General features: G+C 33.1%; 60 protein-coding genes and 1 riboswitch (1 of these 61 running past the window's edge). Of the genes, 39 read left to right on the top strand and 21 right to left on the bottom strand.

Going from position 1 to position 57,671, the window contains the following annotated elements; translation table 11 throughout:
- Both rpmA and DG508_RS07880 read left to right on the top strand, forming a co-directional pair.
- Positions 1-86 carry the 3' end of a 50S ribosomal protein L27 gene (rpmA, locus tag DG508_RS07885; RefSeq protein ID WP_108867627.1) on the top strand. 175 nt of this gene lie to the left of the window's left edge, so the window shows 86 of its 261 coding nt (coding positions 176-261); the start codon falls outside the window, past its left edge; the stop codon is at positions 84-86.
- A 179-nt stretch (positions 87-265) separates the two neighbouring features.
- The gene (locus tag DG508_RS07880; RefSeq protein ID WP_108867626.1) at positions 266-868 is read left to right on the top strand and encodes a hypothetical protein; all 603 of its coding nucleotides are present in this window, start codon (positions 266-268) and stop codon (positions 866-868) included.
- Positions 869-1,139: 271 nt separating this feature from the next.
- Here DG508_RS07880 and ahcY read toward each other — a convergent pair whose 3' ends face one another.
- Entirely contained in the window at positions 1,140-2,456 is a 1,317-nt protein-coding gene (gene ahcY / locus DG508_RS07875; RefSeq protein ID WP_108867625.1) for an adenosylhomocysteinase, read from the bottom strand.
- A 132-nt stretch (positions 2,457-2,588) separates the two neighbouring features.
- Between ahcY and DG508_RS07870 the strand changes: the two genes are divergently transcribed.
- The 8 genes from DG508_RS07870 (at position 2,589) to DG508_RS07835 (ending at position 8,993) form a co-directional block, all read left to right on the top strand.
- Entirely contained in the window at positions 2,589-3,227 is a 639-nt protein-coding gene (locus tag DG508_RS07870) for a 4'-phosphopantetheinyl transferase family protein (RefSeq protein WP_108867624.1), read from the top strand.
- Between the two features lie 155 nt (positions 3,228-3,382).
- Entirely contained in the window at positions 3,383-3,643 is a 261-nt protein-coding gene (locus DG508_RS07865; protein WP_108867623.1) for a thiamine-binding protein, read from the top strand.
- The gene (gene pnuC / locus DG508_RS07860; protein ID WP_108867622.1) at positions 3,627-4,259 is read left to right on the top strand and encodes a nicotinamide riboside transporter PnuC; all 633 of its coding nucleotides are present in this window, start codon (positions 3,627-3,629) and stop codon (positions 4,257-4,259) included. Before DG508_RS07865 ends, pnuC begins: the two co-directional genes overlap by 17 nt.
- Positions 4,220-4,780, top strand: a complete 561-nt coding sequence (locus DG508_RS07855) for an AAA family ATPase (RefSeq protein WP_108867621.1) — start codon at positions 4,220-4,222, stop codon at positions 4,778-4,780. The genes pnuC and DG508_RS07855 overlap by 40 nt, the downstream gene beginning before the upstream one ends.
- 4 nt (positions 4,781-4,784) lie before the next feature.
- Positions 4,785-6,350 (top strand): DUF4301 family protein, encoded by a 1,566-nt coding sequence (locus tag DG508_RS07850; protein ID WP_108867620.1) that lies wholly within the window; start codon positions 4,785-4,787, stop codon positions 6,348-6,350.
- Positions 6,347-6,748: an alternative ribosome rescue aminoacyl-tRNA hydrolase ArfB gene (arfB, locus tag DG508_RS07845; protein ID WP_108867619.1), complete on the top strand. Its 402-nt coding sequence runs from the start codon at positions 6,347-6,349 to the stop codon at positions 6,746-6,748. Before DG508_RS07850 ends, arfB begins: the two co-directional genes overlap by 4 nt.
- Positions 6,749-6,929: 181 nt before the next feature.
- Entirely contained in the window at positions 6,930-7,265 is a 336-nt protein-coding gene (locus DG508_RS07840) for a hypothetical protein (RefSeq protein ID WP_108867618.1), read from the top strand.
- Positions 7,266-7,637: 372 nt separating this feature from the next.
- The gene (locus DG508_RS07835) at positions 7,638-8,993 is read left to right on the top strand and encodes a sigma-54-dependent transcriptional regulator (protein WP_108867617.1); all 1,356 of its coding nucleotides are present in this window, start codon (positions 7,638-7,640) and stop codon (positions 8,991-8,993) included.
- Here DG508_RS07835 and DG508_RS07830 read toward each other — a convergent pair.
- Positions 8,990-11,416: a hybrid sensor histidine kinase/response regulator gene (locus tag DG508_RS07830; RefSeq protein WP_108867616.1), complete on the bottom strand. Its 2,427-nt coding sequence runs from the start codon at positions 11,414-11,416 to the stop codon at positions 8,990-8,992. The two genes, DG508_RS07835 and DG508_RS07830, sit on opposite strands and share 4 nt — an antisense overlap.
- Before the next feature lie 350 nt (positions 11,417-11,766).
- Here DG508_RS07830 and DG508_RS07825 point away from each other — a divergent pair, with 350 nt between their 5' ends.
- From DG508_RS07825 to DG508_RS07780, 10 genes are all read left to right on the top strand, one after another.
- Positions 11,767-13,950: a TonB-dependent receptor gene (locus tag DG508_RS07825; protein ID WP_108867615.1), complete on the top strand. Its 2,184-nt coding sequence runs from the start codon at positions 11,767-11,769 to the stop codon at positions 13,948-13,950.
- Positions 13,951-14,003: 53 nt separating this feature from the next.
- Positions 14,004-14,101, top strand: a riboswitch (TPP riboswitch).
- Positions 14,102-14,166: 65 nt separating this feature from the next.
- Positions 14,167-14,388 (top strand): sulfur carrier protein ThiS, encoded by a 222-nt coding sequence (gene thiS, locus DG508_RS07820; RefSeq protein ID WP_234418200.1) that lies wholly within the window; start codon positions 14,167-14,169, stop codon positions 14,386-14,388.
- Positions 14,389-14,574: 186 nt separating this feature from the next.
- Positions 14,575-16,434: a phosphomethylpyrimidine synthase ThiC gene (thiC, locus tag DG508_RS07815; protein ID WP_108867614.1), complete on the top strand. Its 1,860-nt coding sequence runs from the start codon at positions 14,575-14,577 to the stop codon at positions 16,432-16,434.
- Between the two features lie 360 nt (positions 16,435-16,794).
- The gene (locus tag DG508_RS07810; RefSeq protein ID WP_234418199.1) at positions 16,795-17,385 is read left to right on the top strand and encodes a thiamine phosphate synthase; all 591 of its coding nucleotides are present in this window, start codon (positions 16,795-16,797) and stop codon (positions 17,383-17,385) included.
- Between the two features lie 5 nt (positions 17,386-17,390).
- Positions 17,391-17,897, top strand: a complete 507-nt coding sequence (locus tag DG508_RS07805; RefSeq protein WP_108867612.1) for a hypothetical protein — start codon at positions 17,391-17,393, stop codon at positions 17,895-17,897.
- Positions 17,898-17,932: 35 nt separating this feature from the next.
- Positions 17,933-18,700, top strand: coding sequence for a hydroxymethylpyrimidine/phosphomethylpyrimidine kinase (locus tag DG508_RS07800; RefSeq protein ID WP_108867611.1), 768 nt, complete (start codon positions 17,933-17,935; stop codon positions 18,698-18,700).
- A 61-nt stretch (positions 18,701-18,761) separates the two neighbouring features.
- Positions 18,762-19,409: a thiamine phosphate synthase gene (locus DG508_RS07795; RefSeq protein ID WP_108867610.1), complete on the top strand. Its 648-nt coding sequence runs from the start codon at positions 18,762-18,764 to the stop codon at positions 19,407-19,409.
- 1 nt (position 19,410) lies between these two features.
- Positions 19,411-20,184, top strand: a complete 774-nt coding sequence (locus DG508_RS07790; RefSeq protein WP_108867609.1) for a thiazole synthase — start codon at positions 19,411-19,413, stop codon at positions 20,182-20,184.
- Positions 20,185-20,217: 33 nt separating this feature from the next.
- Complete coding sequence (gene thiH, locus DG508_RS07785; protein WP_108867608.1) at positions 20,218-21,330, top strand: 2-iminoacetate synthase ThiH; 1,113 nt, start codon at positions 20,218-20,220, stop codon at positions 21,328-21,330.
- Between the two features lie 117 nt (positions 21,331-21,447).
- Complete coding sequence (locus DG508_RS07780; protein ID WP_108867607.1) at positions 21,448-21,876, top strand: hypothetical protein; 429 nt, start codon at positions 21,448-21,450, stop codon at positions 21,874-21,876.
- On the opposite strand, the gene DG508_RS07775 is transcribed toward DG508_RS07780, so the two are convergent.
- Positions 21,873-22,310: a hypothetical protein gene (locus DG508_RS07775; RefSeq protein ID WP_108867606.1), complete on the bottom strand. Its 438-nt coding sequence runs from the start codon at positions 22,308-22,310 to the stop codon at positions 21,873-21,875. The genes DG508_RS07780 and DG508_RS07775 overlap by 4 nt on opposite strands.
- A 185-nt stretch (positions 22,311-22,495) precedes the next feature.
- Here DG508_RS07775 and greA point away from each other — a divergent pair, with 185 nt between their 5' ends.
- The 3 genes from greA to DG508_RS07760 all read left to right on the top strand — a co-directional run bounded on the left by greA (position 22,496) and on the right by DG508_RS07760 (position 23,901).
- Positions 22,496-22,972 (top strand): transcription elongation factor GreA, encoded by a 477-nt coding sequence (greA, locus tag DG508_RS07770; protein WP_108867605.1) that lies wholly within the window; start codon positions 22,496-22,498, stop codon positions 22,970-22,972.
- Positions 22,973-23,096: 124 nt separating this feature from the next.
- Positions 23,097-23,486 (top strand): HIT family protein, encoded by a 390-nt coding sequence (locus DG508_RS07765; protein WP_108867604.1) that lies wholly within the window; start codon positions 23,097-23,099, stop codon positions 23,484-23,486.
- A 4-nt stretch (positions 23,487-23,490) separates the two neighbouring features.
- Positions 23,491-23,901 (top strand): acyl-CoA thioesterase, encoded by a 411-nt coding sequence (locus DG508_RS07760; protein WP_108867603.1) that lies wholly within the window; start codon positions 23,491-23,493, stop codon positions 23,899-23,901.
- Positions 23,902-23,904: 3 nt separating this feature from the next.
- On the opposite strand, the gene DG508_RS07755 is transcribed toward DG508_RS07760, so the two are convergent.
- Both DG508_RS07755 and DG508_RS07750 read right to left on the bottom strand, forming a co-directional pair.
- Positions 23,905-24,270 carry a hypothetical protein gene (locus DG508_RS07755; protein ID WP_108867602.1) on the bottom strand — a complete coding sequence of 122 codons (366 nt, stop codon included), beginning with the start codon at positions 24,268-24,270 and terminating at the stop codon, positions 23,905-23,907.
- Positions 24,271-24,417: 147 nt separating this feature from the next.
- Entirely contained in the window at positions 24,418-25,605 is a 1,188-nt protein-coding gene (locus DG508_RS07750; protein ID WP_108867601.1) for a sensor histidine kinase, read from the bottom strand.
- Positions 25,606-25,743: 138 nt separating this feature from the next.
- Between DG508_RS07750 and DG508_RS07745 the strand changes: the two genes are divergently transcribed.
- The 4 genes from DG508_RS07745 to upp all read left to right on the top strand — a co-directional run bounded on the left by DG508_RS07745 (position 25,744) and on the right by upp (position 28,577).
- Positions 25,744-26,616 carry a flavin reductase family protein gene (locus DG508_RS07745; RefSeq protein ID WP_108867600.1) on the top strand — a complete coding sequence of 291 codons (873 nt, stop codon included), beginning with the start codon at positions 25,744-25,746 and terminating at the stop codon, positions 26,614-26,616.
- Positions 26,617-26,628: 12 nt separating this feature from the next.
- Positions 26,629-27,006 (top strand): DUF3127 domain-containing protein, encoded by a 378-nt coding sequence (locus DG508_RS07740; RefSeq protein ID WP_108867599.1) that lies wholly within the window; start codon positions 26,629-26,631, stop codon positions 27,004-27,006.
- 233 nt (positions 27,007-27,239) lie between these two features.
- Positions 27,240-27,875 carry a leucyl/phenylalanyl-tRNA--protein transferase gene (aat, locus tag DG508_RS07735; RefSeq protein ID WP_108867598.1) on the top strand — a complete coding sequence of 212 codons (636 nt, stop codon included), beginning with the start codon at positions 27,240-27,242 and terminating at the stop codon, positions 27,873-27,875.
- A gap of 48 nt (positions 27,876-27,923) precedes the next feature.
- Positions 27,924-28,577 (top strand): uracil phosphoribosyltransferase, encoded by a 654-nt coding sequence (upp, locus tag DG508_RS07730; RefSeq protein ID WP_108867597.1) that lies wholly within the window; start codon positions 27,924-27,926, stop codon positions 28,575-28,577.
- Positions 28,578-28,598: 21 nt separating this feature from the next.
- Here upp and DG508_RS07725 read toward each other — a convergent pair whose 3' ends face one another.
- The 3 genes from DG508_RS07725 to DG508_RS07715 all read right to left on the bottom strand — a co-directional run bounded on the left by DG508_RS07725 (position 28,599) and on the right by DG508_RS07715 (position 32,513).
- Positions 28,599-29,162 (bottom strand): DNA-3-methyladenine glycosylase I, encoded by a 564-nt coding sequence (locus DG508_RS07725; protein ID WP_108867596.1) that lies wholly within the window; start codon positions 29,160-29,162, stop codon positions 28,599-28,601.
- Positions 29,163-29,204: 42 nt separating this feature from the next.
- Positions 29,205-30,512: a leucine-rich repeat domain-containing protein gene (locus DG508_RS07720; protein ID WP_108867595.1), complete on the bottom strand. Its 1,308-nt coding sequence runs from the start codon at positions 30,510-30,512 to the stop codon at positions 29,205-29,207.
- A gap of 282 nt (positions 30,513-30,794) precedes the next feature.
- Positions 30,795-32,513: a leucine-rich repeat domain-containing protein gene (locus DG508_RS07715; protein WP_159090747.1), complete on the bottom strand. Its 1,719-nt coding sequence runs from the start codon at positions 32,511-32,513 to the stop codon at positions 30,795-30,797.
- 254 nt (positions 32,514-32,767) lie between these two features.
- Here DG508_RS07715 and DG508_RS07710 point away from each other — a divergent pair, with 254 nt between their 5' ends.
- Complete coding sequence (locus DG508_RS07710) at positions 32,768-33,382, top strand: thioredoxin family protein (protein WP_108867593.1); 615 nt, start codon at positions 32,768-32,770, stop codon at positions 33,380-33,382.
- A gap of 132 nt (positions 33,383-33,514) precedes the next feature.
- Here the strand turns inward: DG508_RS07710 and DG508_RS07705 are convergent, their stop codons facing one another.
- The 7 genes from DG508_RS07705 to DG508_RS07675 form a co-directional block, all read right to left on the bottom strand.
- Positions 33,515-34,210, bottom strand: a complete 696-nt coding sequence (locus tag DG508_RS07705; RefSeq protein WP_108867592.1) for a hypothetical protein — start codon at positions 34,208-34,210, stop codon at positions 33,515-33,517.
- Between the two features lie 12 nt (positions 34,211-34,222).
- Entirely contained in the window at positions 34,223-34,951 is a 729-nt protein-coding gene (gene truB / locus DG508_RS07700; RefSeq protein WP_108867591.1) for a tRNA pseudouridine(55) synthase TruB, read from the bottom strand.
- A gap of 11 nt (positions 34,952-34,962) precedes the next feature.
- Positions 34,963-35,757: an undecaprenyl-diphosphate phosphatase gene (locus DG508_RS07695; protein WP_108867590.1), complete on the bottom strand. Its 795-nt coding sequence runs from the start codon at positions 35,755-35,757 to the stop codon at positions 34,963-34,965.
- Between the two features lie 63 nt (positions 35,758-35,820).
- Positions 35,821-36,087, bottom strand: coding sequence for a DUF3098 domain-containing protein (locus tag DG508_RS07690; protein ID WP_108867589.1), 267 nt, complete (start codon positions 36,085-36,087; stop codon positions 35,821-35,823).
- Complete coding sequence (locus DG508_RS07685) at positions 36,068-36,475, bottom strand: hypothetical protein (RefSeq protein WP_108867588.1); 408 nt, start codon at positions 36,473-36,475, stop codon at positions 36,068-36,070. Before DG508_RS07685 ends, DG508_RS07690 begins: the two co-directional genes overlap by 20 nt.
- 2 nt (positions 36,476-36,477) lie before the next feature.
- Entirely contained in the window at positions 36,478-37,305 is an 828-nt protein-coding gene (gene lgt, locus DG508_RS07680) for a prolipoprotein diacylglyceryl transferase (protein ID WP_108867587.1), read from the bottom strand.
- A 3-nt stretch (positions 37,306-37,308) separates the two neighbouring features.
- Positions 37,309-38,187 carry a cell division protein FtsX gene (locus tag DG508_RS07675; protein ID WP_108867586.1) on the bottom strand — a complete coding sequence of 293 codons (879 nt, stop codon included), beginning with the start codon at positions 38,185-38,187 and terminating at the stop codon, positions 37,309-37,311.
- Positions 38,188-38,967: 780 nt separating this feature from the next.
- Between DG508_RS07675 and DG508_RS07670 the strand changes: the two genes are divergently transcribed.
- The 6 genes from DG508_RS07670 (at position 38,968) to DG508_RS07645 (ending at position 47,426) form a co-directional block, all read left to right on the top strand.
- Positions 38,968-40,698, top strand: coding sequence for a thiol-activated cytolysin family protein (locus DG508_RS07670; RefSeq protein ID WP_108867585.1), 1,731 nt, complete (start codon positions 38,968-38,970; stop codon positions 40,696-40,698).
- A gap of 286 nt (positions 40,699-40,984) precedes the next feature.
- Entirely contained in the window at positions 40,985-41,908 is a 924-nt protein-coding gene (locus DG508_RS07665; protein WP_108867584.1) for a ketopantoate reductase family protein, read from the top strand.
- Between the two features lie 225 nt (positions 41,909-42,133).
- On the top strand, positions 42,134-44,947 hold the full coding sequence (leuS, locus tag DG508_RS07660) for a leucine--tRNA ligase (RefSeq protein WP_108867583.1): 2,814 nt from the start codon (positions 42,134-42,136) through the stop codon (positions 44,945-44,947).
- Between the two features lie 90 nt (positions 44,948-45,037).
- On the top strand, positions 45,038-45,304 hold the full coding sequence (locus DG508_RS07655) for a SemiSWEET family sugar transporter (protein WP_199912766.1): 267 nt from the start codon (positions 45,038-45,040) through the stop codon (positions 45,302-45,304).
- A gap of 127 nt (positions 45,305-45,431) precedes the next feature.
- A complete protein-coding gene (gene ald, locus DG508_RS07650) occupies positions 45,432-46,547 on the top strand; it encodes an alanine dehydrogenase (protein ID WP_108867582.1) in 1,116 nt (371 codons plus the stop codon).
- 186 nt (positions 46,548-46,733) lie between these two features.
- Positions 46,734-47,426, top strand: a complete 693-nt coding sequence (locus DG508_RS07645; RefSeq protein WP_108867581.1) for a zinc metallopeptidase — start codon at positions 46,734-46,736, stop codon at positions 47,424-47,426.
- Positions 47,427-47,485: 59 nt separating this feature from the next.
- Here the strand turns inward: DG508_RS07645 and DG508_RS07640 are convergent, their stop codons facing one another.
- The gene (locus tag DG508_RS07640) at positions 47,486-47,956 is read right to left on the bottom strand and encodes an Lrp/AsnC ligand binding domain-containing protein (RefSeq protein ID WP_108867580.1); all 471 of its coding nucleotides are present in this window, start codon (positions 47,954-47,956) and stop codon (positions 47,486-47,488) included.
- A 152-nt stretch (positions 47,957-48,108) separates the two neighbouring features.
- Positions 48,109-49,479 carry a saccharopine dehydrogenase family protein gene (locus DG508_RS07635; RefSeq protein WP_108867579.1) on the bottom strand — a complete coding sequence of 457 codons (1,371 nt, stop codon included), beginning with the start codon at positions 49,477-49,479 and terminating at the stop codon, positions 48,109-48,111.
- 137 nt (positions 49,480-49,616) lie between these two features.
- On the opposite strand from DG508_RS07635, the gene DG508_RS07630 reads away from it, so the two are divergent.
- On the top strand, positions 49,617-50,015 hold the full coding sequence (locus DG508_RS07630; RefSeq protein WP_108867578.1) for a DUF423 domain-containing protein: 399 nt from the start codon (positions 49,617-49,619) through the stop codon (positions 50,013-50,015).
- 67 nt (positions 50,016-50,082) lie between these two features.
- Positions 50,083-51,699 carry a phosphoenolpyruvate carboxykinase (ATP) gene (gene pckA / locus DG508_RS07625; RefSeq protein WP_108867577.1) on the top strand — a complete coding sequence of 539 codons (1,617 nt, stop codon included), beginning with the start codon at positions 50,083-50,085 and terminating at the stop codon, positions 51,697-51,699.
- A 107-nt stretch (positions 51,700-51,806) separates the two neighbouring features.
- Here the strand turns inward: pckA and DG508_RS07620 are convergent, their stop codons facing one another.
- Together DG508_RS07620 and DG508_RS07615 are read right to left on the bottom strand one after the other, a co-directional pair.
- Entirely contained in the window at positions 51,807-52,553 is a 747-nt protein-coding gene (locus tag DG508_RS07620) for a uroporphyrinogen-III synthase (RefSeq protein WP_108867576.1), read from the bottom strand.
- 33 nt (positions 52,554-52,586) lie between these two features.
- Positions 52,587-53,240 (bottom strand): DUF4271 domain-containing protein, encoded by a 654-nt coding sequence (locus DG508_RS07615; protein ID WP_108867575.1) that lies wholly within the window; start codon positions 53,238-53,240, stop codon positions 52,587-52,589.
- Positions 53,241-53,336: 96 nt separating this feature from the next.
- On the opposite strand from DG508_RS07615, the gene DG508_RS07610 reads away from it, so the two are divergent.
- Genes DG508_RS07610 through DG508_RS07600 form a run of 3 tightly spaced genes read left to right on the top strand, consistent with a single transcriptional unit; the run spans position 53,337 to position 55,863 of the window.
- Positions 53,337-54,068 (top strand): polyprenol monophosphomannose synthase, encoded by a 732-nt coding sequence (locus DG508_RS07610; protein WP_108867574.1) that lies wholly within the window; start codon positions 53,337-53,339, stop codon positions 54,066-54,068.
- 2 nt (positions 54,069-54,070) lie between these two features.
- A complete protein-coding gene (locus DG508_RS07605) occupies positions 54,071-55,414 on the top strand; it encodes a dihydroorotase (protein WP_108867573.1) in 1,344 nt (447 codons plus the stop codon).
- A complete protein-coding gene (locus tag DG508_RS07600) occupies positions 55,411-55,863 on the top strand; it encodes a DUF4296 domain-containing protein (RefSeq protein ID WP_108867572.1) in 453 nt (150 codons plus the stop codon). Before DG508_RS07605 ends, DG508_RS07600 begins: the two co-directional genes overlap by 4 nt.
- Here DG508_RS07600 and DG508_RS07595 read toward each other — a convergent pair.
- Both DG508_RS07595 and DG508_RS07590 read right to left on the bottom strand, forming a co-directional pair.
- Positions 55,860-56,870, bottom strand: coding sequence for an NAD-dependent epimerase/dehydratase family protein (locus DG508_RS07595; RefSeq protein WP_108867571.1), 1,011 nt, complete (start codon positions 56,868-56,870; stop codon positions 55,860-55,862). The two genes, DG508_RS07600 and DG508_RS07595, sit on opposite strands and share 4 nt — an antisense overlap.
- A gap of 213 nt (positions 56,871-57,083) precedes the next feature.
- Positions 57,084-57,671: CHAT domain-containing protein (locus DG508_RS07590; RefSeq protein ID WP_159090745.1), on the bottom strand; the 588-nt coding region annotated here is incomplete at its 5' end.

Here is a 57,671-nt window from a genome sequence, read left to right as displayed (position 1 = left end):
TGCACGCAAGAGTAGATGGTATTGTAAAGTTTACTAAAAAGAAAGATGATAAATCATATGTTTCAATAGTTCCTTTTGAGGCATAGAGAATTTTTTCTTTGTAATATAAAAAAACCTTTCAAGATATCTTGAAAGGTTTTTTTTATGTTTTTTCTTTAATGTGTAGCGGCTAATTTTCAAGTTTTATAAATTAAGTATTTGAAGTATTCTCTTTTTTTACTAAAAAAGAAATATCTTTAGTTGTGATAAATTTAAAAACCTAATTATGAAAAAAATAGTGTTAGTTACAATGCTAATGACCCTTACACTTTCTTTTGGGCAAAAACGAAAAGATATAGAAGGGAGTATTAAAAATTTAAAAGGAATTACAGAATACAAATTAGTGTTTGATTATGAAAACCTTAAAGTTCATAAATTTGATACAGAAGAAGAGTTTTTGAAAGATAAAATGGATAAGCGAGAAGAGAAGAATGTTGGTGGTGGAGAGAAATTTAAAAAATCTTGGTTTGCTGATCGTGAAAATTTATATGAACCAAAGTATATAGAGTCATTCAATAAGCGTTTTGATGGTGGAGCTGTAAAGGTTGGAAAAGATATAAAAAATGCTAAGTATACAATGAAGGTTAAAACAACGTGGATTTATCCAGGCTATAATGTTGGTGTTGTAAAACAGCCGTCTAAAGTAAATGCAACAATCATTATATACGAAACTGCTAATCCTGATAAAATAGTATTCTCTACAAAATATTTTAAGGTTCCTGGGAGTAATTTTTATGGAGCCGATTTTAACTCAGGATATAGAATAGCTGAGAGTTATGCTAAACTAGCAAAAGAAATGGCAAAATACATTCTTAAAAAGGCAAAGTAATAGTAATACCATTTCCAACTTAAATTTAATCAATAAAACCGCTCCTTTTTGTCTAATGTTTCAAAATAAAACACAACCATAGCCCTGCTATGCTTGATTTTTCTTTTTTATTTAAGTCAAAAACCCATCATTTTTCTTATGAGTAAATTTAAATCAGAATTGGTATAATCTGGGAGCTTAAAATTACTAGCAAAAGAAAGTAAAACAATAAAAAAGTCTCTTTTCAAAGGAAGAAAAGAGACTTTTTTATTTATAAAATCAGATGCTTTTTTTAGTATCTGTAATATTCTGGTTTAAATGGCCCTTCAACGGTAACACCAATATATTCTGCTTGATCTGGTCTTAAGGTTTCTAGTTCTACTCCTAGACGTGCCAAGTGTAGTTTTGCAACCTTTTCATCAAGATGTTTAGGTAGCATATACACTTCATTTTTATAGTTTTCTTTATTGTTCCAAAGCTCTATTTGTGCCAAGGTTTGGTTGGTAAATGAGTTACTCATCACAAAACTTGGATGCCCAGTAGCACAACCAAGATTTACCAAACGACCTTCAGCAAGGATAATGATATCTTTGCCATCAACAGTATATTTATCAACTTGAGGTTTGATTTCATCTTTTGTGTCTCCGTAGTTGTCATTTAACCAAGCCATATCTATTTCATTATCAAAATGACCGATATTACAAACGATAGCTTTGTCTTTTAATGCTTTAAAGTGTTTTCCTTGTACAATATCCTTGTTTCCAGTAGTAGTAATAACAACATCAGCATTACCAATTACAGTTTCTAGTTTTTTTACTTCAAAACCGTCCATTGCTGCTTGTAGTGCACATATAGGGTCGATCTCAGTAACAGTTACTATTGATCCAGCTCCTTTGAAAGAAGCGGCAGAACCTTTACCAACGTCACCATATCCACAAACAACTACACGTTTACCAGCGAGCATTGTGTCTGTAGCACGCCTAATAGCATCAACAGCACTCTCACGACACCCGTATTTGTTATCAAATTTTGATTTGGTTACAGAGTCATTTACATTGATAGCAGGCATAGGTAGTGTTCCGTTTTTCATTCTTTCGTATAAACGGTGTACGCCAGTAGTTGTCTCTTCAGATAAACCATTAATGCCACTAACTAGTTCAGGGTATTTGTCTAATACCATATTGGTAAGATCACCACCATCATCAAGAATCATATTAAGTGGCTTTCTGTCTTCACCAAAAAATAAAGTTTGTTCGATACACCAGTCAAATTCTTCTTCGTTCATTCCTTTCCAAGCATATACAGGTATACCAGCATCTGCAATTGCAGCAGCAGCTTGATCTTGAGTAGAAAATATATTACAAGAACTCCATGTAACTTCTGCACCTAGAGCTTGAAGTGTTTCTATCAATACGGCCGTTTGGATAGTCATGTGAAGACAACCTGCAATACGAGCACCTTTAAGAGGTTGCTCATCTTTGTATTCTTCACGAAGAGACATTAATCCAGGCATTTCTGCTTCGGCTAATTCGATTTCTTTTCTTCCCCAGGCAGCCAAAGAAATATCTTTTACCTTGTAAGGAACATAAGGTACTGTTTTGGTACTCATAGTTTTTATTTTATGTTTATAAAGCGCATTCTGGCATTTTGCACTAATTTGTTCTAAATTCGCCTTTCGAAAAAATTAGAAAAAACTTCTTTTTTCGGTTTGCAAAGGTACGTAATAACTTTAAGAATCTAAATGCCTCTTTACAAAACTATAACAGTAGATCAAAGCACTAATGTGTTGATTTGGAAGATCGAAGAATCGTATGAGTCTCTATGTGAAGGAATAGAATTAACAACCCATTGCCAAAACAGAGTAAATGGCATGAAATCAGAGATGCATCGCAGAGCCTTTATGAGTGTGCGGCATTTACTAGCTATATTTGGGTATACCGATCACGATCTTTATTATGATGAATTTGGCAAACCACATCTTACAGATGGTAAGCAAATATCGATTACCCATTCATACGAATTTGCAGGAGTTATTGTTAGTGATAAGCCAGTAGGGATTGATATCGAAAAACAAAGAGAAAAAATACAAAGGATAGCACATAAATTTGTAAACGAATTCGAAAACGAATCAATAACAAAACGAGATTTTGATAAAACTCGAGCACTTACAGTAATATGGGGAGCCAAAGAGTCGTTATATAAACTGTATGCCACCGCAGGATTGAGTTTTGAGCAGCATATTTTTATCTCACCGTTTGAATTGGAATATCCTTTTGTTTATGGAGCTATTAGCTATAAAGATCAAATCAGTCATTATGATTTGAGTTTTTTGGAGTTTGAAGGCTTTACATGTGTATATGCTCAACAAGCTATAGAATAGTAATAAATTGTATATAAGTAGTTGTAGTATAGAAGTTGTGATAAACGTTCAAAAGCAATATTCATTAGATAGATTTCTATGAGATATTTTAGGTTTAAATTATTGACAATACTTACTTTCGTAGTTTTGTAACCATATATTTTATTGTAAAGAAGATGCAAATATCAATAGAACTTACCCTTACCCCACTTCAAAATGATTTTGAAGAACATATCATACGTTTTATAAAATGTTTGCGTGCGTCTGATTTTAAAGTTTTAGAAAACCCTTTAAGTACTCAGATTTATGGCGAGTATGATAAGTTGATGACTTTTCTTACTCAGGAAATAAAAAAAGCATTTGGTGCTATGGATCATGTTTTAGTACATATGAAAATGGTAAAAAGTAATAGAAGCGATTATGAGCCCTTTTTTTGATTTTTTCTTCGGACAGTATTCAGAATATTCAAATTTGCATATAACACTTGAAATTATTGCTGCATTTTTAGGATTCTTAAGTGTGCTCTTTGCTTGGCTTAATAAAATATGGGTATACCCAACTGGGATTATAAGTACTTCTATTTATGTGTATTTGTTATTAGAATGGTCCTTACTAGGTGATATGATGATTAATGTGTATTATTTTATAATGAGCATTTATGGGTGGTATGTGTGGACTCGAAAAGTAGATGAAGTAAGTGTTACTCCTATTTCTAAAACAACTTCTGAAGAAGATAACATAGCTATAATAATATTTATTATGACGATACTTTTTGTATTTGGGGTTTATGTTGTTTTTGATAAGCTGAATGATTGGCCAGCATATATTGATACTTTGACTACAGCAATATTTTTTGTAGGAATGTGGCTCATGGCAAAAAGAAAAATAGAGAACTGGATATTTTGGATTATTGGAGATATTATTTCGGTACCATTATATTTTTATAAAGGATTTACATTTACGAGTCTACAGTATTTATTATTTACTGTAATTGCAATTTTTGGATATATTACATGGAAGAAAAGCTTAGACAAGACCCCAGTGATTGCATAAAAGTAGTGTTGTTTGGTCCAGAATGTACTGGCAAGACTACGCTATCCCAGCAATTAGCTTCATATTATGATACGCAATGTGTTTCTGAGTATATGCGGGAATATCTACAAGAAAAATGGGATAAAACTAAAGAAGTATGTGTTTTTGATGACCTGATTCCTATAGGAGAAGGGCAAATGAGATTAGAAAATGAAGCAGCTACAAAAGCAAATAAGGTTTTGTTTTGTGATACCAATCTTTTAGAGTTAAAAGTGTATTCAGAAGCTTATTATGATGGAGCTGTACCTGAAAAACTTAACAAAATTTCATTAGAAAATGTTTATGATTTGTATCTTTTGACTTATATTGACATACCTTGGGTTGCTGATGACCTGAGAGATAAGCCCCATGAGAGAGAGGAAATGTTTTTGAGATTCAAAGAATGTCTGGAGCATAATAATCTTCCGTATATTGTCATAAAAGGAGACAAAACATCTCGTTTTGAGAAAGCAATAAGACATATTAGCCAACTAATAATATAGAAAAGTGAATATAACAGATAAAGATATAAAGTTAATCAAGTCAAAAGGGTTAACCGTAGATAAAGTGTTTTCACAAATAGAAATTTTTAAGAATGAGATTCCTTTTGTTGCTTTGCGAAGTGCCGCAACATTGGATAACGGGATTTTAAAACTATCAGAACATTATCAATCAGAACTTACTAAGTTGTATGATTCTAGAGTTGAAAACCTAGAGACAATAAAGTTTGTGCCTGCTTCTGGTGCAGCGACCCGTATGTTTAAAGATTTGTTTAGATTTCTTGATAACTATGATTTTAAGAAAGAGAGTTTAAACTCTTATACAAATCATGAAAAGGCAAACGCGATACGGCTTTTTCTTATAGGCCTAGAGAAGTTTCCGTTCTATGCCACAATTATGGAAAAGGTGAAAAATGCATACCCAAAATTTCAATCCCTTTCTGAAGGGAAACAATTGTATATTTTTGTAGAAATGATGCTAAAGGAAAAAGGATTGAATTATGGTACTTTTCCTAAAGGGCTATTTCCTTTTCATAAATATACAGATAGTATTTCAACTTCTTTTGAAGAGCATTTGTATGAAGCAGCAGGATATAATACCAATGATAAAGGAGAGTCAACCTTACACTTTACTATTTCCAAAGATCACCTCGACGCTTTTAAAGAAGAGTTTGAAAGAATAAAAAAAAAAGTAGAAAAAAAGACCAATACAAGTTTTAGGATTACCTATTCTTTTCAGAAACCCGAAACAGATACCATTGCGGTAACAGAGGATAATGAACCTTTTAGAAAAGAAGATGGTTCTCTTTTGTTCAGGCCTGGAGGGCATGGGGCATTGATTGAGAATCTTAATGATTTGGATGCAGATATTATTTATATAAAAAATATAGATAACGTTGTGGTGCGTAAATATCAAGATGAAGTTTCTGCCTATAAGAAGATATTAGCAGGTAAATTGATAGAAGTTCAGGATGAGGTGTTTAGGATTCTAAATGCAATTGATCAACAGAACCCATCAGAAGCAGAGTTGATAGATATAAAGAAATTCTTGGTTAAACAGCTTAATGTGAGATTACCATTGGATTTTGATAAATTTTCGGAGAAATATAAACTTCAATTCTTGAGAGAATCCTTAGATAGACCTATCCGTGTTTGTGGAATGGTAATTAATGAAGGAGAGCCAGGTGGAGGACCGTTTTGGGTTAAGGATGAAAATGGAAGGCAGGTTTTGCAAATTATCGAAGCCCCCCAAATAGATAAGTCAGACCGTAGACAAGCTGATATTCTGGGGCGTGCAACCCATTTTAACCCAGTAGATTTGGTGTGTGGAGTGCGAGACTATCAAGGCAAGAAGTTTGATTTACTTCAATATGTAGATCCTGAAGCTGGATTTATCACAGAAAAAACGATGGATGGAAAAATCCTAAAAGCATTAGAACTCCCTGGATTATGGAATGGAGCAATGTCAAATTGGATTAGTGTTTTTGTAGAAGTACCTCTTACAACGTTTAATCCTGTAAAGACAGTAAATGATTTGCTTAAATCGGCTCATCAGGTAACACTTTTTTCATGAATACTTCATTGATTATTAGTGAATTAAAGTTTAAAGCTATTCGAAGTTCAGGAGCAGGAGGTCAGCATGTAAATAAGGTGTCTTCAAAAATTGAATTAACTTTTGATATAATGGCATCAAAAGGATGTACCGATGATGAAAAATTAAGACTCTCTCAAAAATTATCTTCAAGATTGACCAAGTCAGGGATTTTATTATTACAATGTGGTGATAGTAGAAGTCAGCATAGGAATAAAGAGATGGCGATAAAACGATTGTTCTCTATACTTAGAGCAAATCTTCAAAAGCCAAAAAAAAGGAAGCCAACCAAACCTTCAAAATCTACCATAAAAAAACGTATGGAAGCCAAGCAAAAAAAGTCCTTAAAGAAAGCGAATCGCAGAAAACCTCTTTTTTAAAAAACGCGTAATATTTCTACACTTTTGTGTGGATTCTACATATTTGTTTACTTTTTGTTAAAGATATGTGTGATTGTAACTATTTGTAAGTCAGTGATTTGAAATAGTTATTGTGAGATATCTGTGTTTGGAACAATTATTACTCTTTATATAAGAGTAAAAATAATTCAGTTAACCCAAAATGAAAAAGTTACCAATGATAGTAGCGATTGTAGTAAGTATCTTTTCGGCGCAGGGTGTTGTAGCTCAGGACGAATTAGCCGTTCTAGAAGATGATCTCGTAATCCGAGAATACGAATATGAACAACAAGAATATACTGAAATCAATATTGTAGAATTGCCATTATCAATCCAAGAAGCAGCGGCTAGAGATTTTCGTCATTTGAGGATTGTTAAAGTATATATATCAAAAGATAATACGTACAAGATCGTCCTACAAGATGAGAATGACAGTACAAAAGTTGTATTTGCAAGTACTAATGGCAAATGGATAAAGCCAAACAACAATAAATCTTAAATCTAGGGGTAGAAAAAGAATATCGTTTTGCAACCAAGGACGATATAAAGTTGTTTAGTGCTAAAAAAGAGGCTCAATCCCAAGGGTCTCTTTTTTTATGTTTTTATTTCAACTAAGATTTTTAAATCGTAATTTTATGCAATGTAGCTAAATTTACCTAAATTTATTATGGTGTAGGTTGATTATAAGCTGATTGATGGTTGATGTCATTTTTGTGAAAACAGGAAAAACCCTAAGCAATAATGTTTAGAAAAGATCTTTGTTTTATGCTGCAAAGAGAAATAGTGCGATTATTTAATAATTAAGAAATTAAATGATGGGTTTCGATGTGAAAATCAAATGTCTCGCATCGATTACGTTAAATTATAAAATATGTCTAAAATACTTATCATTGAAGATGATGTAGCCTTTTGTACAATGCTAAAAACATTTTTGCAAAAGAAGGATTATGAAGTGTTTACAGCGTTTTCGGGTAATGAGGCTATCCCAAAAATAAAGAAAGAAACTTTTGATGTTGTACTAGCAGATGTGAGATTGCCTGATATTGATGGGATTGCTATATTAGATGAGGTTCTAGAGAATAGCTCAGAAACTCAGGTTATTATAATGACTGGCTATGCAGAAGTGAATAAGGCAGTTAGTGCAATAAAACAAGGAGCTTTTGATTATGTTTCAAAACCATTTAATCCAGATACGATACTCCAAACGATAAAAAAAGCATTAAAAAGCAACGCTACAACTAGTGTAGTGCCAAAGAAGCAAGAAGTAAACTGTACTCAAAATACATCAAAAAAAACAAGTGCTTCTTTTGTGAGAGGAGTAAGTGATGCTTCAAAAAAATTAAATGAATACGTGGCGCTTGTTGCTCCAACCCGAATGTCTGTTTTGGTTATTGGGGATAGTGGTACAGGTAAAGAATATGTAGCAAGTAGTATTCATAAAGCAAGTAAACGTGCTGATAAACCCTTTGTGGCTGTAGACTGTGGAGCAATACCTAAAGAAATTGCATCTAGCGAGTTCTTTGGACATATTAAAGGGTCGTTTACAGGGGCTGTAAATGATAAAGTTGGTCATTTTGAAGCCGCAAACGGAGGAACTCTTTTTCTTGATGAAATAGGTAATTTGAGTTATGAATTGCAAGTTCAGTTGTTAAGAGCACTTCAAGAGCGTAAGATTAAACCTGTAGGGAGTAATAAAGAAATTGAAGTAGACATTAGAGTGATTGTTGCGACCAATGAAGATCTTAGTCATGCTGTAAAAGAAGGTGATTTTAGAGAAGATTTGTATCATAGATTGAATGAATTTTCAATCAAAGTTCCACCTTTGAAAGATAGAATAGAAGACTTAATGCTTTTTGCAAATCATTTTCTCGAAGAATCAAATATAGAATTAGAAAAACATGTTGTAGGTTTTGCTGATGAAGTTCTAGAAGCTTTCAAAAAATATAATTGGCCAGGAAATCTAAGAGAATTAAAAAATATTGTAAAACGCTCTGTTCTTCTTTCGCAGGGAGATATGATTGTGTTAAGTATTTTGCCTAATGATATAGCATATGCCTCTCATAATTCAAAACAAACCTATGGCTTGTTTAAAAATCAAAATGAACAAGAATTAATTCTTGATGCTTTAGAAAAAGCAAATGGAAATAAAGCTAAGGCTGCTAGAATGCTTTCTATAGACCGTAAAACACTATACAATAAATTAAAACAGTACGATATTAGCCTTTAGTTTTCGATCTTTAATTTATTAATTAAGCCTTCGATTTTTATAATACTATCACTTGTTATTTTAAGAATAGCGTCTTTGCTGAGGTGATATTGCTCAGGATGTTCTAATTTTTCAAGAATAGGAACAACTTCTTTTGCTTTGATCTGCTTAAACATAGGAAGCATTTTATGAGCAATCTTTTTAATTTGAGAAATATCTTTTTTCTTTACTATTTTTTTTAATTGATGAAGGTTATCAATGGTGCTTTCATAAAATGTATCAAGAATGGTATAAAGAGACTCAGAATCGCCATGAGCAAAAAGCATTAGGTCATTAAGAGAATACTCTTCATCAGATGAATCATTATTTGCTGTATTGTTGTAGTTTGCCAAGTCGATATTAATGACCATTGCGATAAGGTCAATTAATTCCTTGGGGGCATATGGCTTTTGTAAATTACCAGCAAACCCAGCTTTTTGGTATTCTAGAAAAGAAGTGTCAGTTCTACCTGATAATGCAATAACAGGTAAATTAGTGTGATTTGTATTACTTTTTATGGATTCCAAAAGTATAAACCCATCCATTTTTGGCATTTGTATGTCAGTAAGTACAAGATCATAAGAATTATCTTGTAGTAGAGAAAGAGCCTCAACACCATTTTTACATAGGTCATAAGCCAATCCTGCCAGAGAAGCCACTTCACTAGTCAATGCTAATTGACTTGGGTCATCATCGACAATCAATACTTTCTTATTGGTGAAGCTCTGTATTTTTGTAATCTCTGGTTCCTCCTCAGGGGTTAATAAATCCGACCCTTTGAGAGGGATATAAAAAATAAATTCACTACCAATATTAGGAGTACTATATAATTCGATTTTACCACGTAAGAGTTTGATGATTTTCTTGGTAATAGCGAGTCCTAATCCAAAACCGCCATACCTTTTTTCAGTAGTATCATCACCTTGAGAAAACTCTTCAAAAATATGATGTTGTTGCTCCTTTGTAATTCCTATTCCAGTATCTTTTACAGATACAATCAATTGTTTTTCAGATAAACCATTTTCGGTAGTTTTACTTTCAATGGTTATAGCTCCTTCATCAGTAAATTTATATGCGTTATTAACCAGGTTTGTTAATACCTGTTTTATTCTGAATGGATCACCTAGATATTGTTTTTTTAATTGGGGGTCTGTTATGATGTTGATTTTTAGGTCTTTTTTATCATCAATGGGAATAACACTAGATATTGTATTTTCTATTAATTTTTTTGGGCAAAAAGGCAATTCTTCAATAACCATTTTTTCTGCTTCTAGTTTGGATAAATCAAGAAGGTCATTTACTAGATGAAGAATGTAATCAGATGATTTTTTGAGATGGCCAAGATAATGCTTCTGCTTGTTGTCTAGCCCTGTTCTTTCTAATAAATCAGAATAACCAATAACTGTGTTTAGAGGGGATCGTAAATCATGGGTAACCGTATTAATTAGAGATTCTCGGGTTTTTAAAAGAGACTCTGTATATGTTTTTTCAGCTTCAAGTTCATTCCTGTATTTTTGACTTTTTGATACATCTTTGGTAATCAAAAAGAGAAATATGATAGCAATCAAAAAACTGATTGCAGCAATAATAAGAATGATGTCAGAAGTATTGTTAAGAACTTGATTTGAAGCTTCGAGACGAGTTAGATATCTGTTTCTTTCATTTCGATCTATAGCCGCAAGCAAATCTCTTAATTGTTTTGTAATGATCTGATCATTTTTGAGAAGATTGTTCTCTTTTTGTGTGATCTCACGACGATATTTTTTGTCCTTTTGTTCAAGTTCGGTAAGGACTTGTCTTACAGAAGTTGCAAGAGAATCAACAGTTTGATTTGTTAGCCGTTTGGCATTATCCTTCTTAGTCAACTCTAAAATATTGATTAATTTCCTTCTAGTACGAGGGTCATACTCTTTAAATCGAATGTTGTAATTGGTATACCCGTCAAAACTTTTATTTACTTTTTTGAGCTCATCAATAGCAGTTTCATATAACCCTTTTTGTTTTCGTTGTTCATAAATTTTAATGAGAGCTTCGAGGTTTTTGTTTTTACTATCAATAAGATACTTAATACTATCAATTTTTCGAGTTTGTAGGGTGTCATAAGATATCTCAGAAACTTTATTGATTGTTTCAAGTATGGTATCTATTTTAGTTTTATAAGTAGCGAATTTCTTGACATCAGAAGTTTGAATAATATTTCTTGTTAAGCTTTCTGCCTCATATAGACCAGTTATAGCTTCTCCAACAAGAAAGAGTTTTTCGTTGTTTTGGTTTTTGATTTCTGCAATTTGAGTATAATTGTTTAACTGTTGGCGAATTACCCAAAAAGTAGTAACAGCAAGCACTCCTGCCAGAAGGTAGCCCGCTATAATTTTGAAAGTAACTGATCTTTTTGTATTCTTCATGACCCCTTTATAACTTCAAAAAACTAGAAGCATTGTTTTACAATAAATAAAGTTACAATAAATCAATAAAACATATTACTTTTGCGCAGAAATCTCAAAGGGGTGCTTTTCTTAGTTTTGAGGTAAGACAGGGGATATTACATATGTATCAACTTTTTACTTTTGACAATGAATGGCTGAGATCATACCCAATGAACCTGGGCAGATAATGCTGCCAAGGGAGTGCTAGACCATGATTTTATAATTGGTAAGCAATATAAAATTGGAAAGTGTTTTTTTAAAGAACATTTTAAAACAACTATTTTTAAAACTGAATAATAACCCCTTTTATTCGTATAGCATATTTACGAATGAAAAATATATTATTTTATCTTACAGTTTTCTTATTGAGTGTAAATCTAGTAGCTCAGGAAAAACAAATAGATTCAATTCAATCTGAAATTGAAAAATTAGATGAGGTTTTAGTAAAATCAGTACGCGTAGAAGCAGATTCACCTGTTACTCATTCTAATGTATCAAAAGAAGAACTTGCAACGCGTAATCTTGGTCAAGATGTTCCATTTTTATTAAATTATCTCCCCTCTGTAGTATCCACTTCAGATGCAGGAGCAGGGATAGGATACACCTCTATACGAGTTAGAGGGAGTGACGCATCAAGAGTCAATATAACTTTAAACGGTATTCCGTATAATGATGCAGAGAGTCAAGGTACTTTTTGGGTGAATTTACAAGATTTTGCCTCTTCTATAGAAAGTCTTCAATTACAACGAGGCGTTGGAACGTCTACCAATGGATCAGGAGCATTTGGAGCAAGTGTAAATATCCTTACAGATGCAGTTTCAGAAATTGCCAATGCAGAAATATCAAATTCGTTTGGATCATTTGCAACAAGAAGGCATAATGTAAAATTTAGTACAGGGTTAATCAATAACAATATAGAAATTGCAGGGCGTTTATCAGCTATTGCTTCTGATGGGTATATAGACCGTGCTTCTTCTGATTTAAAATCGTATTTTTTGCAGGGAGCTTATGTAGATAATAACACACTGGTCAAAGCAATTACTTTTGGAGGCCATGAAGTGACATACCAAGCATGGGACGGAATAGGTGAAAAAACATTAAAAGAAAATAGAACATTTAACCCTGTAGGAGAATATACAGATGAAAACGGAGAAACACGTTTTTATGACAATGAAGTAGATGATTATAAACAAGATCATTATCAATTACATTGGAATCAGAAATATAATAAAAACTGGTCTACAAATCTAAGTTTGAACTATACCTATGGAAGAGGTTTTTTTGAACAATATAAAGAAGATCAGAATTTTGCAGACTATGATTTTACTCCTGTTGTAAGTAGTGTAGATACGATTAATACAACAGATTTGGTACGTCGTAAATGGTTAGATAATGATTATTATGTAATTAATGCATCTGCCAATTATAAAAATGATCAAGTAGATATAGATTTTGGAGGGTTTTATAGCCTCTATGATGGAGATCATTTTGGAGAAGTAATATGGGCTCAAAATGCTGGGGGCTCTGAATTAAGAGATCAATATTACTTTGGAAATGGAAAGAAAGATGAAATTACCTTTTTTGGTAAAACAACCTATAGGGTTAATGAAAAATGGAGTGCCTTTTTAGATCTTCAAGGACGTTTTGTAAGTTATGAGTCAACAGGGCAAACTTCTGATCGTATTCCTCTGGAAGTTGATAAGAGTTATGAATTTTTTAACCCTAAATTAGGAGCAACATATCAATTTAATGACTCAAATCATATGTATGTATCATATGCTAGAGCAAATAGAGAGCCCAGAAGAAGTGATTTTGAAAAAGGAATAGATACTGAAGAAAGATTGAATGATATAGAATTAGGATGGCGATTGGTAAAAAATAAAATAGAAGTTAATACCAATGTGTACTACATGTGGTATAGAGATCAATTAGTGCTTACAGGAGCCTTAGACGATGTAGGAAATCCAATTAGAGAAACAAGTGGTGAGAGCTATCGTTTAGGAATCGAAATTGATGCAAACATTATTCTTTCTGATAAATTTACCATCAAACCTAATATTGCATTAAGTACCAATAAGAATAGAGATTTTGTTACTTCAAGGAATGGAAGTTTAATCAACCTTGGAGATACAAACTTATCTTACTCTCCAAATATTGTAGCAGGTAATATGATTGTTTATAGTCCTTTAAAAAACCTTCAATTAGGGTTTCTCTCTAAGTATGTTGGAGAACAATATATGGGTAATATAGATAGTGAAAACTCTAAGCTAGATGGATTCTTTGTAAATGACTTGAACATTGTTTATGAAATCAAAAACATCCCAGTATTCAAGTCAATAGTATTAACAGGATTGGTAAATAATATCTTTGATGCAACCTATGAATCCAATGGGTATTTTTACACCTATGATGATCGAGATGAAGATACTGGAGCAGTGACAACTAATGAAGGTGCAGGGTTTTATCCACAAGCAGGAATTAACTTTTTGCTGGGAGCAACATTAAAATTTTAATAAAAACTCAAGCTTAAAAGTAATTTTAAGCTTGAGTTTCATTACTTTTACAACATAAGCTTTAGGGGTGGATTTGCGATGCAAGTTCTGAGAAAAACCCTTTGAACCTGACACGGTTAGTACCGGCGAAGGGAAAAGTTAATTTCACATATATAGATACGATGTCTATTTATGTGAATTTTCTTCTTCAAAATAGGTAAATACTGCCTAAAGTTTATGGAATTAATTTTTTTTAAAATGACCATAAACATTAATAACAAACAACAATCTATTTCAGAAAATAGCTCGATATCTACCGTATTAGAACAATTACATATTGTGACCAAGGGGATAGCAGTAGCAATTAATAATGAGATCATTGCAAAAGAAAATTGGGGCAAGACCCATTTGCAACAAGAAGATCAGGTAACCATTATAAAAGCTACTCAAGGAGGATAAAGATTAGTTTGTATGCTTTGCATTAGAACTTGTTATGAAGTTTAAAATTTGATACAGCATAACATTGTTACTGTGTTTTGAAACAGTTTGAGCTGTAATAAATCGTTTAATGCATAAAGCAAATTTGTAATAAAAAAATGGCAGATGCCAGATAGTTACTAAATACATATATCAAAACGTTATAAAATGAAGAAAAAAGATACCGCTCCGCAAGAAAAAGTAATTTCTACCAAGCCGTTTCCTAATTCTAAAAAAATCTATGTGCCAGGAGAAATTCATCCACAAATTAATGTTGCTATGCGCGAAATTTCTTTGGATGATACCACAGATAGTTTTACAGGGAAAAAGATACCAAATCCACCCGTAACGGTATATGATACTAGTGGCCCCTATACCGACCCATCAAAAGAAATCAATGTACATGATGGTATCGAACCTATACGAGAACAATGGATTTTGGATCGTGGAGATGTAGATGAATTAAGTAGTTTTTCTTCAGAATACTGTAACAAAAGATTAAATGATTCTAGTTTAGACCACTTACGATTTAACCATCTACGTAAGCCTAAACGTGCAAAAAAAGGAAAAAATGTTTCGCAAATGTATTATGCAAAGCAAGGAATCATTACCCCAGAGATGGAGTATATAGCCATTCGTGAGAATCAAAAACTGCAAGAAGTAAAACAATTGTCTAAACAACACCCAGGACAAGATTTTGGAGCAAGTATTCCAGAGGTTATTACACCAGAATTTGTAAGAGAAGAAGTAGCTAGAGGTCGTGCTGTAATACCATGTAATATCAATCATCCAGAAAGTGAACCTATGATCATAGGCAGAAACTTCTTGGTAAAAATAAATGCCAATATAGGTAACTCTGCAACGACATCAAGTATAGAAGAAGAAGTAGAAAAAGCAGTATGGGCATGTCGTTGGGGAGCAGATAATATTATGGACCTTTCTACAGGAAAAAATATTCACGAAACTCGAGAATGGATCATACGTAATTCACCAGTACCTATAGGAACGGTACCTATATACCAAGCCTTAGAAAAAGTAAACGGTAAAGCAGAAGATTTAACCTGGGAAATTTTTAAAGACACATTGATTGAGCAGGCAGAGCAGGGAGTGGATTATTTTACAATTCATGCAGGAGTGCGATTGGCTTACGTGCCAATGACTGCCAAAAGAATTACAGGTATTGTTTCTCGTGGAGGATCAATTATGGCAAAATGGTGTTTGGCACATCACAAAGAAAGTTTCCTATACACACATTTTGAAGAAATCTGCGAGATATTAAAAGCCTATGATGTGGCTTTTTCTTTAGGAGATGGCCTACGCCCAGGATGTATTGCAGATGCTAATGATGAAGCACAATTTGCAGAATTAGAAACCCTTGGTGAGTTGACAAAAATTGCATGGAAACATGATGTGCAAACTTTTATAGAAGGACCAGGGCATGTGCCTATGCATATGATCAAAGCTAATATGGATAAGCAGTTAGAGGCTTGTGGAGAAGCTCCTTTTTATACATTAGGGCCATTAACCACTGATATTGCGCCAGGATATGATCATATTACCTCAGGAATTGGAGCAGCTATGATTGGTTGGTTTGGTACTGCAATGTTATGTTATGTAACTCCTAAAGAACATTTGGGATTACCGAATAAAGAAGATGTACGTACAGGAGTGATTACCTATAAATTGGCAGCACATGCAGCTGATTTGGCCAAAGGGCATCCAGGATCACAACATAGAGATGATGCATTGAGTAAGGCGCGTTTTGAATTTCGTTGGGAAGATCAATTTAATTTATCTCTCGACCCTGAATTAGCAAGAGAATACCATGATGAAACCCTACCAGCAGAAGGAGCAAAAATTGCACACTTTTGTAGTATGTGCGGACCTAAGTTTTGCTCAATGAAAATATCTCAGGAAGTAAGAGAATATGCAGCAAAAAAAGAATTAGATAGTCAAAAAGTATTTGAAACAGGTATGAAGGAAAAAGCAGAAGAATTTAAAGACAAAGGAAGCGAAGTATACCTGTAAGTAAACTATATGTATAGAAGAGTGAAATTGTGAAATATACTATGAACTTATTTAAGGTTTTTTAATTTGCTAAAAAACTGCTGTTTTCAGCGCTATTTTCGTCTTTTTTTTTCTTCCGTAGCGATGCTATGCAACTCAAAAAGGACTTCAAGAGAACTAAAAACTTCTAATTTTCGCTTAAATCCAAAAATCTTAAATGAGTTCTATATAGATGTTTTGAAAAAAAATTCAAAACTTCCTCTTTACTCACTAAGCGAGGTTTTAATGCTCCGAAGCTTGCTTCAAAATTAAAGCTTCGTTTTAAACGAATATTTTGTGGGCTTATTTCGAGGCCAGTTTATTTAATTTTCTAAATCAAAAATGATGCTAATTGTACTTACTTCAGAAAGAGAAATAGAGAAAGAAGCTAATTATATCAATGAGTTATTCAAGAATGGATTAGAAATAATACACTTGCGTAAACCTACCTTGGATATAGAAGGTTATAGAACATTACTCCATAAGGTAGAAGCTAAATATTATAATCGAATAATGCTACATCAATACCATGAGTTGTATCACGAGTTTAATTTGAGAGGAATTCATATTCAAGAACAACCACGACTGGATTTAGGAGATAACCTTCAAGGATATATCCTTGATTATCAAAGTAAAGGGGCGAGAATAAGTAGTTCTTTTCATACCAAAGAAGATATTGAAAATTGTCAAGTTGATTTTGAATACGTTTTGCTTAGTCCCGTATTTAGCTCAATCTCTAAAGCTGGATATAAAGGAAAAGGGTTTGATGTTACAGATATGAACAAGTTTGTAGTAGGAATGGGGGGAATTAATAAAGATACATTACAAGCAACATTTGATTTGGGATATTCAGGTGTAGGCGTTCTGGGTGGTGTATGGAATTCTGAAAACCCAATACGTAGTTTTGTAGAAATAAAAGAAAAATTAAATTAATATCTATGAGAATATTAATGATAGTAGTAGCGGTAATGTCAATAAATTTTGTTCACGCCCAAGATAAAAAGGTTGAGAAAGATTCTACAGTTGTCCATGAGTTGACAATCAATAAAGATAGCTTTGGATCCTATCCCGCAGTAATACTTGATATAGATACCCATAAGTTAATAAAGTTAAATGCAGGAGCAACAGAAGAAGAAGTTTTTAAAAGTATCAAAGTAAAGAATGGCTTTTTTATAGAACCGAGTGATCCTGAATTTGCTTCAATTAGTACGGATGGACCTGATGTAAATCCAAGATTAATAGTGCATGAATCAAATAGTCTAGAAATTACTTTAGAAGAGGTTGAAAAGTTGGATGTCGTTAGTTCACGATTAAGAAGAGAGAGTATTAAAACTGGAGTGTTGTTTATTGTCAAAACGTATAAAGGGATATTTTATAAGTTTCAGATTGTTTTATTTGATGCAGAAACAAAGGAAATAAAATTAAGGTATGAAAAAATTGAATAGGAATGTAGCAATTTTAAAACTGTAGATATAATAGTATGATAAAACGTCCATACATACTTACTATTGCAGGTTTTGATCCATCAAATGGAGCAGGCCTTACCGCAGATATCAAAACTTTTGAAGCACTCAAAGGATATGGGTTGGCAGTTTGTACCGCAAATACAGTTCAGAATGATGTAGAGTTTAAAGAATGTCATTGGGTAGATATAGCAGTAATCAAAAATCAAATAGACATATTGTTTGATCGTTTTGTGATTGATGTGGTCAAAATCGGAATTGTTGAAAACTGGAAGGTGCTAAATGAAATTATAGATGTTTTATTAGAAAAAAATAAAAATATTAGGATTGTTTTGGATCCAGTATTAAAATCAAGTTCAGAATTTGAGTTTCATTCCTTAGGTTCAGAGAATAATAACGCTAACAAAATAGTTGAAGAAATAACAAAAAAAATCTATTTGTTGACGCCTAATTATCATGAAATAGAAAAGCTATACACAGATAAAACGATTGAAGAAACAGTAAAACACATTAGTGATAAGTGTAATCTGTTTCTCAAAGGAGGGCATAGAGATAAGGATATAGGAAAAGATGAGTTGTTTACTATAAATAGAAAACATTTTGTGTTGAATCCTAAAGGAAAAAATATAGCTGAAAAACATGGGAGTGGTTGTGTGCTGTCATCAGCAATTGCAATGTATCTGGCGCAAGGTTTTTCTTTGTTGCAATCATGTTTCAGAGGAAAGAGATATACCGAAAAAGTATTGAGTTCTAATACTAGCTTGTTAGGATATCATAGGGTTTAGAAAGTAAATAAATAAAAAAGGGTGGTAAAAGTAATTTACAACTCTATAAATAATAAAATAAATGATTGAGCTTCAGTATATATCACAAGGAGAAACGCCTCAAGAGCATCTATATAATATAGAAGAAGTTTGCAAAAATGGAGGCAAATGGATACAGTTACGTATCAAGAATGAAGAAAGGATTACACATCTTAAAACAGCAATGCGATGTAGAGATATCTGTGATCAATATGGAGCAATCATGGTTGTCAATGATAGTATAAGTGTGGCCAAAGTAGCTATGGCAGATGGAGTGCATTTAGGACTTAATGATACATCACCAGAAGAAGCTAGAAAAATCTTAGGAGATAATTTTATTATTGGGGGTACAGCTAATACGATAGAAGACTGTATACAACAGATTCGTGCAGGAGTTGATTATATAGGTTTAGGCCCCTATAAATATACAAATACTAAAAAGAATCTAAGTCCAGTACTAGGGCTAGAAGGTTACAGAAATATTATAGAAGAATTGCATGGTAAAAATATAGAAATACCTGTCGTTGCAATAGGAGGGATTACAGAGGCAGATATCCCTGATCTCATAAAAACAAAGGTTACAGGAGTTGCAGTCTCAGGAATGTTAACTCGTCAAGAAAATCTTGAACAAAAGATTAAAAATATAAAAAAGAATATCCCCCAACAATTGGTTAATAATAGTTTTAAATAAAATGGATAAACTAAAAATTGCAGACAAAGAGTTTTCGTCACGTTTGTTTACAGGAACAGGAAAATTTAGCTCCTCTCAATTAATGAGAGATGCATTGCTTGCATCAGAAAGTGAATTGATTACAGTAGCATTAAAACGAGTTGATGTAGATAATGAAAAAGATGATATATTAAATCATTTGACTCATTCTAGAATTAGTTTGCTGCCAAATACATCAGGAGTACGTGATGCCAAAGAAGCAATTTTTGCTGCGCAATTGGCAAGAGAAGCACTAGAGACCAATTGGGTAAAATTAGAAATTCATCCAGATCCAAAATATTTATTACCCGATCCCATAGAGACACTAAAAGCGGCAGAAGAATTAGTGAAAAAAGGATTTGTAGTAATGCCTTATATCCATGCAGACCCAGTTTTGTGCAAACGATTAGAAGAAGTAGGAGTGCAATGTGTAATGCCATTGGGAGCACCTATAGGAAGTAATAAAGGATTAAAAACACTAGAGTTTTTAGAGATTATAATAGACCAAAGTAATGTTCCTGTAATTGTAGATGCAGGAATTGGGAGCCCTTCGCATGCAGCGCATGCTATGGAAATTGGGGCAGATGCAGTATTGGTAAATACAGCTATTGCAGTATCTCAACAGCCTATAGTGATGGCACAAGCTTTTAAAATGGCTGTAGAAGCAGGTCGAATGGCTTATAATGCAAAATTAGCCCCAGTAAAACAACATGCAGAAGCAAGCAGTCCGCTTACAAGTTTTCTCTCAGAAAAATAGGTAGCGTAGAAGCTTAATAGGTAAAATAGCATAATGAAATCTTTTAAAAATATATTTGAGCAATACGATTGGGATGAAGTACTATCTAGTATTTATTCTAAAACAGAAAATGATGTTGTTCATGCGCTATCCAAGAGCAAAAGAGATCTTGAGGATTTTAAAGCGCTAATTTCGCCAGTTGCAAAGCCATATTTAGAGCAAATGGCACAGATGAGCAGTAATATTACCAAAAAGAGATTTGGAAATACGATTCAAATGTATGCTCCTATGTATTTGAGTAATGAGTGTCAGAATATTTGTACATATTGCGGTTTTAGTATGACCAATAAAATCCCCAGAAGAACATTAACCGATCAAGAGATTTTAAAAGAAGTACGTTTTTTAAAATCAAAAGGATATGATCATATCCTTTTGGTTACAGGAGAAGCCAATAGAACAGTAGGAGTAGATTATATAAATAATGCAATACGATTAATTCAATCAGAATTTGCAAATATTACTATTGAAGTACAACCCCTGCAACAACAAGAATATGAAACCTTAATTGATAGTGGCCTTTATGCAGTATTAGTATATCAGGAAACGTATCATAAAGAAGAATATAAAAAACACCACCCCAAAGGAAGAAAATCTAATTTTGATTATCGGTTAGAGACTCCAGATCGATTGGGTAAAGCAGGAATTCATAAAATCGGATTAGGCGCTTTATTCGGATTAGAAGATTGGAGAGCTGATAGTTTTTTTACAGCATTGCATCTACATTACTTGCAAAAAGAATATTGGAAAACAAAATACTCTATATCGTTTCCTAGACTTAGACCCCACAGTGGAGGGTTGGAGCCAAAAGTAGAAATGAAAGATGCAGATTTGGTACAATTGATATGTGCTTTTCGTTTGTTGGATGAAGATGTAGAATTATCAATGTCTACAAGAGAAAGCGAAGTATTTAGAGAAAATATTGTGAATCTTGGGGTTACTTCGATAAGTGCAGAATCCAAAACTAATCCAGGGGGATATGCAGTGGCACCACAATCCCTAGAACAGTTTGAGATTTCTGATGAGCGTACTACAGAAGAGGTCGTGCAAATGCTTAAAAACAGAGGATTAGAAGTCGTTTGGAAAGATTGGGCTTATAATTGGCAGTAATAATGATATCTTTACAGATGTAAAACTCAGAAAAAGAAAAAATAGATCAATGGCATAAGTATGTTGATGTATAATTGATTGATTTTTAAATTCTGTCGAGTTTTTTTAAGTAGCGTAATGAAAAGAATAAATGTGTTTTTAAATAGAACTTTGCCATATGCAGTAATGCCTATGCTTCTCCTTGCCTTGTTTTGTAGCCTCCCTGTATATGCACAACAAGATTGTGATATAAAAACAGGAAAAAGACAAAATGAATGGTTGGTAAAAGTTGATTTGGATTCATCGATCATGCTCAAAGATTCTTTAAGCATATTTTTACAAACATTTAAGTTTAACAATTACAGAGATAAAGGGATAACAAAAGCAAGGGCAGATTTGCAGTTATCTAAAGGTAATAAATGTGGCGAAATACGAGTTGCTATACATGGGGTAAATGGTAAACAAGAAGAAACAACAACTATCTCATTTTGGGAAGAATATAAATTTGAACTCAAAAGTTTTGACTATAATTCTGTAATTATTCTTGTTTCTAAAAAAACACATTAATTAGTGATAAACAAGGTGTTTCCATTCCTACGTATATTGTATCGTCGTAATCCAAATTGACCTGCCCCTGTTCCTGAAGTTTTTTGTCCTGTAATTATATTATAGCTATTCCCGTCCTCACAATTACAAGTAGAAGTATGGCCAACGATTTTTTGAGTAGAACAAGAACTAGGAGAATGGTTGGGATCACTCAACTCAAAGGCTGCATATTGAGTATTGTTAATATTATAAATAATGATTCCTTTAATACTCCCATTTTCAGAGTAATCTATAATGTGACCATCTGGAAATTTAAGAGGATTAAATTGAGGTAAATTCAAATTAATTTGATAATTAATACTAGAAGGAGGCAAGAATTGATTATTATCTCTGTTGTCATCACTGCTACAGGATACAATAAAAAAAGTGATAATTATAAATAGAATTTTTTTCATCTTATTGTGTTTATTATCTGTTAGTGATAATATTAGTCTTCACTAGTTTTTATACGTTGTTTTATTACGTAATTATTGTGTGGGCAAATTACGTAAATTTGAGGTCTTCCGTAAATTTTTTGTTATCTTTGAATAACAAATCCCATTCTTATGGGATTTTTTGTATTTATATAAACGATGAAGTTATGAGCAAAGTATCTTATTATACTGCAGAGGGGCTAAAAAAATTAAGAGACGAAGTAGGTCAACTTAAGGATATAGAACGCCCCAAAGCTTCTCAGGCAATAGCTGAGGCACGTGATAAAGGCGATTTAAGTGAAAATGCCGAATATGATGCCGCCAAAGAAGCGCAAGGATTGTTAGAAATGAGAATTTCTAAATTAGAAGAAACCCTTGCAAACGCTCGCTTAATAGACGAATCTCAATTAGATACGTCTAAAGCGCTTATACATTCTACTGTAAAGATCAAGAACCAAACAAATGGTGCAGAAATGACCTATAAACTGGTAGCGCAAAGTGAGGCAGATCTAAAAACAGGGAAAATATCAGTAGACTCTCCTATCGGAAAAGGTTTATTGGGTAAAAGTGTAGGTGAAATAGCAGAAATACAAGTACCTAATGGTATTATGAAATTTGATGTAGTAGAGATTACCAGAGAATAAAGAAGTAATTTCTTGGAAATGTAAAAAAAGCCTTTTTTATTTTTTAAAAAAGGCTTTTTTATGAGATAAAATTAAGGATAAATAAAGTATATTTCGGAACCGTAACCCAGCTAAAATTTAATTAATGTCTACCTTATTTACCAAAATCATAAAAGGTGAGATCCCCTCCTACAGGATTGCCGAAGATGATAAACATTATGCCTTTTTGGATATTAATCCAAACGCAAAAGGACATACACTATGTATTCCTAAAAAAGAAGAAGATAAAATTTTTGACCTAGAAGAAGATGAGTACCTAGAGTTAATGCGATTTTCTCATAAAGTAGCTAAGGCTCTAGAGAAAACAGTTTCTTGTAAGCGAGTAGGAATTGCCGTTGTAGGCCTAGAAGTACCTCATGCACATGTGCATCTTATTCCAATAAATGAAATGAAAGAAATGACTTTTCAGCATAAAGTTTCTATGTCAGATGTAGATTTTAAAAAACTGGCAGAAGAAATTCAATCTAATTTATAGATATATGCAGGAATCGGATTTTAAATTATCATTAAAACTTCGAATTGATTGGAGTGAGATGGATACCTATCAACATGTGAATAATGTGAATTTCATGAAATACATGCAAAGTGCACGAGTTCAATTTTGGGAGGTAACAGGATTAGCAAAACTATATGCCGAAACTAAAAAAGGACCTATGCTGGTATCTACTCATTGTGATTTTAAGAATCCACTTTTTTTTCCAGGAAATGTATTGATACAAACCAAAGTAGCGTTTATTAAAAACTCTAGCTTTGGTTTGTATCATGAATTATATAATGATGAAGGAGTGTTATGTGCAGAAGGTCATGATGTAGCTGTTTGTTTTGATTTTAATACCAACGCCACTTTTGTGATTACAGATGAATTGAGACAGCTTATGAAGCAATACTAATTTTTAGATACTCATACTAAGTAGATGAGGTTGAAAAAAGTAAAGATACCCTACAGTTGCGATACCTATAATCAATAGAAGTAATAAGTAGAATAGTTTTGTAAATCGCAATGAGCCAGATGTTTGAGGGATTGTTTTTTTATGGTAATCATATACTCTTTCTATATCTATTGTCCATTGACCAGGAAAGATTTCGCTTTCACATTTTTTACAATTAATATTTTCAACAATGTTATTTTTGGTTTTGACCATAAACTTTGAGGATACTCTTTTTTGTTTAAAAGAAAGTACCATACCGTCTGTAGAATAACACTCGGGGCAATTATTAGTAAGAGCTGCTTCTTTTAATATAATATATTCGGTTTTCACAGTACATAGATTTAGTTCAATAGAAACTGTATAACGTTGCGAAAAAAATATTGTTATATCAAATTACCAAAATTGAAGTGTAACATAATAAGTGATGATTTTAAGCATAAGTTGATGTAAGTTCTTTTTATAACAAGGGGATATGCATTAAATAGTAGCCTCATTTTTGCGTAGTGTGATCTGAAAAGTGGTGCCTATACCAATTTCAGAACGAAGTACTTTGATTTTGCCCAAATGATATTCTTCTATAATTCTTTTGGATAGAGATAACCCTAGCCCCCACCCTCGACTTTTGGAGGTGTATCCTGGCTCAAAAATTTTGGTAAACTTTCCTTTAGGAATACCTTTTCCTGTATCTTTTATTCTGATAAATACTCTTTTTGCATCATCAACAAGATCAATTTGTAAATCCCCTTTACCTCTCATGGCATCAATAGCATTTTTAACCAAATTTTCAATTGTCCAACTATATAGTTGAGAATTTAAAGAAACATAAATTGGTTTTTCTGGTAGGTTAAGCGAAAAATTAATTAGTTTAGAACTTCTGGATTGAAGGTACGTATATGCGTTTCTGGTTTCTTCTACAATATCAACTTCTTCAAGATTAGGAATAGAACCAATTTTAGAAAAACGCTCAGTAATAACCTTTAATCTTTCGATATCCTTTTCTATTTCGGTAATATATTCAGGATTTACATTTTCTGTTTTAAGAATTTCGTTCCACCCAACCAATGATGATAAGGGAGTACCAATTTGATGAGCAGTTTCTTTTGCCATACCTGCCCATAATTTATTTTGCTCACTAGCCTTAGAGGTGGTAAAGAAAAAGTAAATAACCCCTATGAGTAAAAAAATGATGATTGCAATGGTGATTGGGTAATACTTTAGTTTATTCAATATATCAGAATTACCATAATAGATGTATTGAACAGTGCCTTTGAGGTCAAGCTCGATAGGTGCATTTTCTGATTTTAAGGTATGTAAATAGGATTTGAGGTTTTCTTCATTTTTCATCACATTTTGTGATAAATTTTGAAAATAACTAGGATCGGGATTTCCCAAAGAATCCTTTACAAAATCACCTGTAGAATCTGTAATAATAATAGGAATGGATTTATTGGTAGCTCCTATGATAATAGACAATTCTAGATAATCATCAGATTGTTCGCTGTTTAGTGCTTTTTGTGATTGAGCCCAAATTTGAATCTTGGTTCGTTCATCATCTTTAAGTCGTTGTATGAATAATGAAGTGTTCCATAAAACTAATCCAGTTATTACCAGAACCGCGATGATAATAAAATAGCTCGAAAAATTACGCTCATCAGAAAAATTCATATAACCTTATTAATTTAAGCTTAAATATAACCGTTTTAAAACAATTTTATTGCTTATAAAATAGATAACTAAAACCTATATCTACAATAGACACAAAGCCAAAGTTTGATTATCTTTGTGAAATTATAAAATAAATGTATGATTACAATTGATCCATTACAAGTTACTACAGGAAAATTACACGGTTTAATGCTTGGAGCAATTGGCCCTAGGCCTATAGCTTTTGCTAGTACGGTAGATGATAATGGTACTGCAAATTTATCTCCGTTTAGTTTTTTTAATGTATTTAGTGCAAATCCGCCAATTCTTATTTTTTCACCAGCAAGAAGAGTAAGAAATAATACAACAAAACATACATTGGATAATGCAATATCTACCAAAGAAGTAGTGATCAATATTGTAAATTATGATATTGTTCAACAAATGTCATTATCAAGTACAGAGTATCCAGAAGGGGTTAATGAGTTTGTGAAATCGGGACTCACAATGGTACCTTCAGAAAAAGTAAAGGCATATCGTGTAGGAGAGGCTCCTGTGCAATTTGAATGCAAAGTCAATGAGGTTGTTCCTATGGGGCAAGAAGGTGGAGCAGGTAACTTGGTTATTTGTGAGGTGCTTCTTATGCATATCAATGAAGATGTAATGGATGACAATAATAAGATAGATCAACACAAGATAGATTTGGTTGCTCGTATGGGAGGCAATTGGTATACTCGAGCAAATATGGGAATGTTTGAAGTGCCTAAACCTTTAAGTACTATGGGTATTGGAGTAGATGTGTTGCCTGAGGAGGTTAAAACAAGTACAGTTTTTACAGGAAATGATCTAGGAAAATTAGGAAATGTTGAGGTGATTCCTGAAAAAACCAAGGCTTTAGAATTTGTTAATAACCATATGGATATTAAGAGTAAAATTCAGCAGGCTAACCTGATAGAAATTCATAAATTTGCAAAACAGTATCTGGATAAAGATGACATAGATACTGCATGGAATATTTTAGCAGCAAAATAATAATTCAATAAGATGGAAGTACAAGGTAAAGTAAAGATGATCGGTGATACTCAAACCTTTGGAAGCAATGGTTTTAGAAAGAGAGAGATTGTGGTAACAACAGAAGAACAGTATCCACAACATATCATGGTAGAGTTTGTTCAAGATAAATGTGATTTATTAAACCCTTTTCAGGTAGGTCATGATGTAAAGATTAGTATTAATTTACGTGGTCGAGAATGGGTGAACCCACAAGGAGAGACCAAGTATTTTAATTCTATACAAGGATGGAGAATTGAGAGCTTACAAGCTGTAGCCCAAAATGCTCCTACCCCTACGGCACCACCAGCAGATAATTTTGAGCCTGCATCAGATTTCTCAAAAGAAGAACATGATGATTTGCCATTTTAAGCAATAGGCTTTTTGATACAATATTTTTTTGATAAAAAGAAAAAAGTCCGATATCTTCATATCGGACTTTTTATTATTATGGTATTAGGTCAACCTTTTAATAAAATTCAAAAAAGCAATGATGAACAAAATCTGTCTTAAAAGGCCTTACACAAATATTGCGATTTTTTTGATGAATTCAAACAACTAATTGATATTTAATATTATATGTTTGTTTGTAAATAGAAGATATTTTGTACATTCTTACTAATACAATAGAGTTTCCGCCTGTTACTTGCGCAGATAGTGATGGGTTATTAGCAATAGGAGGAGATCTTTCTGTCGATAGGTTATTAAAGGCTTATCACCAAGGAATTTTTCCGTGGTATAATGAGGATCAACCAATATTATGGTTTAGCCCTGATCCCAGAATGGTGCTGTTTCCAACAGAGCTTAAAGTGAGTAAAAGTATGCGACAACTGATTAGAAAAAATCGGTTTGAAGTAACTTTTAATAAAGATTTTGAGAATGTTATCGATAATTGTGCAAAAATCTCACGACCAGAACAAGAAGGGAGTTGGATTACAGGGGATATGAAACAAGCATATACAAAATTACATGAGCTAGGGTATGCGATATCTGTTGAAGTTTGGGACGAATCAAAATTAGTAGGAGGTTTATATGGAGTTTTACTAAATGAGGTAAACGTCTTTTGTGGAGAAAGTATGTTCTCTAAAGTAAGTAATGCTTCTAAATATGGTTTTATAGCTTTGGTAGAATGGCTGAAGGAAAAAGAAATAAAAATAATAGATTGTCAGGTGTATACAGAGCATTTGGCTAGTTTAGGAGGTAAAGAAATCCCTAGAGAAGAATTCTTGAGCTATTTGTAATTATTAATATGCGTTTGGTTTTTGACGCTTAGAAAAACAGTATAAATAATGAATGTTCACAATTTAGGAATAGGAAATTCAGTTTTAAACCAATTTGTATCAGAACTTAGAGATATAGAGATACAGAAAGATGCTATGCGTTTTAGGAAGAATATAGAGCGTATTGGTGAAATCTTAAGCTATGAGCTTAGTAAAACGTTAAACTATACTACAAAAAAGGTAACTACGCCTCTAGGTATTAAAGAGGTGTCAGTACCAGACGATAAGATTGTATTGTGTTCGATTCTTAGAGCAGGATTGCCTTTGCATCAGGGAGTGTTGAATTATTTTGATCATGTAGAAAATGCATTTATTTCAGCATATAGAAAACATCAAGATGACAATGATGATTTTGATATTGTGGTTAATTATCTAGCATCTCCTTCAATACAGGATAAAATTTTAATTCTTGTAGATCCTATGTTGGCAACAGGAAATACTCTGGAAGTTACTTTTGAGGCAATAAAAAAATATGGAACCCCTAAACAAACACATATTGTTTCTGTAATTGGTTCAGAGCAAGGAGTTGCTTATGTTGATAATACATTTCCTCCTAATACTCAGTTATGGATTGCAGCAGTTGATGAACAATTGAATAGTAAAAGTTATATAGTTCCTGGTTTAGGAGATGCAGGTGATTTGGCTTTTGGATCAAAGTTATAAGCCTTGACTTTTTATCTCAAATTATACTTCATTATATCTAAAACAACCTGTTTCATGGTCATTTACCATACCGATAGCTTGCATAAATGCATAGATTACAGTAGAACCAACAAACTTAAAACCTCGTTTTTTTAGGTCTTTACTTATTTTGTCAGACATTTCTGTTGTAGCGGGACTGTCTTTATAATTGCTCCAATTATTTTGAATAGGTTCTCCGTTTACAAAGCCCCAGATATATGCATCAAAACTACCAAACTCTTTCTGGATTTTAATAAAATTCTGGGCATTACTTATTGCAGAATTTACCTTAAGCTTATTGCGAATGATTCCAGCATTTTGTAGTAATTCTTCCTTTTTTGTATCTGTATATTTAGCAACGGTTTTATAGTCAAAATTATCAAAAGCAATTCTAAAATTTTCTCGTTTACGCAAAATGGTAATCCAGCTTAACCCTGCTTGAAAGGTTTCTAGTACAAGAAATTCAAATAAAAGGCGTTCGTCATGAAGTGGTACACCCCATTCTGTATCATGATAAGATTCATACAAAGAATCACCAACACACCAGCCACATTTGTGTTTTTGCATATTTTGATTTTCAGCGATTAAAACTCCTAAAATATAATTTTTTTAAAATAAAACAGAACAATTGGGCAGTAGCTTTTTAACTCTTTCTTTTTCTATATCAGAAAATTGATTACCTGATAAGTGCACAACCTTTAATTTTTTTAGGCTTTTTATAGACTCTGGAACAGAAGAAAGTTTATTGCTGTCAAGATATAATTGTTGCAAGCTTTTGAGTTTGTTTATCGATTCTGGTAGTTTGGTAATCTTGTTGTAGGATAAGGATAAGGTTTCTAGATTTTTTAGTTTCTCTATAGATTTAGGTAGCTTCTGTAGGTGGTTGCCTATCAAGTACAATTTCTGTAAGTTTTTGAATTCACCAATAGATTCAGGTAGTTCTGTTATTTCAGAATCAGAGAGATAGAGGATGTCTACGTTTTTTTTATTCAACAATGCTTTTTGTAAAGAGTAATAACTGTTTTCAAAATTAATATCACAGTTAGGTAATAGTTGTTTGCTTTTTTCTTTCTCACTTTTGGATAGCCTATTTCCTGATATATTCAGATCTCTTAAATTGGTTAGACCTTCTATAGTTTTTGGTAATTTACTTATTTTATTAGAGTTCAGGTATAAGAGTTTTAGCTTCGCGAGTCCTCCTATAGTTTCTGGGATTTCACTCAGTTTATTTTGTTTACAAAGCAACCATTCTAGATTTTTAAGCTTACCTATAGACTCTGGTAATTCATCAAGCTCATTACCAGATAGATTAATAGCTTCAATATTTTCTAGATTTCCAAATGTAATGGGGAGTTCAGAAATTTTGTTTTTTTCTAATAAAAGTTCTTGTAGATTGGTTAAACTGCCAAAATTATTAGGCAAACCTATAAGTTGATTTTGTCTAAGATCTAATTTTTTTAATTGACTTAGATTGCCAAAAGACTCGGGTAATTCTTCAATTTTATTTCCTTTAAGGAAAAGCCATCCCAAGTTTTTTAGATTCCCGATAGAATTTGGGAGCGATTCAATTTGATTTCCTGACAAGAACAAAACTTCTATAGTTTCTAGAGTACAGAATGATTGAGGCAGAGAGGTGAGCTTATTCTGTTTTAGGTTTAGCGTTTGTAGCTCTTTGAGCTTATCGATAGATTCGGGTAATTTATTTATTTTATTACCTTCTAGATTTAGGTATTGTAATTTTGTTAATTGTAAAATTGATTGAGGAAACTTGGCGAGATTGGTATTGTTCAGGTCTAGTTTATAGACTTGCTCTTTGTTGATTAAAGCTTCTTCTAGAGAGGTGTATATTTTGTTTTCCTGTGCTGTGGCACTTATATACCCTGCTAATAATGTGATTATAGTAATTATTTTTTTCATGCATTTAAAATTTTCTTTCAGAAAACCTTTTTAATGTGATACATACAGGTGCGTGATGGTTAAAAAAAGAGATATTTCCCCATATGTAAAGTTATTGTTTAAATCTCTTACATAGGGAGTGTACATCATATTTTTTTTAATAGTAGTATCAAAGATGATCGAGATACAAAGATGTAAAGTATATGTCATTAAAAGTACACTGATACTAGTGTATCTCGATTCACCGTTTTCAGGGTGTACATGAGTATTTAAAAATTATTCATAAAAGGATATACTGTCGTGTTATTTTTGAGGATATGAGAAGATGTTACATCTTGGAAGAAAGCGTAGCAGCTGCTCTCGTTGCTTGCGAGATAAATAATTCCTTGTTGCGTATAAAGTGGTTAGTTTGGTAAGATGTTGAATAGACTCTGGTATGGTAGTAAGATTGTTTTTTGAGATGTATAGAGACTTTAGTTTTGTTAAGTGTTTAATTGTTTCTGGTAAATAGAGTATTTGATTTCTAGTAAGATTTAGAATTTTTAAGTTGCTCAATTGAGCAAAGCTAAAAGGGATGCTCTCTATATTATTTCTATTTACAGAAAAATTTGTGAGAGAAGATAAATTGCCTATAGATTTTGGTAAACTGTACAATTCATTTTTATCGATAATTAATTTCTCTAGTGTTGTTAGATCCCCTATAGAAGATGGTAGTGATGTAAGGTTATTTTCACTTAATGACATAGCTTTTAGAGAGGATAATCTAGAGATAGAATTAGGTAGTTTATGCAGCTTATTCTTGTTTGCCTTTAGAATTTGTAGTGCAGATAAATTACCGATAGATTCAGGAAGAATAGATAGGTCATTGTCTGTCAAAAATAATTCAGTTAATCTATGTAATCCACCTATAGATTTTGGAATTGTTTTTATTTTGTTGTGATTTAATTTTAATATTTCAAGGTGTGATAATCCCCCAAAAGATATTGGTAATGTAGTTAATTGATTTTTATTAATATTTAGAGTCTTAAGGTTTTTTAGATTACCGAATGATTCAGGGAGTGTTGTAATTTTATTATCAAATAGATTTAAGCTTTCTAGTGTACTCATAGTACCAAAATCGGGAGGTAATGAGGTTAATTGATTAAAACTTACTACCAGTTCTTTTAATTGGTGCAATTTGCCTATTGTATTGGGTAAAGTTTTTAATTGATTTTGATGTATGTGTAATACCTGCAATTGTTGTAGCTTCCCTATAGATTTTGGTAACGACTGCAATAAGTTACCATATGCCTTAAGAGAGACAAGTTTTTCTAGGTTGCCAAGTGTTTTAGGAAATTTTGTGAGTTTGTTACGATCCAAACTTAGCGTATGTAAATTAGGTATATTGCCTATAGATGGAGGTAATGAGGTTAGATTATTTTGATATATATTTAATACAGTTAATCTTTTTAATTGATCAAGACAATCTGGTAATTTGGTCAGTTTATTTTCATAAACAATTAGTGCTTCAAGATTTTGTAGAGAACAAATTGCTTCGGGTAATGTGGTTAGTAAATTCCATTCCAGGTGCAAATTTTTAAGTTGAGATAGATTGGCAATAGTTTCAGGAATATCAACCACTTTGTTTCCTTCTAAGTTCAATACCTCTAGCTGTGTCAAATTACCAATTGATTTTGGCAAAGAGGAGATTCGATTTTTATTTAAGAAACATTTTTTTAGTCCAGACAGTTTACCAAAAGATTCGGGTATGGCGGTAATGTTATTATCTCTCAAATCCAGAACTTGTAATGTAGAGAGTTGGCTTATAAATGGCGGAATACTACTAATTTTATTGCCCTCTGCAATTAGCGTATGCAGATTGGGGAATTGAGTAATGGTTGTTGGTAAAGCTTCAATACTCTTAAAAGAAAGGTCTAATACGAAAACCTCATTTTTGTTAGCCAAAGCTTCTTCTATAGTAAAGAAAGTAGTATCTTTTTGAGCAAATACGGTAAGATGAAACAAGGCTATATAAACAGCCAAAATTCTTTTTTTAAGTAAAAGGTAGTCCAAAGAAAATAAGATTTGTTTCTACAAAGATCAAAAAAACAAATCAGTTGAAAGCTTATTTTTTGTGATTTGACAAGAAGTAATTTAAACTTTTTTCAATTTGCAATAAAAATATTTTGGGAATTCCAAAAAATTAAAACACTGCAATAAAAAAATAGTGATTTTGTAAGGTTTGAGCAATGTAACCTTCTAATACTTTATCAATAAGATAAACTAACAAATTATTTATGAAAAATTCAACTCTTAAAACAGTATCAGAATACATAGAAGAAGGTATAAAAAATGCATATAGCTATCAGCAATATCGAAATCTGGTAAGTGATTTATTGGCAGAAGGTAAATCTACAGGTAATGAACAATCAGAGGCATTAACTAATTATAGTACTCTTAATGACCGTAGAATGAAGCGATGGGATAAAACATTAAAGATTAATGAATCTGTTGCTGATGCATTTTCTAATACCGACGTAGAGGTTACATGGGTAGTGTTGACAGAAGGTTGGTGTGGTGATGCAGCTCATATACTACCAGTTATGAATAAATTAGCGTCGCTTAATGAAGGGATTGACCTAAAAATTGTATTGAGAGATGAACATGATGAATTGATGAATAATTTTCTTACTAATGGAGGGAAATCAATTCCTAAATTAATTGCATATGATGCTCAGAATAAGCAAGTGCTAAATTCTTGGGGTCCAAGGCCATCTACAGCTACAGAGATGGTAAATAACTACAAAGAAAAACATGGTGGCTTGGATGCAGAATTTAAAGAAGATCTCCAAACATGGTATAATAAGGACAAAGGAGCCAATATAGCAGAAGATTTGTTGAATCTACTATAGCATAAAAAGCATAAAAGATTTATAGAGCCAAGATTTATGATAAAAGAATCTTGGTTCTTATTGTTTTAGGGGAACTTTTATTGTGCCCCAGTTTTTAGTTTTTTATAGATTGAGGAGTTACTTTTTGATAGCCTAATTAGAGTAATTAAAATAGTATGTGATAGATCCTTCTTGTTCGTCTATATCTGATCTAGAAAATAAAGCCTGTCGTGCATAATCCATAGCATTATCAAATAGGCATTCGTTTCTGGTAGTAGACTTTTTTTTATCAACCTTAGTGTTTACTACATATCCATTTTTATTTACTTCGATCTTTACTACTACTTTACCACTACCATTACAGGTATAAACAGGATTTGGCAGATCAACTGCTTTGCGATTCTCTAGGCTATAAGTAAGAGAACTATTTCTATTATTTGTTTCTTCTCCTTCTGCTTTTTTGCTTTCTTTTTTCTTATTTTCTGTAGACTCAATTTCGTCTAAAGGAACTTCACCTTCTGTAGTTTTGGATTCTTGAGCTTCTTCGGCAGCGGCTTCTTCAATCTCTGTCAAAGATTTCATTCGTTCTTCAAATTCATCATGATCCTCAAAATCTTCATTATAAGCAGCATGTGTTCTCTTAGAGGCAATTAACTGTCTGTCATCTTCAGCAATAGGCTCTTCTTCAGGCTCTTCTTCTTGAGCAAGAAACTCTTCAGGGATTTCCATCAAAATTTCTGATTGTTCCTTTTGCTTATGTATCATATTGATATTATAAAGACTTAGAACAACAATCCCCATTAGCATTGATGTGATGATAAGAGCTTTATGTTTTTCTATAAATTCCATAAGTATCTATAACTAATTTTGTACTACATTATTTTGTGTAGTCTCTATTTTTGACTGCAACTGATCTTCAAAAAACTGAACAGTAGTAGCATCTTCAACAGAAAATGATCCAATTTTGGTTCTTCTCAGAGCTGTTAAGTGAGCACCACTCTGTAAGCTTTTTCCAAAATCATGAGCCAATGATCTGATATAAGTTCCTTTACCACATACAACCTTAAAATCTACCTCAGGTAGTTCTACTCTGGTAATTTCAAATTTGTTTATGGTAATTTTTCTTGCATTAATTTCTACATTTTCTCCTTCTCGTGCATATTCATATAATCGTTTTCCTTCTTTTTTTAAGGCAGAAAAAACAGGAGGATATTGATCTATTTCTCCAATAAAAGGAGTAGTAGCATTCAATATCATTTCTTTGGTAATATGATCGATAGGAAACGTATGATCGATTTCTGTTTCTAGATCATATGAGGGAGTAGTGGCTCCAAGTTTTATGGTGCCAGTATATTCTTTGGTTTGTCCTTGAAACTCATGAATACGTTTAGTGAATTTTCCTGTACATATAACCAATAAGCCTGATGCTAGTGGATCGAGTGTTCCAGCATGACCAACTTTTAATTTTTTGATAGAAAATTGTTTTCGAATAAGCCAACGTAATTTGTTTACAACTTGGAAAGAAGTCCATTGCAACGGCTTATCGATCAAAAGAATTTGACCGTCTTTATACTCTTTTTCGGTTAGCATTATAGATGGGGCTATTTGATAAAACCAAAGCTGATGGCTAATAAGCCAACAATGATACAATATACGGCAAAATAAGTTAACTTACTCTTTTTTACAAGAGAAATCATCCATGTGCATGCAAAGAGGCCTGATACAAATGCAGCGATAAAGCCTACTGCCAAAGGAATGCTGTTTTCTGATGAAAAAATAAGATCACCGCTTAACAGGTCTTTTGCGATTTTACCAAAAATTAGAGGAATTACCATTAAGAAAGAAAATCGAGCCGCTTTTGTTTTATCATTTCCTAATAGAACAGAGGTAGATATAGTGGCACCACTTCTAGAAATCCCTGGTAACATAGCGATAGCTTGTGCAATACCAATGACAAAAGCATTAGAGGTACTTACTGGTTTTCGGGTGCTTTTTGCTTTATCAGCAAACCAAAGTAATGCAGCTGTAATAAGCAACATAAAACCAACAAACATTACATTACTTCCAAAAAGTTTTTCTAATTGTTCTTCAAAAAATAATCCTACCAGAACAGCAGGAATCATAGAGATAATAATTTTAAGAGAAAATATAGATTCTTCGTTTTTTTTGAATTGTAGTAACCCCTTAATAAGTACCCATATATCTTTTCTAAAAACGACTATAGTACTAAGTGCGGTAGCAAAATGAAGAATAACTGTAAAAAGAAGAGATTCTTCAGGGATACTGTTGTCTCCTAAAATAGCTTTACCCAGCTCTAAATGACCGCTGGAAGAAACAGGTAAAAACTCAGTAAGCCCTTGTATTATCCCAAGGATAATCGCATCAATAGTTTCCATAGTAGGATATAGTGTTTTTAATTTTGATGCAAATATATAACTACCTCAAAATAAAATGTCGAATTACTGTTTTTTCTTCTTATCAGGATTGAGTAAAATGGCATATACCTCGATACCAAAACCAATTAAAATAATGGTAGGAGCCAATCTAATTCTTCTGAAATTGTAAATCTCAGGATTAAAAACATTAGGATCATCGCTTCCTCCTCCTGCCATAAGAATAAATCCTAGAGCAATTACAGCCAATCCAATGGCCATGACCACATAATTTTTCTTTCTGAAAACAAAATCTGGTTTAGGAGATATATTATTATTTGATTGTTTTTTCATGTGTATCGTTGTTAATTTCATTAAATAATACGACATCATCTATCGTCAACTTGGATATGTGCCCCATGTTTTTATCTCGGGTAAATATAGTCCATCTTTTTATACCATACAACGTAACTGTTTTGTTAAGGATATCAGAACGTAGTTGATCAAGTGTGAGACCATACTGTATTCCTCTATTGATATAGTAATAATGCGCGTCATTTTTTAAGGTAATTAGAATATCAAACCCAGAGCCTTCCTGTATATCTGTTACGACTCCTTCAATCTTCATAACATCTTCTGGCTGTACATTGCGTACAGGGCGAAAAGTTTGTACAACAGCGATCATAAATATGACAAAGAGTACAAAAATAAACGAGAGGTATATTTTACCAATTTTACCCATAATTATAAAACTTCGGTTTTTGGTTTTCTTTTACTGTATATAATAAATAGGATACCAGCAAGTATAAAAGGAATACTTAATAGTTGTCCCATATTAAGCGTCATACTATCTTCAAAAGAAACTTGATTCTCTTTAAAAAATTCAATGATAAGGCGAGCCAAAAATAATACAGATAGTAATACTCCAAATAAAAACCCTTGTTGTTTTGCTAGTTGTGTCTTTTTATACAAATACCATAATAAGCCAAAAATAAGTAGATAAGAAAAAGCTTCGTATAGTTGTGTAGGATGTCTGGGGATCATGTCATCACGCATGAATATAACACCGTAATTACCGTGGGTTGGTTTTCCGTAAATTTCAGAATTCATAAAATTCCCTAATCGTATCCATGCTCCAACAATTGGGGTTACAATAGCAATATGGTCTAGTACCCAAAGAATAGAAGCTTTGTATTTTCTAGAAAATAAAAAAATAGCTATAATTGCGCCAAGACTACCTCCATGACTTGCTAATCCCGTAAACCCTGTAAAATGCCAGGTTCCATTAATAATTTGAAAAGGAACAAAAATTTCCAGAATATGCTCAGAATAATACTCAAAATCATAAAACAAACAATGCCCTAATCTCATACCAACCAATATTCCTACAATAAGATAAGAAGACAATTTTTCTAATTGTTCCAAAGGTCTTTTTTCTGCACTAAAGATGTGTTTTGCAATTTGATACGCCAGCAAGATACCAGTCACAAAAAAAAGTCCGTAGTATTTTATAGGAAAAACCCCGAATAGTTGTGTGATTTCTGGGTCAAGATTCCATTCAAATGGTCCCATAGATTAATAGTATAATTCGTCTGTTCTCAAATTCAGGAAGCGTTGTGTAGCAAAAAAAGTACTAATCCATGTAATAAGTATACCAATCCCAAAAACTCCAGCAAAAAGAATGATAAGTAAAATCTTATCGTTTAATAATGCTAATTCAGGAAAAGTTTTATCTAGATAATACAATACAATACCAACCCCCATTAAAGCTACAATAGCACCTATCATTCCTAGTCGCACACTTTTCCATACAAAAGGCCTGCGAATAAACTTTTTTGTAGCACCTACCATTTGCATAGTTTTAATGATAAACCTCTTTGAGTATACCGATAAGCGAATAGAACTATTAATCAGTAATACAGCAATAAATGTAAAAACACCACTAATCAATAATACCCAAAAACTAATGCGTTTGATGTTGTCATTAAGTAATGAGATCAAAGGTTTGTCATAAATAACTTCATCTACAAAGTCTTTTTTTATGATAGTAGCATTTATTTCTTCGATTTTGGCCTGATCTACAAAATCAGCTTTCAGATACACATCTATTGAGTTTTGTAGAGGATTATACCCCAGAAAATCCATGAAATTTTCACCAATATCTTTACTGTGTTCCTCGGCAGCCTTTTCCTTAGAAATAAAAGTAGTTGATTTGGTATATTCTGCCAGAGCCAATGTTTTTTCTAATTGTTTAATCTCAACATCTTTAGCAGTATCTTTCAGATAGATGGTGAGCGCAATTTTTTCTTTAAAATGATCGGCTACTTTTTTAGTGTTTAGAACTAGTAAACCTAATAAGCCCAGTAAGAATAATACCAGAGAAATACTAATGACTACAGAGAAATAAGAAGAAATTAGTCGTCGTTTTTGGTATTTTTCAAAAGAAGAACTCATAAATAATCTGATTTTGTGGTAAAAATAATAAAGTTTAGCGAGACTCCTATTTCAAAATACAAATGTGTTTTGAAATAAGAGGAATCAAAACAAGATCAGTCCAACAAGGTGAGTTTTTTTATTTTACCTAATAATAGACTTTGCTGTATAAATAACGTATACTTAGAAATAATCGTGTTTAGATTTATTTAGAAAGTAAACAAATGGTCTAATATAGATTCAGAAATAGGTCTATTGTATCAGGTATCAAAATTCACATTATTTAACATTTTGATGTTAAAGTTCATGTTTTTTGCAAGCAATTTTCAAATCACTTTATTGTGGTTAAACCGTAAAGTAAAAACGATATAAAAATTTTCGAACTATTAAATGCTTGATAGTATTGTTTTTAAGTTTTTGGAATGCATTTTACTTCCTTTTATAAAGTGTTAAAATAGTTACAGAATAAGGTTCAAGAGCTTTGTAATGAATGGTTGAGAAAAGAATTTAAGTTATATTTGTGGCTAGATTTTAATACTAAAAATGGGATTAACCATTGAGGTATACTAGTCGCCTTTGTATTAGAAGTCTGATAAAAAGGATGTGAGTTTTTGAGTAATAGGATGTATCAATTAAGCCTATAGGAGTAAAACATCTTTCTATAATTACGATGTTTTCTATAGAAATGACATACCAATGAATAAAGGTTTTTATTATTGATTTTTTAAATAAAACCAATAACATTCTACCGCGTAAATTCTATCCTAGAACTGAATTATTTTAAAAATTTAAATTATATATATGAAATGTAGAAACATTACTCTATTGGGTTTTGCCCTGGCAATACTAGTATCTTGTCAAAATGATGATACATTAAATGATGTGTCTGTAAATCAATCTGAGCCAAAAGCTCAGTATCTTAGTGAGGATCTTCCAGATGGTATTAGTCATTTGGTAATTACTGAAGGAAATAAAGAAAGTAATGCCAAAAAAAGTTTGGTAGAAGAGAATTGTGTTACCAAAGACGTCTCTTTTGATCAAAGTGACTCAGATTTTTTTCTTCTGGATCCAAACAGCTCATTGCTATGGCCAGGTAATCTTTTGGCATCAAGAACAATACAAGAAGGAGCGCCAGTATCTATCCCAATTTATGGACAAAGCAGAAATCCGGTAGAATTGAGAGTCAATGTTTTGTCGGGAACATCCTCTTCAACCTATAGAAAAGTAGAAGCTCCAACACCAGGAAAAGTACAAGATAACTTAAATGAAATCCTAAATAAATATTACGAAAGTAATGCCAGTTTTCCTGCAAGTTTTGAAGTGTCTATAGAAAGAATACATAGCGAGAAACAATTGCAAGTAGCCTTAAAAGCAGGGTACTCAGGTCCAAGTGTCAATCTATCAGGTAAAATGGGAGTTGATTTTAATAAACAGAAAACTCGATTTGCTGTTACACTTAAGCAACAGTTTTTTACCGCTTCTGTTACTCCAAAAGAGAATATAATAGGTCAATATGGGTGGCTAAAAGAAGATGTTTCTCCAGAGAGGCTTACTAATTATGTGACAGATTATAAGGATGTTCCAGTTGATCAGGCAAACCCATCTTCTTATATAGAATCTGTATCTTATGGAAGGTTGTATACAATGATCTATGAATCTGATGCAAGTGCACTAGAAGTAGAAGCAGCCTTGAAATTTGCATATAAAGGAATAGGAAGTGCTAATGCTAGTGTGTCTACTAGATATAAAGAGATTTTTGAGAGCGCTAATGTAAAAGTGAAACAACTTGGCGGTAATCCTGAGTCAGGTATTTCATCCTCATTATCTGCTCTGGCAAATGATTTGGAAGGAGTTGTAGGGTTTTTGGCAAAAGGAGCAAATGTATCACGACAAAATCCTGGATATCCAATCTCGTATAAAGTGAATTATGTGTTCGGAAACAGAACTTTTAATATCATTCAAAATATAGCATATACAGTCAAAAATTGTGATTTGGTAGAATATGAGAAAATAAGAATAGATCCCACCAATGTTTCTTTACATCAAGGGTCAGATCACGGTACATCAGGAGCAGAACTTTTCGGGCGATTATATGTAGAAAAATACGATGCAGCTCTAGGATCTTGGTATAAGACAGCTAAGAAAATAAAATGGGGGTATGGTATAGAGCATACTACAAAAGATTACTACCCTTTATATGGTGGGAAAAGAGAAATTGCCTCAGGAGAAGTGATAGATTTTAATGTGAGATCAGCTATAGGAGAGCGCTTTAGAGTAGTATCAGAAGTAGGAGAATGTGATGATAAATGCTTTCCCAATTCTGATATATCAAACGGAGGAAAACGCTCTATTGTTTATGAATATGATGCAAGTAAAAAGAAATGGGTAGATATCGACAGGCATAATAGTTTTGTTGATGAAAGTAATAGAACGGTAGGGCCATCTCTTGAGAAAAGAACCTGGAATGGAGCTCTTTCTGCAATTGAAGCAGGCAGAGTAGCTGTTGATTACTGGATATACTTAATAAAATAAAGAAGAATCCTTTCCTTTGTTCCAAATTGAGCTTTGCTTAACCTAAGCAATGCAAAAAAAAGGAGTGTTTGTTATCAAGCACTCCTTTTGTTATTCAATTATACCAGTTCTGATTTGGATTCATTAGATTTGATAAATAAGTCATTTTTGTTTTTGAATTGCAAAAAAAAATAGAATAAACTACCTCGGGCTAAGCCCACGAAGTATTTATTTGAAATAAACCTTTAATTTCGAGGCAAGCTTCGAAGCATTAAAATCTCACCTAGTGAGTAAATACATTGATCTTATGCATACAGTCATTATAGGAATAGGAGGAGTAGGAGGATATTTTGGAGGAAAAATAGCCAACTCTGGACAGAAAGTTACTTTGATTGCCAGAGGAAAACACCTAGAAGCAATCCAAAAAAATGGATTACAAGTTAAGAGTATAGAAGGAGATTTTATAACACACCCTCATTTGGCAACCCATACTATAGCAAGTGTAGATAAAGCAGACTTGGTATTAATCTGTACAAAATCATGGCAAGTTACAGAAGCAGCAACAATGATCAAACCTATACTTAAAGAAGATACAGTAGTGATTCCGCTACAAAACGGAGCTGACAATGCAGAAAAAGTAGGTGCTGTACTAGGGGCAAAACATGTATTAGGGGGATTGTGTAGAATATATAGTAAGATAGAAGCACCTGGAGTTATATCTCATTTTGGGCACCCACCAGAGGTTGTTTTTGGAGAATTAGATGCAAGAAAAACAGATCGACTGCAAACAATAAAAAAAGTATTTGATACCGCAGGATTCAATAACACCATATCACAAGATATCAAAGCAGCTATCTGGGGCAAATTTATGTTTATAGCTACAGTGAGTGGTTTGGGGGCGCTTACTCGCGCTACTATTGGAGAAATGTATGAGACTATAGAAACACGTCACATTTTACACCAAACAGCAAGAGAAATATATGATATTGGAGTTGCCAAAAGGATTTCTTTACCAAAAGATATCATAGATAAAGTTCTTGCTTTTATAAGTAAGCAACCTTATGAAGCTACAGCTTCTACACAACGAGATATTATAGAAGGAAGACCTTCAGAATTAGAAAATTTTAATGGATATATAGTTAAAGAAGGAAAACGATTAAAAGTCTCTACACCTACCAATACTTTTATCTACAGTTGTTTGTTGCCTATGGAGCTCAAAGCACGAAAATAGAATAAAATAGTTTCATAAAAACACCTTATAGCTTTTAGAAAGAACCTAAAAGCTTAAAATTTTAACCAAAAAGCTACTTCGAAGCTACTTTTTACTTCTTTAAAATACCTTTTTGCATCAAAAATGAGATAAATAACTTTTTACTGCCAGGCAAATAATTAATTAGAAGATGTTACTGTGCTATCTTGAAGGTTTTAGTAAATTTGCGGTCTTAATTTCAGATAGATGAGTTACGATTTTAATACTATTGAAGCCAAATGGCAAAAATACTGGGCAGAGAATAAAACCTTTAGAGCAGAGGACAACAGTGCTAAAGAAAAGTACTATGTGTTGGATATGTTTCCATACCCATCAGGAGCAGGATTACATGTTGGGCATCCGCTGGGGTATATTGCTAGTGATATCTATGCACGATATAAGCGCCATAAAGGATTCAATGTATTACACCCTCAAGGATATGATTCTTTTGGATTGCCAGCAGAGCAATACGCGATTCAGACAGGGCAACACCCATCTATAACTACCAAAGAAAATATAGCTCGCTATCGTGAGCAACTAGATAAAATAGGCTTCTCGTTTGATTGGGATCGCGAGGTTCGTACCAGTAATCCAGAATATTTCAAATGGACACAATGGATTTTTGTGGAGCTTTTTAATTCATGGTATGATAAGAATCAAGATAAAGCAAGGGATATTAATGAGTTGGAATCTCTTTTTGCTACAGAAGGAAATACAAAAGTAAATGCGGTATGTGATGAGGAGACTCCTGTATTTACTGCCGAGGATTGGAATAAATATACTACCAAAGAAAAGCAGCAGATCTTTTTAAAATACAGATTGACATATCTGGCAGAAACAGAAGTAAACTGGTGTCCCAAATTAGGAACAGTATTGGCCAATGATGAGATTGTAAATGGTGTTTCTGAGCGAGGAGGATATCCTGTGATTCGTAAGAAAATGACACAATGGAGTATGAGAATCTCTGCCTATGCAGAGCGATTGCTACAAGGATTAGATAGGATAGACTGGACAGATGCCCTCAAAGAATCACAACGCAACTGGATCGGAAAATCTGTAGGTGCGGGTGTCACATTCAATGTCAAAGGACATGAGGAGGTAATAGAAGTATTTACAACACGACCAGATACCATTTTTGGAGTTACGTTTATGACATTAGCTCCAGAACATGATTTGGTACAAAAAATTACTACTCCAGGGCAGAAATCTGAAATTGAAGCCTATATCGAGGCTACAGCCAAGCGTAGTGAGCGTGAGCGTATGGCAGATGTAAAAACGATAAGTGGCGTCTTTACTGGTGCCTATGCAGAACACCCATTTACCAAAGAACCTGTGCCAATCTGGATCGGTGACTATGTATTGGCGGGATATGGTACTGGTGCGGTAATGGCAGTGCCATGTGGAGATCAGCGTGATTATGATTTTGCAAAACATTTTGATATTCCTATTACCAATATTTTTGAAGGAATAGATATTTCTCAAGAAGCTTTTGCTGATAAGGAAAAAACAATTATTGCAAATTCTGATTTCTTAAATGGATTATCCTATAAAAAAGCAACCAAAACAGCTATCTATGAATTAGAAAAGCTAGAACAAGGAGCAGGAAAAACCAATTACAGACTTCGTGATGCAGTATTTAGTCGTCAACGCTATTGGGGAGAGCCATTTCCAGTATATTATGTAGATGGAATGCCACAGATGATAGAAGTAGCACACCTACCTATACAATTACCAGAAGTCGAAAAATATTTACCTACAGAAACAGGAGAGCCACCATTAGGTCGTGCCGATGTTTGGGCTTGGGATACAGAAAATAACAAGGTTGTATCCAATGATCAGATAAATAACACCAGTATTTTTCCGTTAGAACTCAATACAATGCCAGGATGGGCAGGGAGTTCATGGTATTTGTTTAGATATATGGATGCTGGTAATGATAAAGAATTCGCTTCCGCGGAAGCGTTGCAATATTGGGAGAATGTTGATTTATATATTGGGGGTAGTGAGCATGCCACAGGTCATTTATTATATTCAAGATTCTGGACAAAATTCTTAAAAGATAGATCGTACATTGGGGTAGATGAGCCTTTTAAGAAGTTGATTAATCAAGGAATGATTTTGGGTACAAGTGCTATAGTATATAGGGTAAGCGGTACCAATACATATGTAACAAAAGGATTAAAAGATCAGCATGATACAGAAGAACTTCGTATTGATGTCAGTTTGATCAATAATTCTGATGAACTTGATATAGAAGGATTAAAAAAGTGGCAACCGCAGTTTAAAGATGCCGATTTTGAACTTGAAGAAGGAAAATATATTGTAGGTAGAGAAGTAGAAAAAATGTCAAAACGTTGGTTTAATGTTGTTAATCCAGATGATATTTGTAATGATTATGGGGCAGATACCTTGCGTTTATATGAAATGTTCCTTGGGCCATTAGAGCAGGCAAAACCATGGAATACTGCTGGGATTACAGGAGTTTCTTCTTTTCTCAAAAAATTATGGAAGCTATATCATAACGGTGATGATTTTGCAGTAACCGATACAGAACCTACAAAAGAAGATTTAAAAACACTACATAAGACCATTAAGAAGGTAGAAGAAGATATCGAGAACTTCTCGTTCAATACATCTGTAAGTACCTTTATGATTGCTGTAAATGAATTAACAGCCCAAAAATGTACCGCACGAGCAATACTAGAGCCTTTAGCAATATTAATATCACCATATGCACCACATATTGCAGAAGAATTCTGGCAAAGATTAGGGCATAGTGGATCAATAGCTACGGCAGCATTTCCTGTTTTTGAAGAGAAACATCTAGTAGAAAGTGTAAAGAAATATCCGATTTCGTTTAATGGAAAAACACGATTTACTATGGAGCTTTCATTGGATTTGAGCAAGGATGAAATAGAAGCAGCAGTGATGGCACATGAAAAAACAAAGCAACAACTTGCAGGTCGTGAGCCTAAAAAAGTAATTGTAGTACCTGGCAAAATTATCAATATTGTAGGGTAGTCTCATATAAAAAGACATCGAATTATATAGGGCATCCGATAAAAGGAATGCCCTTTTTGATATTCTCAAGATATAATAAAATTTTGCTTTATGATCAACCCAATAGAACTTATAGGATATATAGCCGCTATATTAACGACAGCTTCATTTTTACCACAAGTATATAAAACTTGGAAAACAAAATCGGCAGAAGGCCTATCTCTTTCTATGTTATTTATTTTTGGTTCAGGAGTGTTATGTTGGTTGATCTATGGCTTTATGATTGATAGTTGGCCAATTATTTCTGCAAATGTAATAACCATTATTTCGATTTTTCTACTACTGTTTTTTAAGTATAAGTATACTGACTCACAATAACAGACTGGGTTTTCTTCTTGTGGTTTCGTTATCAGTATGTTGTAGTGATTATTGATAAGGTATTTTTTAACCCTCTTTTATTGCTTTTTTTGGTAAAAACATTTATTTTCGGCCAAAAATTAAGAATATGATAATTGGTGTACCCAAAGAAATCAAAAATAACGAGAATAGAGTAGGTGTAACTCCTGCTGGAACAATGGAACTCGTTAAGCATGGTCATACTGTTTTCATACAGCGTAATGCTGGGCTTCAAAGTGGTTTTGAAGATGAAGAATATATCAATGCTGGAGCAAAAATATTACCTACAATCGAAGAAGTATATAGTACTGCTGAAATGATTATTAAGGTAAAAGAACCTATTGAACCAGAATATGCATTGATCAAAAAAGATCAACTTGTATTTACATACTTTCATTTTGCATCAGAAGAAGCATTAACAAAAGCGATGATGGCAAGTGGATCTGTTTGTGTTTCTTATGAAACTGTTGAAGATTTTGACCGTAGCTTACCATTATTAACTCCAATGAGTGAAGTTGCAGGACGTATGTCTACTTTGCAAGGTGCTAAATTTCTAGAAAAACCACTAAAAGGAAGAGGAGTTCTTCTTGGTGGTGTACCAGGTGTTCCTCCTGCTAAAGTACTTGTGTTAGGTGGCGGAGTAGTAGGTACGCAAGCAGCAAAAATGGCTGCAGGAATGGGAGCTGATGTTACAATTCTTGATATCAGTATGAAGAGATTGCGTTACTTGGATGATGTGATGGCCGCAAATGTGAAAACTGAATTCTCAAATGAATATAATATTCGTAAGCATATAAAAGATTCTGATTTAATTATTGGTGGAGTTCTAATTCCTGGAGCAAAAGCACCAAAATTAATTACAAGAGATATGCTTAAAGATATGCGCCCAGGAACAGTGATTGTTGATGTAGCAGTAGATCAGGGAGGTTGTTTTGAAACTACAAAACCAACCACTCATGAAGAGCCTGTGTATATTATTGATGATGTAGTACATTATTCTGTAGCAAATATGCCAGGAGCAGTACCATATACGTCAACTTTGGCATTAACTAATGTCACTTTGCCATACGCAGTACAACTAGCAAATAAAGGTTGGAAAAAAGCATGTAAAGAAAATGAACCTCTTAAAAAAGGATTGAATGTTATAAACGGAGATATTGTATATCCTGCAATATCAGAAGCTTTTGACCTTCCTTTAAAAGATGTAGAAATATATTTGAATTAAACTCGATTTATTGGCTAACTCAAGTTTATTTAATCAAAAACCTCGCAAAATGGCGAGGTTTTTGTATTTTATGACATAAAATTGTAAATCATATCAATTATGATTTGAAATTATTGAAAAAGAAAGACGTTTTTATTACAGTAATTTTATTTTGTAAATGATATCAGTTAAAAAAAGTATATTGTTATGATGGGATATTATATCATTGCAGGAATCATATTTCTGGTGAGCACATTTGTAAGTAATAAGCTCAAAAGTAAATTCAAGAAATACTCTAAGATTAGCTTGCAAAATGGCATGAGTGGTGCAGAGATTGCTACAAAAATGTTGCAGGATAATGGAATTAGAGATGTACAGGTGGTTTCTACACCTGGAATGTTAACAGATCATTACAACCCTGCAAATAAGACAGTAAATTTAAGTGAAGGGGTGTATAGTCAACGCAATGCGGCGGCGGCGGCTGTTGCAGCGCATGAATGTGGCCACGCTGTACAACATGCTACTGCATATAGTTGGTTGACAATGAGGTCAAAGATTGTACCTGCTGTAGGTATAGCGAGTAAGTTATCTAATATGGTAATTATGGGAGGACTTGTGCTTTCTGCTTCAGGAATGATATTTGGAAACACTATTTTCTTAATAGGAATACTTTTGTTTGGAGTGACCACCCTGTTTGCATTCATTACGTTACCAGTAGAATATGATGCTAGTAACAGAGCATTGGCATGGTTAGAAAACAATAATATGTTAACCCCTCAAGAACATGCAGGAGCTAAAGATGCGCTAAAATGGGCGGCAAGAACTTATGTAGTTGCTGCATTAGGGTCTTTGGCAACATTATTATATTTTATCTCTATCTTCATGGGTAGAAGAAACTAAAAAAAACAGATAAAAAAATAGGCTTGTGTATTTTGTTATATAAGCCTATTTTTTTTGCATCATATCTTTATTTGTCGATCAATTTGTTGATCTAGAGAGATAAAAGTTTCTGTGCGGGATATCCCTTCTATGGCTTGAATGTTTTTATTTAGTACATTCATTAAATGCTCATTATCTCTACATAGTATTTTAATAAAAATAGACCAATTTCCTGTAGTGTAATGACACTCAATCACCTCAGGAATTTCTCGTAACTGCCTTACCGCTTTAGGGTTGCTTACCGCTTTGTCAAGATATACACCTACAAAAGCCATCGTTTTATATCCTAATACTTTGGGGTCTATAATAAATTTTGATCCAGCAATAAGACCAGAAGCTTCTAGTTTACGGAGTCTTTGATGAATCGCGGCACCTGATATACCAACTTTTCTGGCAATTTCCAAAATAGGCCTTCTCGCATCCTCCATGAGATTACGCAAAATCTCTTTGTCGATACCGTCAATTTTTAAGCCGCTATTTTGATTTTTCATGTTTATATAAAGTTACATTTGACAATTAAAAATATGGTTTAGTGTTTAAAATTGAAATATAAGATTTATATATGGTTTAAATATAATAACTGAATAGATGATTTCAGAGAATTATGAAATAATGAGGTAAAAAATTATATTCAATTTGTTATTTATCCTTTTACACCATCAGGATTATACCCTAGGTAATCACATTCTTTTTCATTAAAAACAATACCATACTCTTCAAGCTCTTTAAGGATAGGGGTGTATACCTCTTCTTGGATAGGGATTTGTACTCCAGTACTTGTAATCTGTTTGTTAAGAATGCGCAAAGTAGCCATTGCAACAGGTAGTCCCACTGTTTTTGCCATTGCAGTATACATTTGGTCTTCTCCTATGCTTACCATAGTAGCATCTATTTGCTTGTGTTTGCCATTGAGTTCATAACCAAATTTGTGGTACATCACAATCATATCCTTATCCCCTTTATCAAGGGACCAGCTATCCATTAATACCTTTTGAAGTGCTTGAGCAGGAGTAGCATTTGGAATGCCAATTTTTTTATTTGGATTAAAAAGATCAAGTTCTAAAAGTTTATCCCACATAATATCATCCTGATCAATTTTTAGATAATGACGAAGTTTGAGTTCTACTGAGTCAGAAGGAGAATATGCCAGAAAAGAATTCGTAAAATCTCGATAACTCATATGCTCAGAATTAATCATCTTATAATCATCAGCAGTCATACCAAGCTGTACAAAAGTATTCCAGGCTCTAGAGAACCCTATTCTTCTAATAGTTCCCCGATATAAAGTCAAGATATTATCTAGTCCGTATATGTTTTGATACTTTAAAGAGTTCCTATTGGCATAAGCTTCAAAACGCCCATAGCCATCAACTTCTAGAAATTCTGTTCGTCTAAACAATTTATGATACGGGATGTACTTATAGGTTCCTTCTTGTAGAAATTCTGCAGCCCCTCCTTGCCCTGCTACTACTACATTACGAGGATTCCATGTAAACTTATAGTTCCATAAATTAGTATCGCTTTCGGGGGCAACCAAACCTCCTGTAAAGGATTCAAATAAAACAATCTTACCACCTTGATTTCTTATGCGATCAATAACCTGCATGGCACTCATATGATCAATACCAGGGTCAACGCCAATTTCATTCATAAAAATGAGTCCTTTTTTGCGAACTTCTGGATCAAGTTCTTGCATTTCAGCGCTTACATATGAAGCTGTAACCATGCATTTATCAAACTTTAAGCAATCTTTGGCAACTTCAATATGAAAACGAGCAGGTAACATTGATACAACAATATCTGCCTCTTGAATCGCTTTTTCTCTTGAATTTTGATCAAAAACATCCAAAAGTATAGCGTGGGTATTTGAGTGAGTACCCGCTAGTTTTTTTGCATTTTCAACAGAAATATCTCCTATGGTGATCTGTAAATTTTCTGAAATAGACTTGTCTTGAAAATATTTGATTAAAACAGCGGTAGATTTACCTGCACCAATGACTAATATCTTTCGCATACCTTCTGATATTTTGATAACTTTGATACGAATGTAGTAAATACCGTAAAAAGTTGGATGTCAATTATGAGGTATTGCTTATATTTTTTTGAATAATGTGTTTAATTCTTTAAAAATAATATTTGATATAATCAATTATGAACAAAATATCAGAAAACAAAACAATTTTGATCACAGGAGCTATTGCAGGGTTGATAGCAGTACTTTTAGGAGCTTTTGGAGCTCATGGATTAGAGAAGCATGTAGATGCAGCTAGTATTGATTCTTTTACAACAGGAGTACGATATCAGATGTATCATGCAATTGTATGTATCATTTTAGGAAACATGACTGTCTTGCAAGAAGTTAAGAGGAAACGTATTTTTTACTTTTTTATTGGAGGGATTATTCTTTTTTCGGGATCAATATATCTTTTGGTGATCGATGAGATTTTTGGAGTATCATTGTCAAGTATTGGTTTTATTACACCTTTGGGAGGATTGTTATTGATTTTCGGATGGGTTTTTCTTATAATTTCATTGATGAAGATTAAGTGATTTTTTTGTCGGATAGTGTAATTATTATTTATAATTTTGCCATACATAACAAACACCACATATTTCTATGGAACGACTGTATCCAACTACGAAAACGTTTTCGTTAAAGCATTACGGTATTGAAAATGCTACCATGCGCTACCAACTATCTCCTGATGAGCTTCAGGATGAAGTAGTGCAAAAAGATCAGGGAAAAATTACCGCATCAGGCGCGTTGGCAATAAATACCGGCGAATTTACTGGGCGTTCCCCAATGGATCGATTTATTGTTAAAGATGATATTACAAAAGATAAGATATGGTGGGGGGATATCAATATCCCTTTTGAGTCCAATGCATTTGATGCATTGTATGATAAAGTAACCAACTATCTTTCTGGAAAAGAAATATTCGTTCGTGACAGTTATGCGTGTTCCGACCCTAAATATCGTCTTAATATAAGAGTGATAAATGAATATGCATGGTCTAATATGTTTGCGTATAACATGTTTTTGAGACCAACAGAGGAAGAATTGAAAGATTTTGATCCTGAGTGGACTATCATTAATGCGCCAGGATTTATGGCAGATCCATCTGTAGATGGAACCCGTCAACATAATTTTGCGATTTTAAATTTCACCAAAAAAATAGCTCTTATCGGAGGTACTGGTTATACAGGAGAGATTAAGAAAGGAATTTTTTCCGCACTTAATTTTATACTTCCTGTAGATAAAGATTCGCTTCCTATGCATTGTTCTGCCAATGTAGGAGAAGAAGGAGATACTGCTATCTTTTTTGGGCTTTCAGGAACAGGTAAAACAACCTTGTCTACAGATCCTAATCGTAAATTGATTGGTGATGATGAGCATGGGTGGACCAAAGAAAATACCATATTCAATTTTGAAGGAGGTTGCTATGCCAAGGTGATAGATTTATCTTCTGAGAAAGAACCTGAAATATATGGAGCTATCAAAAAAGGAGCGATCCTAGAAAATGTAATCCTAAATGATAAGGGAGAAGTAGATTATGCAGATACTTCAATTACTCAAAATACAAGAGTAAGTTACCCAATTCATCATATAGAGAATATTAAGGAGCCTTCTATCGGAGAGAATCCTAAGAATATATTCTTTTTAACAGCAGATGCATTTGGAGTAATACCCCCGATCTCTAAGTTAACACCAAGTCAAGCTGCGTATCATTTTATTTCAGGGTATACCGCAAAAGTAGCGGGAACAGAAGCGGGAGTAGTAGAGCCTACACCGTCATTTTCTGCTTGTTTTGGAGCGCCGTTTATGCCATTGCATCCTGCTAAATATGCAGAGATGTTGATCAATAAAATGAATGATACAGGAGTAAATGTTTGGTTGGTAAATACTGGTTGGACAGGTGGCCCTTATGGTGTAGGGACACGAATTAAATTAAAATACACAAGAGCTATGATCCAAGCTGTACTAAACGGTGATTTAGGGTCGTATTCTTATGATAATTATCATATCCACTCTGTTTTTGGAGTAGCACAACCTAGAGAGTGCCCAGGAGTACCTACAACGGTTCTTAGTCCAAGAGCAACCTGGAATGATGATGAAGCATATTATACAACTGCGTTTAAGTTAACAAATGCATTTAGAGAGAATTTTAAGAAATTCGAATCATATGCAAATGAAGAAATTCGAAGAGGAGGCCCTCAGAGATATTCTTTCTAGTAAAGCATACTAGTATATCAAAAAAGAGAGTCCCGAATATTTTATTCAGGACTCTCTTTTTTTACGTATGTTTTAATAATAAATTAGTACTAGATGATAGTGTGAATTTATTTTTTGTTTACTTCTTTGATATATTTTTGGAGCGCCATAGTCATTGATGGAGTCTCGGGTGTTGGTGCCTGAATATTAACAACTAGATTGTGTTCTTCGGCAGCTCTTACGGTTGAGTTTCCAAAAACAGCAATTCTTGTATCATTTTGTTTAAAATCAGGGAAGTTTTCGAACAAAGATTGTATTCCCGATGGGCTAAAAAATACCAAGATATCATAAAATACATCTCTTAGGCCAGAAAGGTCACTTACCACTGTTTTGTAAAACACAGCTTGTTTCCAATTCACTTTCAAACTATCCAGTGTTTCAGGAATTAGAGGTTTTAACTTGTCAGAAGACGGTAATAAGAACTTTTCGTTTTTATATTTTTTAATCAATGGAGATAACTCCTGAAATGTACGTTTACCAACATAGATTTTTCTTTTTCGGTAAACAACATATTTCTGTAGATAATATGCTACAGCTTCACTTTGACAAAAATATTTGAGCGTATCTGGTACTTTGAAGCGCATTTCGTCTGCTATTCTAAAGAAATGATCAACAGAATTTCGACTGGTAAGAATAATGGCAGTATAGTTAGATAAATCCACTTTCTGCAATCTTACTTCTTTTGCATCAACTCCCTCTACATGAATGAAGGGGATAAAGTCAATTTTTACTTTTTCCTTTTCTTCTAAATCAAAATAAGGTGAATTCTCCACTTTAGGCTCCGGCTGTGAGACCAAAATTGTTTTCACTTTCATAAATTTTCTTTCTTTTTTGTAAAGGTCCTACTATTAACTAATAAGCTTATATAGTATGAAATAAGGTGCGATTTCAAGTGCGCAAAGATACAAAATAAAATAAAACATATGGTTTAAAATAATATTTTCGTTTTTCTTATAAAAAGAAAACAGTACAATTGTATTTAAAACAACTAGTAAAATTAACAATATTATAAATGCGATTTTTGAAGGTTGTAACGCATAAATAAATAAGATGTTTGTAGGTAATAAAATGACACCCATAAAGTTACGATAAGATACTTTATAAAACAAATATTCGTCAATTATAGAATCAATAGAGAAAATTGTAGCAATAATTTTTTCTATAAGTAATTTGCAAATAACAACTACAGTATAGATGATAGTGATCTTAAAATATAGGGTGATTTGATTTGGGATGACTTGCCACTCAAACACATTAAAGCATAAAAAGATGAATAAAGAGACAGATGCAATTTGAAATAATAAAAGAATAGCATTGAACCAAGAAGAGAGTTTATTTGGTTTTTGATGAGAGATAATATACTTGTTATTACTTAAAAGCATCATAAAATCAGAAAACCTAAGTGAATTGACTCTCTTGGCTATTGCCAACAATAAAAGACATATTACGATAAGAATCGTAAGCCAATTTATATGTGTTATTTCTCTGGTAATAAAATCCATAAGCTATTTCGGGGGTAAAATTACAATCAATTAACTGATAAAAACAAGAAAATATCTAGTAATTATTTAGTTATATTTGCCTGAAAAATAGCCTAGATGGTTGATGCCGTAGTCATAATCCCTACATACAACGAGATTGAAAATGTGGAACGTATTGTAAAAAATGTGTTTTCGCTACAGCGTAATTTTCATATTCTTATTGTGGATGATAATTCGCCAGATAAGACCGCTGATAAAGTAAAGGGATTGCAATTAGAGTATAAAGATGCTCTTTTTTTAATGGAGCGAGAAGAAAAATCAGGGTTAGGAACTGCATATATAGCTGGTTTTAAGTGGGCATTAGAGCGATCCTATACATATGTTTTTGAGATGGATGCCGATTTTTCTCATAACCCTAATGACCTTATTAGGTTGTATAATGCGTGTGCCAAAGGATCTGCTGATGTGGCTATTGGATCAAGATATGTTACTGGAGTAAATGTGGTGAATTGGCCAATGAGTAGAGTATTACTGTCTTGGGGAGCATCAAGATATGTTCGTTTTATTACAGGAATGGATATTCATGACACAACTGCTGGATTTATCTGTTATAAAAGAGAGGTATTAGAGAAAATAAATCTGAATAAAATAAAGTTTGTAGGGTATGCTTTTCAGATAGAAATGAAATTTAAAGCGTATTTACTAAAATTTAAAATAAAAGAAATTCCCGTCATCTTTACAGATAGAACAAGGGGAACTTCAAAAATGAGCAAAGGAATTATTTCTGAAGCTGTTTTTGGAGTTGTAAAAATGAAAATTAATAGTTTGTTTAATAGTTACGAAATATGATTATGGATAGTGTGTTGATTAAAAATGCCAATATTGTCAATGAAGGAAAGGTTTTTAATGGAGATGTGTATATAGAGCACGGTGTTTTTAAAGAAATAGCACCGCAGATAAGTGCAAAGTCACCAGATGTACACATTTTTGATGCTGAAGGAAAATATTTATTGCCAGGAGTGATAGATGATCAGGTTCATTTTAGAGAACCAGGATTAACTCATAAAGCTACTATAGAAACAGAATCAAGAGCCGCTATAGCAGGAGGAATTACTTCTTTTATAGAAATGCCGAATACAGTGCCACAAACGACTACGGTAGAAAAGCTGGAAGAAAAGTTTGATATCGCTGCAAAAACTAGTTATGCAAACTACTCTTTTATGTTTGGAGGAACCAACGATAATTTGGAAGAGATTCTAAAAGTAGATCCAAAAAAAGTAGCAGCGCTTAAACTTTTTCTGGGATCATCAACAGGAAATATGTTGGTTGATAACCCAGAAGTACTAGAGAAAATATTTGCATCTACAGATTTATTGATAGCAGTACATTGTGAGGATGAGCAGACAATCAAAGATAACACGGCGATATATAAAGCAAAATATGGTGATGATATTCCTGTAGAATTTCATCCTATTATCAGAAGTGAAGAAGCTTGTTACTTATCATCATCACAAGCAGTAGCATTGGCAAAAAAGACTGGGGCACGATTACATGTTTTTCATCTTTCTACAGCCAAAGAGCTAGAATTATTTACAAATAAAATACCGCTTAAAGATAAAAAAATAACAGCAGAAGTTTGTATTCACCATTTGTGGTTTTCTGATGCTGATTACGCCGAGAAAGGAACATTGATCAAATGGAATCCTGCTGTAAAAACTGCAAAAGACAGAGATGCACTACTTGCTGCATTGCTCAATGATAAAATAGATGTGGTGGCAACAGATCATGCGCCTCATACTATAGAAGAAAAAGACAATGTATATACCAAAGCACCTTCTGGAGGACCTTTGGTACAACATGCACTTCCTGCAATGCTTGAGCTTTATCATCAGGGAAAAATAAGTATGGAAAAAATTGTTGAGAAAATGTGTCACAATCCTGCTATATTATTTCAAGTAGAAAAAAGAGGGTATATAAAAGAAGGCTATTATGCAGATGCAGTACTAGTTGATATCAATGCGCCTTGGACTGTAAATAAAGATAATATTGCTTGTAAATGTGGATGGTCACCTTTTGAGGGGACTACCTTTAGATCAAGAATTACCCATACTTTTGTAAATGGAAATCTAGTGTATAAAAACTTTAAGTTTTATGATGCGACAAGACATGCGCAACGATTAACCTTTGATAGATGAGAAAATATGTAACCTATATTAGTGTTTTTTTGATAGTTATATCCTGTCAGAGTATAGATAGACCTCCTATGCCAGAAACATTGGTGGGAGAAGATTGTATGGTTGATATTTTTACAGATATTGCTTTTGTCAAAGCTGCCAAAAGTTCACATAGAAAAAAGTTTGAAGAAAAAAATATCAACCCCCAAGCTTATATATTGCAAAAACACGGGGTTGATAGTGTAGTTTTTGCACAAAATAATGCATGGTACTCCTCTCAATTTGATGAGTATAAGGCGATTTTTGCACGTGTAAAGGTTAATTTGGAAGAAGGAGTAACATTGTATGAAAAGCTTAAAAAAGAAGAGGATTCTATAAAAAAAAGACAAGATTCTATTGCTAAAATAAAAGATTCATTAAAGCTTAAAGAGAAACCTGTTTTATTATCAAAAAGGGAAAAAAATAATTAATTCTCCTTTAGAAAATAAGAAGCAGTTTCGTTGATACTTTTTTCTATTGAGGTGAAATTGTAAGATAACTCTTTGGTTATCTTATCACTGTTATAATGTTTTGTAGAAAAAGCACTTCGTATTGATGATTTAAATATGGACTGGTTTGTTCTAAAAAGTAGGTGTCCAATACGTTGCAGATAGTAAGCAATCTTCATTAATAGCGGAGATGCTTTCTTTTTTGGTGCTGGTTTGTTTAGAGCCTTGGCAATCATAGTAAATGCACTTTTGTAGCTTAGGTTTTCCCCTACCAGAATATAACGTTGATGAGTTTGTGAACCTTGCATTAGCCTATGCATAATATCGATAACATCTTGTATTGCTATATACCCTGTAGTTCCTGTGGTGTAGTAGTTCATCCCGTTATAAATTCTTTTAAAGAGGTATCCACTACCTCCTTCAAAAAAACCTGGGCCTATGATAATTCCAGGATTTACAATTACGGCATTTAATCCTTCCTGTACACCTCTCCAAACCTCCATTTCTGCACCATATTTTGTAATCGCATACACAGAATTAGATACTTCAGGGTTCCATTCTGATTTTTCGTTAATAGCTGTATTTGTCAGATTGTCTCCCAAGGTGGCGATTGAGCTTACATAGCATAACTTTTCTACATTGTTAGATAAGCATAGATTGACCACATTGGCAGTACCTTCAATATTTACTTTTCGTAATTTTTTGTAATCAGAAGGGTTAAAACTAATGACAGCCGCACAATGATACACATGTGTTATTCCTTCAAAAGCTTCGGTTAAAGAGGGTACATCGTTGATATTAGTATGAACCCACTGAATAGTATCAAATAGATGTTGCGCTTCTTTGGCAAAGTAAGAAGAAAATACTTTTTTGGCGTGTTCCTTTTTGGTTTCGGTTCTATAAAGTGCACGAACCTGTTTTTTTTCCTGAACAAGTTTAACTAATAAATGTGTGCCTACTAATCCTGTTGCTCCTGTAACTAATATCATGGTATATATTCTACGATACTAAAGTAAACAATTAATGACATTTTTTGATATTGGGTCTTCGATATTCAAAAACTCTTTTTCATTGTATCATTTTACATTTTTATATTTAGTAGTGAGAATTGAGTAATTAGTATTGAGAAACTTCAACATTCGGTGTTCAGTATTGGGTGTTCGATATTCAAAAACTCGTTTTCACTTTATAATTTTTCGGTTTTATATTTTATACTTCTTTCTATACCAAAATAGTCCTGATATCAAGATCACTATTGACGCTGCAAGTACCCAATACCATACAGTCCTCTGCTCAAAATGCATAGGTGCAGTATCTCCTACGAGATAAAACCCTGCCCAATAAAAAGGAGCTGTTCTATTAATATTGGCAGTTGCCAGATATTGCAACTTAGCTTGCTGTAGTGCCTTGCCTTTATTCATTCCTGATTTGAGATAGGTGTAAAAATATTTCATCAATTCAGGGGTAGTCTGATCAGAAACCTCCCAGCTGGTGAGCAATAAACTTTTGGTTCCTGCATATTGAAACGCATTGCCCAAACTCATAATCCCTTCTCCTTTGGCAATCTTACCCGTACCTGTATTACAAGCACTAAGCACGGTAAGCTCTGCGGGAATATCTAATGCAAATAACTCATGCCCATACAACAGATTATCCTCTATCGTATCTTTGTTTTTGGTAAAATAGAGCTTAGAATACTCAGGGTGTTCATTATCTACCTCTCCATGTAATGCCAGATGTAGGATATTATACTTATTTGCATTGTTTTTAAAATTAGCTTCTATTGCCTG

Origin of the sequence: Aquimarina aquimarini, assembly GCF_900299535.1 — a bacterium.
Taxonomy (GTDB): domain Bacteria; phylum Bacteroidota; class Bacteroidia; order Flavobacteriales; family Flavobacteriaceae; genus Aquimarina; species Aquimarina aquimarini.
Note: the sequence above shows the minus strand (reverse complement) of the source record. Positions and strands in the feature narration are given on the sequence as shown.

What these genes read in the sequence shown, in the direction of transcription:
- DG508_RS07880 (WP_108867626.1), top strand. Translation starts at nt 266, where the DNA reads ATGAAAAAAATAGTGTTAGTTACAATGCTAATGACCCTTACACTTTCT.
- ahcY (WP_108867625.1), bottom strand. Translation starts at nt 2,456, where the DNA reads ATGAGTACCAAAACAGTACCTTATGTTCCTTACAAGGTAAAAGATATT.
- DG508_RS07870 (WP_108867624.1), top strand. Translation starts at nt 2,589, where the DNA reads ATGCCTCTTTACAAAACTATAACAGTAGATCAAAGCACTAATGTGTTG.
- DG508_RS07865 (WP_108867623.1), top strand. Translation starts at nt 3,383, where the DNA reads ATGCAAATATCAATAGAACTTACCCTTACCCCACTTCAAAATGATTTT.
- pnuC (WP_108867622.1), top strand. Translation starts at nt 3,627, where the DNA reads ATGAGCCCTTTTTTTGATTTTTTCTTCGGACAGTATTCAGAATATTCA.
- DG508_RS07855 (WP_108867621.1), top strand. Translation starts at nt 4,220, where the DNA reads ATGGAAGAAAAGCTTAGACAAGACCCCAGTGATTGCATAAAAGTAGTG.
- arfB (WP_108867619.1), top strand. Translation starts at nt 6,347, where the DNA reads ATGAATACTTCATTGATTATTAGTGAATTAAAGTTTAAAGCTATTCGA.
- DG508_RS07840 (WP_108867618.1), top strand. Translation starts at nt 6,930, where the DNA reads ATGAAAAAGTTACCAATGATAGTAGCGATTGTAGTAAGTATCTTTTCG.
- DG508_RS07835 (WP_108867617.1), top strand. Translation starts at nt 7,638, where the DNA reads ATGTCTAAAATACTTATCATTGAAGATGATGTAGCCTTTTGTACAATG.
- DG508_RS07830 (WP_108867616.1), bottom strand. Translation starts at nt 11,416, where the DNA reads ATGAAGAATACAAAAAGATCAGTTACTTTCAAAATTATAGCGGGCTAC.
- DG508_RS07825 (WP_108867615.1), top strand. Translation starts at nt 11,767, where the DNA reads ATGAAAAATATATTATTTTATCTTACAGTTTTCTTATTGAGTGTAAAT.
- thiS (WP_234418200.1), top strand. Translation starts at nt 14,167, where the DNA reads ATGGAATTAATTTTTTTTAAAATGACCATAAACATTAATAACAAACAA.
- thiC (WP_108867614.1), top strand. Translation starts at nt 14,575, where the DNA reads ATGAAGAAAAAAGATACCGCTCCGCAAGAAAAAGTAATTTCTACCAAG.
- DG508_RS07810 (WP_234418199.1), top strand. Translation starts at nt 16,795, where the DNA reads ATGATGCTAATTGTACTTACTTCAGAAAGAGAAATAGAGAAAGAAGCT.
- DG508_RS07805 (WP_108867612.1), top strand. Translation starts at nt 17,391, where the DNA reads ATGAGAATATTAATGATAGTAGTAGCGGTAATGTCAATAAATTTTGTT.
- DG508_RS07800 (WP_108867611.1), top strand. Translation starts at nt 17,933, where the DNA reads ATGATAAAACGTCCATACATACTTACTATTGCAGGTTTTGATCCATCA.
- DG508_RS07795 (WP_108867610.1), top strand. Translation starts at nt 18,762, where the DNA reads ATGATTGAGCTTCAGTATATATCACAAGGAGAAACGCCTCAAGAGCAT.
- DG508_RS07790 (WP_108867609.1), top strand. Translation starts at nt 19,411, where the DNA reads ATGGATAAACTAAAAATTGCAGACAAAGAGTTTTCGTCACGTTTGTTT.
- thiH (WP_108867608.1), top strand. Translation starts at nt 20,218, where the DNA reads ATGAAATCTTTTAAAAATATATTTGAGCAATACGATTGGGATGAAGTA.
- DG508_RS07780 (WP_108867607.1), top strand. Translation starts at nt 21,448, where the DNA reads ATGAAAAGAATAAATGTGTTTTTAAATAGAACTTTGCCATATGCAGTA.
- DG508_RS07775 (WP_108867606.1), bottom strand. Translation starts at nt 22,310, where the DNA reads ATGAAAAAAATTCTATTTATAATTATCACTTTTTTTATTGTATCCTGT.
- greA (WP_108867605.1), top strand. Translation starts at nt 22,496, where the DNA reads ATGAGCAAAGTATCTTATTATACTGCAGAGGGGCTAAAAAAATTAAGA.
- DG508_RS07765 (WP_108867604.1), top strand. Translation starts at nt 23,097, where the DNA reads ATGTCTACCTTATTTACCAAAATCATAAAAGGTGAGATCCCCTCCTAC.
- DG508_RS07760 (WP_108867603.1), top strand. Translation starts at nt 23,491, where the DNA reads ATGCAGGAATCGGATTTTAAATTATCATTAAAACTTCGAATTGATTGG.
- DG508_RS07750 (WP_108867601.1), bottom strand. Translation starts at nt 25,605, where the DNA reads ATGAATTTTTCTGATGAGCGTAATTTTTCGAGCTATTTTATTATCATC.
- DG508_RS07745 (WP_108867600.1), top strand. Translation starts at nt 25,744, where the DNA reads ATGATTACAATTGATCCATTACAAGTTACTACAGGAAAATTACACGGT.
- DG508_RS07740 (WP_108867599.1), top strand. Translation starts at nt 26,629, where the DNA reads ATGGAAGTACAAGGTAAAGTAAAGATGATCGGTGATACTCAAACCTTT.
- upp (WP_108867597.1), top strand. Translation starts at nt 27,924, where the DNA reads ATGAATGTTCACAATTTAGGAATAGGAAATTCAGTTTTAAACCAATTT.
- DG508_RS07725 (WP_108867596.1), bottom strand. Translation starts at nt 29,162, where the DNA reads ATGCAAAAACACAAATGTGGCTGGTGTGTTGGTGATTCTTTGTATGAA.
- DG508_RS07720 (WP_108867595.1), bottom strand. Translation starts at nt 30,512, where the DNA reads ATGAAAAAAATAATTACTATAATCACATTATTAGCAGGGTATATAAGT.
- DG508_RS07710 (WP_108867593.1), top strand. Translation starts at nt 32,768, where the DNA reads ATGAAAAATTCAACTCTTAAAACAGTATCAGAATACATAGAAGAAGGT.
- DG508_RS07705 (WP_108867592.1), bottom strand. Translation starts at nt 34,210, where the DNA reads ATGGAATTTATAGAAAAACATAAAGCTCTTATCATCACATCAATGCTA.
- truB (WP_108867591.1), bottom strand. Translation starts at nt 34,951, where the DNA reads ATGCTAACCGAAAAAGAGTATAAAGACGGTCAAATTCTTTTGATCGAT.
- DG508_RS07695 (WP_108867590.1), bottom strand. Translation starts at nt 35,757, where the DNA reads ATGGAAACTATTGATGCGATTATCCTTGGGATAATACAAGGGCTTACT.
- DG508_RS07690 (WP_108867589.1), bottom strand. Translation starts at nt 36,087, where the DNA reads ATGAAAAAACAATCAAATAATAATATATCTCCTAAACCAGATTTTGTT.
- DG508_RS07685 (WP_108867588.1), bottom strand. Translation starts at nt 36,475, where the DNA reads ATGGGTAAAATTGGTAAAATATACCTCTCGTTTATTTTTGTACTCTTT.
- lgt (WP_108867587.1), bottom strand. Translation starts at nt 37,305, where the DNA reads ATGGGACCATTTGAATGGAATCTTGACCCAGAAATCACACAACTATTC.
- DG508_RS07675 (WP_108867586.1), bottom strand. Translation starts at nt 38,187, where the DNA reads ATGAGTTCTTCTTTTGAAAAATACCAAAAACGACGACTAATTTCTTCT.
- DG508_RS07670 (WP_108867585.1), top strand. Translation starts at nt 38,968, where the DNA reads ATGAAATGTAGAAACATTACTCTATTGGGTTTTGCCCTGGCAATACTA.
- DG508_RS07665 (WP_108867584.1), top strand. Translation starts at nt 40,985, where the DNA reads ATGCATACAGTCATTATAGGAATAGGAGGAGTAGGAGGATATTTTGGA.
- leuS (WP_108867583.1), top strand. Translation starts at nt 42,134, where the DNA reads ATGAGTTACGATTTTAATACTATTGAAGCCAAATGGCAAAAATACTGG.
- DG508_RS07655 (WP_199912766.1), top strand. Translation starts at nt 45,038, where the DNA reads ATGATCAACCCAATAGAACTTATAGGATATATAGCCGCTATATTAACG.
- ald (WP_108867582.1), top strand. Translation starts at nt 45,432, where the DNA reads ATGATAATTGGTGTACCCAAAGAAATCAAAAATAACGAGAATAGAGTA.
- DG508_RS07645 (WP_108867581.1), top strand. Translation starts at nt 46,734, where the DNA reads ATGATGGGATATTATATCATTGCAGGAATCATATTTCTGGTGAGCACA.
- DG508_RS07640 (WP_108867580.1), bottom strand. Translation starts at nt 47,956, where the DNA reads ATGAAAAATCAAAATAGCGGCTTAAAAATTGACGGTATCGACAAAGAG.
- DG508_RS07635 (WP_108867579.1), bottom strand. Translation starts at nt 49,479, where the DNA reads ATGCGAAAGATATTAGTCATTGGTGCAGGTAAATCTACCGCTGTTTTA.
- DG508_RS07630 (WP_108867578.1), top strand. Translation starts at nt 49,617, where the DNA reads ATGAACAAAATATCAGAAAACAAAACAATTTTGATCACAGGAGCTATT.
- pckA (WP_108867577.1), top strand. Translation starts at nt 50,083, where the DNA reads ATGGAACGACTGTATCCAACTACGAAAACGTTTTCGTTAAAGCATTAC.
- DG508_RS07620 (WP_108867576.1), bottom strand. Translation starts at nt 52,553, where the DNA reads ATGAAAGTGAAAACAATTTTGGTCTCACAGCCGGAGCCTAAAGTGGAG.
- DG508_RS07615 (WP_108867575.1), bottom strand. Translation starts at nt 53,240, where the DNA reads ATGGATTTTATTACCAGAGAAATAACACATATAAATTGGCTTACGATT.
- DG508_RS07610 (WP_108867574.1), top strand. Translation starts at nt 53,337, where the DNA reads ATGGTTGATGCCGTAGTCATAATCCCTACATACAACGAGATTGAAAAT.
- DG508_RS07605 (WP_108867573.1), top strand. Translation starts at nt 54,071, where the DNA reads ATGGATAGTGTGTTGATTAAAAATGCCAATATTGTCAATGAAGGAAAG.
- DG508_RS07600 (WP_108867572.1), top strand. Translation starts at nt 55,411, where the DNA reads ATGAGAAAATATGTAACCTATATTAGTGTTTTTTTGATAGTTATATCC.
- DG508_RS07595 (WP_108867571.1), bottom strand. Translation starts at nt 56,870, where the DNA reads ATGATATTAGTTACAGGAGCAACAGGATTAGTAGGCACACATTTATTA.